Source organism: Nocardia sp. NPDC051990 (assembly GCF_040680755.1).
Taxonomy (GTDB): Bacteria; Actinomycetota; Actinomycetes; order Mycobacteriales; family Mycobacteriaceae; genus Nocardia.
The window spans coordinates 1-57,371 of the sequence record NZ_JBFAXH010000021.1; the positions used below are offsets into that span (position 1 = coordinate 1).

Consider the following 57,371-nt stretch of genomic DNA (forward strand, 5'->3'; position numbering starts at 1 on the left):
GCACGCGAACGATCCGCAGCCGCAACGGATTTCCCAGCGCCTGAGCCGTCGAGACTCGCGACTTCGTCGCATGCGCTTCGACGACTCGGACGCGAGACGGGCCGCGAACTCCTCGCTCGTAAACCCTCGCTCCTGGTGGTCGGCAGTGCTTGTTGCCGCGGTTCGATCCAGTGCGCTCCGCCGAATCAAGACGACGAGTTGCCCGGCGGGATGCCTTTGGCTGCGGTGGATCCGCAGAACTCTTCGATTTTCTCATCGAGGAACCGCGCCTCGACGGCATCGCGGAACTCCGGTCCGGCGATCCGCCGCCGCAGCCCGATGAGCCGTTCCTCCAGTTGGGCGATGCGCTTGTCCTCGGCGAGGCCGAGCACCGGAACCAGCGAGGCGGTCGCACCGTCCAGACTGCCGTTGATCAGATGCGCCGCGGCGCTGTCCACCCGGGCCATCGCCTCGGCGCCATAGGAACGCCGCTCGGACGGGCCGTTCGCGTACAACTCGATGGCCTGTTGGGTCGCGGCCAGGGCGGGTTCGGCCTGACCGAGATGGATATAGGTCGCGCCCGCGTAGTAATGGGCCTTGGCCTCGTTGAAGCCGAAGACGCCGCCGACCTCGTCGTGCAGCGAATCGGTATCGGCCGCCTCGCGGGCATCGTTGGCGGCCCGAATGCAGCGGTCGGCATCGGCGTCACTGCCCAACCGGGACCAGATTCTGGCCTCGATATTCAATAGCCGAACCTTGGCCGTGGCCGATTCGGCGAACTCCTGCCCGCTCTGAGCCAGCAGCACCCCGCGGCGCGGCCGGTCGGACCAGTATTCGATCAGCGCGTGCATGCCGCGGGTCCAGGCGCGCAACCCGTTGTGACCACACAATTCCGAATAGGCCCAGGCCGCTCTGATCTGCTCGCCCGCGGCATCGAGATAGCCGAGGTCGGTACTCGCATTGGCGAGCAATCCCGACAGCGTGCCGGCGAGCAGATACAGGTGGCTGGTATCGGCGGGGCGCTGATGCCCCTCCAACAGCCGGTACACCCGGCGTCGCACTCGCAGCATCTCCACCATCATCGGTACCGGCGGGACGTGCACGTATTCGTTCGCGATGCGCGTGACATCGGCATCGAGCTGTTCCAAGGTGCTGGCACCCACATTCGTGCTCTCGGCCCGGCCGGCGTGCTCGCTCGCCTCGTGGGCAGCCGCCATGATCAGATCCCTCTCCGAAATCGCCGCTAACGCATCACCTCTCATCGCACCGGCGTCTATGAGAGCCAAAAGGTCCGCGTCACTCGAATAATTGGCGCGGGCCGAGGCATCGGCCCGCCTGTCGAATGCGGGCGCTGCCGGTCGATCGAATATGGGCTGATCGATCATGGCCGCGAACCGCGCCCGCACAACATCGTCGGACCTGGCCAGGGAGGTATCGAGGGCGGCTTGGTTGACCGGACGTGGATGGACCCGCGCGCCGCCGGCCTCCCACTTCGATACCAGGCGCTCGTGTACTCCCAGATGTGCCGCGAACTCCCGGATACTCATCCGCCTGGCATCGCGAAGGGCACGGGCCTCCCTACCTGACCACTGCCGGACCACGATGCCCTCCCTTCCGTACGAACTTCATCCCAGAGTACGAGTGGAATGTGAAGGCGGCCATAAGCAAAAGCATTCCGCTATCAGAGGCAGCGGAATGGCAGTGTAAGGCGAGCAGGTGGGCAATTCCCGAATCGCCGTCCGGCACAGGACCCTTGGATGCGTGGAGGCAAGGAGGCGGCCGTGAATGTGGAGAAACTCAGAACAGTCGACGATTGGGTGGCCTATTACCGGCACGAGTTCGGATTACCGGTCACCGAACGCGGCGGGTTCGTGATGCTGCCCATCACCGGCCGGCTCTGTGTTATCCATCTGCCGACGACTCGGACCGAAAAGGTCAGGGCGGCACTGGAACAGCATGGGATGAGGGGCCCCATGCTGGCCAGGCAGATCCGCTGGAGCTTCCTCGCCGAGCCGGACAGCCGGCCGGGGGCGCAGGTATTGGAGGTGCTGAACCGGCTCGATATCGGCATACCGGCCATCGGCAGTGCCGTGATGTTGCCGACCGGGCTCGGGCGGTGGACCCGGGAAGGGTGCTACTGGGTCGCCGCACCAAGTCACGGCGACACGCTCCCACCGTTATCCGTCATCATCACGACGGCACTCGCGGTGGGGGCGGGTGGCGGGGACTGAATGCGTCGTCGGTCCCCGCCGCCGCTCGGCGCCGGGCCGACTGGGTCGCCCCGCTATCGACAGTGTCGGCCCGGTGTTCTCGAGCCGGTCCGCGCGATCCGACGTGGGCGAATGGGCAGTGAAAGGGCACTGCTGTTGCGTGGGACCTACCGGGTCGACGCGCGGCACATCCCGGGACTCGACGTGATCCGGTGCTTCGGATGGCCGCCGTTCGGGTGACATGTCGGCACGGTGTTTCACCTGTGCTGTTTCCCACCGGTGGAGCACACGTGGCACTACTGGCGGGCTGGACGATATCGGTGATCGTGCTGGCGCTGCTGTGGATTCCAGCCGCGTCTGGTCAGTACTTCTAGGTGGGCAGCGGGAAGTTGAGGTAAGCCCTGGAGGGGGTCGGGCCGCGCTGGCCCTGGTACTTCGAGCCCGCGATCGCGCTGCCGTAGGGATTCTCGGCCGGGCTGGTCAGGCGCAACAGGCACAGCTGACCGATCTTCATACCCGGCCACAGGGTGATCGGCAGATTCGCCACATTCGACAGTTCCAGTGTGATGTGGCCGCTGAAGCCCGGATCGATGAAGCCCGCCGTCGAGTGAGTCAGCAGGCCGAGCCGTCCGAGACTGGACTTTCCTTCCAGCCGACCGGCTAGGTCGTTCGGCAACGTGCACACCTCCAGGGTGGAGCCGAGCACGAATTCGCCAGGGTGCAGCACGAACGGCTCCCCCTCGTCGGGCTCGACCAGGCTGGTCAGCTCATCCTGACGTTGCGCGGGATCGATATGCGTGTAGCGGGTGTTGTCGAATACCCGGAACAGCCGATCCAGTCGCACATCGATACTCGACGGCTGGATCAGGTTTTCCAGGAGCGGCTCGACGCCGAGACGCCCAGCGGCGATCTCCGCACGGATGTCACGATCGGAAAGCAGCACGCCGACGAGCGTAGCGCCTGCTCGATACCGCTCCTCAGCCGCCGCATGCGGACAAGCCGAACCGGCATCCACGGATGCAGGCATACTCCGAGATCCCAGGCGCGTGTTCTCGATGAGAACGAGTCACTGGCCGGACTGCTGCGCATATGCCTGGTACTCGGGGATGCAACAGAATCAGACGACCTCTGCATCCGAGGGCCGGACGGCTCCCGATTGATCGTGCCGTATTTGTTTGGAACACAACTGAATTGGCGGGGACGCAGACGCGTGCGCAGGCCCTGTCGCGGAGGGTGGTCGAGGGGCCGTCGATGCGCGGGCCGCGATTCGGGTGGGTTGGGACCGCACCGTGATGACGAACTCCGGCCGAATACCCACCGTAGGTAATACCTCCCGTCGCCGTGCCCGCTTAGATTCGAACCGGATAGTGGTGCGCTGCGGCGGCACCCGGAGGAGAAGGACGGTAAATGGCGCGGATGGGTAGTCGGCTGCGTGCGGCCATGGGTTTATTGCTCGGTCTGGTGGCGCTGGTCCTGATGCTGTCAGCCTGTACGACCAAAGGGTCCGACTCCGGTGCGCCGGCGTCGAGTACGGTGGCCAAAACGTCGACCACTGGAACGAAAGCGGTAACGCCGACGAGTGCGGGTGCCGGTGCGGCGCAGGGAAATCCGGGCGGATCGCCAGGCGCCGGCGGAACGCAAGGCACGGGCGGAACGCAAGGCGCCGACGGATCGCAGCCAGGAGCCGCGCCCGGCACGGATGATTGCGACCGAACAGTCCAATGCGGCGTTCCCCCGGTCGGTGGCACCGACGACTGCGACCGAACAGTCCAATGCGGCGTTCCCCCGGTCGGTGGCACCGACGGCTGCGACCGAACAGTCCAATGCGGCGAGACCCCGAAGTGTACGGACCGGATCAACTATGCGGGCGATCCACGCTCGAATGCCGAGATCAACAGCATCGGTGAGCGGGATGGCAAGTGCCCCGACCCGATTCCGCCCACGACCACGACATCGGCCGCGGCGCAGACGACCGCGACTACGTCGGCGGCGCCAACGTCCATTGTGACCACTTCGCCAGCTCCCGAGACGGCGGTCACCACAACGGCGAAGTAGCCGCTGGAACGCCTGGTTTCGTTGACTTCACCCAACGGATGCTCTCAGGCGTAGATGGTGAGTTCAATCGCCACTGAGCTCTATCGGATTCGGCGGTTTCCGGTGATGCGGTGCGGCCACCCAGCCCATTCTCATTCGAATGAGACTGTGCCGCACCGAATTCGACCGGATTCGACTGAAAGTGAGTAGTAACCAAGCACCACGCATGGCCGCTATCCCCTGATGGCCGCTGCCGGGTCCGGAGTGGCCCCGGGTAGAGAGGTGAATCGGCCACTCGCGCAGCTGGGTGAGGTAGCCGAGCAAACTGGGTCGCGAGGAGCTGTTGTTATCGCTGCGATTGGTTCTCGGGGCAGGGTGCGCTCGACCGTCGGCGAACTCGTGTCCGAGCGGCCTGGTTTGGAACCGCAACGGCCAGTACTGCGACTGGCCGGCCAGCGCGGGCGCGGTGGCCGGCCGATACCAACCCGCAAAATTTCGCTGACCTCGGTACGACGAGAACCAACACACCAGCCGGACCAGCTCGCCCACCAGCTCTAGCACCCCCGCTATCCGCGCGGTATGCGGGCGGTACGGCGGAATGCTGCTCGGCCCGGTCCAACGGCGAGTTGGCGGTGGCAGCAACGAGATCCGCGCTCAGTACCGGCCGCCGAAACCACCGGCAAGTAGGTCGAAGGCGCGCTCGGCTTCGGCGACCGCGACCGGCTGCCGCTGCGCCGCGCTGTGCCCGGCGGCCAGCTCGCGCCAGTTGGCCTCGCAAAGGTTGCGCCGCACCGCGATAATCGCGCTGGCCGCCAGCCGTGCATCCAGCTCCCCCGGCGGGCCGAGCGCCTCGGCCAGTGCCACCTCGCCGCTGGTGAGGAACTGGGCGAGCCGCGCGGTCAGTGTCGGGGTGTCCAGCACCAACCGATAGCAGGCCAGCACCTCGGGCATGTCGCACAGGCCGGTGCTCGGTTCGTGATTGTCCAGACCGGCGCGGAACGCGGCGCGCAGCGCGGCCAGCGGTGTCTGCCCGCGCATCCGGTCCCGCACCACGCGGGCCGCCTCGTCGACGTGGTCGGCGAACCGGTGCACGACCAGGTCCTCCTTGGCGGGGAAGTATTTGAACAGGGTGCGCTTGGACACCTCCGCGGCAGCTGCGATGTCCACAACCGACACCGCGTCGAACCCGTTGGCCAGGAACAACCGGATGGCGGCATCGGAGATGGCTGCGCGGGTATGCCGCTTTTTGCGCTCACGCAGGCCCAACTCGGGGGTCATGTCGAGCAGTATAGCCAAAAGGTAAACCCAGCGGATAAGTAAACTTGGTATACATTTGTCGCATGCGAATCGGCGTTGCCCTGCCCACCGACTACTACAAACAGCTCACCCCCCGCGTGAACCCCGTCGACTACCTGCTCGACCAGGCCCGCAAGCTGGCCGAACTCGGCGTACCAGCGGTCTGGCTGACTCAACGGTTCGACTACGACGCGCTGGCAGTCGCCGCGCTGATCGGACGCGAACTGCCCGACATTACAGTCGGCACCGCAATCGTGCCCATCCACCCGCGCCACCCCAACGCGCTGGCCATGCAGGCGCAAACAGCACAGGCGGCCAGCGGAGGTCGATTCGAACTCGGCCTCGGCTTGTCCCTGCCGGAGATCGCCGCCGGCTATGGCAACACCCACCCACGCATCCGCTACCTACGCGAATACCTCACCGCCCTGCGCGAACTGCTCCACACCGGCGCGGTCGACTACACCGGCGAGACACTGGTGGCCAGGTCACCGACACCCAGCATGATGCCGACACTCCACACGCCGGTGCCCATACTGTTGGCCACCTCCGGCTCGCTGACCCTGCGGGTCGCCGCCGAACTCGCCGACGGCGCTCTCCCCCTACTCACCGGCCCGAACACGCTGGCGGACTTCGCGATTCCCACACTGGCGCGACACGCTGCGGCCGCGGGTCGACCGATGCCCCGGGTGATCGGCATGGTGGGTGGCGTAGTCACCGCCGACGTCGCAGGCGCACGCGACCGCGCGGCGCAACAGATGGACAGATACGGCGAGATGCCGGCATATCGAGCGCTGCTGGACCGGGAGAACATATCCGACCCGGTGGAACTGGCCGTGATCGGCGATGAGCAAACCATGGCCGACACCGTGGCTCGCTACGCCGAGGCCGGCGCCGACGAGCTGATCTTCGCGCTCACTGCCCTGGGATCGGCACGCGACGAGGAGCGAACCTGGGCGTTGCTCGGCGAGCTGAGCAAAACCAGAAGCAGCCGAACATGAGCCGCAACACCGGATCAACCGAGGCGCGGACGGAAAGATCAGGCGCCAGCTGCTCGGGCGATGCGAGCGGCCAGTTTTCGTGAGTAGCTGATGAGTTCGGGCGGAGCTTCGATGGTGTAAGGCACGCCGACCGTAGCGAGGGCGACTGACAGCCATTCCCAGGAGTCGGTACTGGTGGTATAGCGGCAGCTGGTGTCATCGATGGCTTCGAACGACCCGGCTTCGGCGATCAGCCGCTCGGAGACGACCGAGACCGGCGCCGCGAAACGCACCACCCCGCGCTGGCTGGCACGGGGGAACTGGGCGCTGTCCTGGACGAAGCTCACCGGGTCGTCGGAGGGAAGCTCACGAGGAGTGAAGGTGGTGCCGGGGATAGTGAGTGCGCTGATGCGGTCGATGCGGTAGGTGCGCCAGTCGGCGCGGTCGCGGTCCCAGCCCAGCAGATACCAGCCACGACCAAGGAGTATCTGTCGGTAGGGCTCGACGCGGCGTTCGGAGTGTTCCGTGCTGCGACTGATGTAGTCGAAGCGTACGTCTCGACACGTGTGCACTGCGGTGGCCAACAGCTGCATAGTACGCAGATCCAGCGCCTGGTGGGCACGGGATCTGGCCTCGGTGGCGGCGGTCAACGCCTGGATGCGAGCGCGCAGCCGCTTGGGTACGACGCGTTCGAGTTTGACCAGGGCGCCTTCGGCGGCATCGGCGGTGCCGCCGATCTGAGTGAGGGCGGCGATGCGCAGTCCGACGACGGTAGCGACTGCCTCCTCATCGGTGAACAACAGTGGGGGCATAGCGCGTCCAGCCACGAGCTGGTAGCTGCCGCCCGGTCCGCGCGTCGAGGAAACCGGGTAGCCGAGTTCACGCAGACGGCAGAGGTCGCGCCGCAGGGTGCGTGGCGATGTCCCCAGCCTCGCGGCGAGTTCGATCGCCGGCCAGCTGCGCCCGCTTTGTAGCAGTGACAGCAGCTCCAGCATCCGGGTGCTCGGGTCGTTCATCACACTCGAATCCGATGAAATTGTGGTCAGGATTCGACCACAATCAACTGTAGCGTCCCGGGTATGACACATGAACACGCGCACAGGAAGATCGTCGTCACCACACCCACCGGACACGTGGGCTCGCGGGTTGTGGAGCTGCTTCTGCAAGCGGGCGAACGCCCGACGTTGCTGCTGCGCGACCCTGGCAAGCTCGACGCGGCGACGCGTGACCGGGTTGATGTCGTGCAGGGTGACCAAGGAGATGCCGATATCGTCCTGCGCGCGACACAGGGCGCTGATTGCCTTTTCTGGGTGGACCCACCCACGTCCGATGACGACCCTGTCACAGGTTATGCCCGCATGGGCGCCAACGCAGCGCGGGCAGTCCAAGAGAACGGCATCGCACGTACCGTGTTCCTCAGCAGCGTGGGCGCGGAGAAGCGGCACGGGGTCGGCGAGATCCGATGGACTAGCCCGAACCGAAGAAGCGCTGGATGCCACCGGAGCCAGCGTGCTGCACCTGCGCTGCGGCTATTTCTTCACCAATCTATTCATGAACCTCACCGCACTACGCCAGGGTGTGCTGCCCACTCCCTGGCCACTCGACTACCCGATGGCCTGGGTCGATCCACGGGATATCGGCGAAGTCGCGGCCATGAGACTGCTCGCGGACAGTTGGTCAGGCAGCCACGTGCAGGCCGTGCACGGCCCTGAGGACCTGACCTTCTCGCGTGTGGCCGACATCCTGAGCCAGGCTATAGGGCGCGACGTGCGCGCTGAACGGATCTCCGATGACGACTTCCGCACCGCACTGCGATCTGCCGGCTTGAGTAGTGGACAGATCGAAGGCATCGTCGGCATGTCAACCGGGCAGCGCGAGAACTTCGTCCCCGAGGACAAACGCAGCATCCTCACGACTACCCCGACCACACTTGCGGCTTGGGCACACGCCCATCTTCGGCCCGCGCTCTGAGCTTGTTGTTCCAACGCAGAACGACGAGACCGATACCCGTAGGAGTCGTCATGAATGATCGCCTCCGGCCCGGGCTCGTGCGTCATCGCCACCACTGTCTGCGCGCCCCGATCTCCCCTGGTAGGCACGCCTGAAATCCGTATCCTGCCAGCAGATTTCGGTATCTCCACCGCCAAAACCGGAGGCGGAAAGCACCTACCCGACGACATCCGGTGGAGGGTCGGGGAACTGGCGCGGTGACCGTCAATCGATGGTAGGCAGCAAAGCCACAGGTGGCCGAGCGGTTTTCCACCCGGTCGTTCTTCTTCATCACCGTGACCGGCCGCGAGCGCGAAGTCGAATGTGTTCTGGTGGTTGCTGATCGATGCCGAATTCCATCATTGAGATTCCTTCCGGTGTTGGATGCGCCGCTGGCGGCAGCGGCACGATCGAGGGCCACAGGGCCAAATGAACGGCACTCCGCAGGTATCCGAATCCCGCTGGCGCACAGGGTTTTTCGATGCCTTGTCAGATGCGCTGGTAGCGCGACAGGATAGCTGAACCGGCTTCGCCGAAGCGGCGTTCGATGGCCAACACCCGATCGCGTTCGCCGGGGTCGGTGCCACGCAGGCAGATCAGGACGGCTTTGACGCTGCGGCGGGTCGGATCGAACAGCGGCGGCGGATCGTTGGACGCCGATGCCTCGTCGGACACTGCCGTGGCGGGCAGCATCGGTTCGGGCGGCTCGTCGGGGACCGTGCCGGTCAACCCGAGCGCGGACGCCAATTGCTGTCCTCACGACTCGGGCACTCGACTAGCGAGGTCACCAAGCGGTTCTACATCCAACCCGCCCACGAGGCCGCCGATACGCGCGACTTCCTGGACGACTTCGCCAACCTCAGCTCAACAGATGGACCAGGGCCGACACACGAGAACTTGCACCGAATAGTGCCTGGTCTGGTAGGCTCGCGATCGCGCTCAGGCGCACGCCGATGTAGTTCAATGGTAGAACTTCTGCTTCCCAAGCAGACAGCGCGGGTTCGATTCCCGTCATCGGCTCAACGCGAGGCCCCGGCAGCTTGCCGGGGCCTTTTTTGTGCGGGGTCTGTCGCCGAAACCGTGACCACCAACAGATTTCGCGCGGCTTCCGCCTGTGCGGCGGAGCTGTCAGGAGAATGCTGAATTCGATTGTGCGACAGTCACTGAGCCGACCGACCGGAACGATGAGGCTGCGGGGCGGCACCGACGCCAGGCTGAAGTGCCCGGCGAAGGCGGTCCGTCACGCGCCACGATCCCAACGGGTCCCAGGCACGTAAAGGCTGATCAAGCCGTTTATTTCGGGCGGCATTCGGTGAAGATCTTGGTGTTGGCTTCGCGGGCCTTATCGGCATCGGACTGGCTCATGCCGAAGTTATTGGGGTCGACGGCCTTGGTGTCGAATTCGTCGCTGATCATCTTGCGCAGGCCCTCCTGCGAAATGCCTTGGTCCACATAGATCTTGGCGGCGCAGTCGGCCAGGCTCTTATCCTTGAGTCCCTTGTCCTGTAGCGACTTGGCGAGGTCCGCTTGGGTTACCGCGGGCTGGTCAGCGGCTTTGTCGTTACCGCACGCCGCGAGTACCGGCAGCGCGACGAGCGCTGCGGCGATCAGGAAGGTCCGCACCTGATTCCTCTTCTCGATTCAGTCTGTGAATGGGCCACCGCGTGGCGCCGCAACGATAATGCCGTACACGCCGAGCGGTAGCCGAACGATCGGCTTCCCAGTCGAGAAGTGGGTTACAGGTCCATGGCCGCACGCAATGCGGTGTCCAACCGCTCCAGCACATCGGCTTCCATCTCATCGATGGGCTCGGCCAGCCAGCCACGATAGATGCGGCCGATATTCCCCGCATGCACCCAACCGTGCCGTTCGACGGGCACAGCGAGAAGGTCCTGGGGATCCTCGTTGACGACCTCGGCGGCGATCAGCCACTGCCTCGTCGATTCATTGATGCCATCACTGCTGATGAGCACGACGGTACGGCGCCGCGGCGAACCGTGTGGGTGATAGGTCCACAGTTCACCCCTGCGCACGCATCGCCTCCTCGGCGGCGGTCAGCTCCGCCTCGTCCGCCGCGGCCACGGCCGTCACATCGGGTAGCGGACCGACACCGGTCCGCACGGCTTCGCGACGCGCTGCCTTCGAAATCCACGCCGAGGGCGACATCCCAGCGCGGGCCGCCGCCTGTTCGGCGAAGGCCCAGGACGCCTCGTCCAGCGAGAGGGTCACCTTACGCGTTGCCATACCATTTATCGTACCCACTTTTCGGCCTACTGCCAGCGGAAACCTCACACTCATGGGGACCGGAAATCTCGGTCTGACGGCTGCGAATCGCTGTTACCGTCACAGCATGACGACGTTGAACCACCACCGGGCCGGCACGGGGGAACCACTGGTCCTGGTGCACGGCATCGGCAGCCGCTGGCAGGTGTGGGAACCGATCATCGACACCCTCGCCGAATCCTTCGAAGTCATCGCGATCGATCTGCCCGGTTTCGCGGAGTCCACGCCGCTCGCGCACACCACCGTCGATACCCTCACCGACGCGCTCGGCGACTTCCTGGCCGAACAGGGCATCGAGCGGCCACATCTGGCCGGCAATTCGATGGGCGGACTCATCAGCCTGAACCTCGGCGCGCGCGGCTCGGCCCGCTCGGTCACGGCCTATTCCCCGATCGGATTCTGGGACACCCCGGGCCGGGTGTGGTGCCAACAGTCGCTCGGCAAATCCCGCCAGCTCGCGCAGGCGCTGCGGCGGCGGCTGCCCGTCATTCTCGGCAGCGCCGCGGGCCGCACCGCATTCCTGACCCTGGTCTTCGGCAAGCCGTGGGCGATCGATCCACAGGTGGCCGTGGATACCGCCAACGGCGCGGCCGACGCCCCCGCATTCGAGCCCGCGCTCGCCTCCTTCACCGATGCGAAACTGCACGAAATCGGTGCGCTGGCAGACATTCCGGTCACCATCGCCTGGGGCAGCCGGGACATCCTGCTGACCTACGCCACCCAGAGCACACATGCGCGCACCGCGCTGCCGAATGCCCGCCACGTCACGCTGCACGGCAGCGGCCACACCCCGTTCTACGATGATCCGGCCGGCTGCGCGCGGGTCCTGCTCGACGCGATCAGCCCACGTCCCTGACCGATCGCGTCAGCATTGCCGGATCTGCCTCGCCGAGCAGGATCCGGATGGCATTTCCCCAGCGGTGCTGCAAGATTCGGTTGCCGTCCAGATCGCCGGTGAGCAGTACCCGCATGGCAAGACCGGTCATGATCTCGATGGTGAATTCGGTGATGGTCGGCACGCGTGGGTCGTCCGGGAATTCGCACCGGAAGATGTCGCGAATGCCGTTGTGCATCAGGTCGAATAGTCGATGCTCCAGTGGCAGGGAGGCCGCGAGCAGTCCAGGAGTCGCGTGCGCATACGCGCACGCCGCTGCGCCTGCGTCTCCCGGGCGCTCGGACATCGGATCAGCGTCCCTGCCACTGGGGTTCGCGCTTCTGCGCGAAGGCGAGCGCACCCTCGGCGGCATCCTTGGAGAACAGCGCGGGCAGCGCGATTTCACCCTGTTTGGCGAAACCCTCCGCGACGGCCCAATCCGGCGATTCGTCGATGATCCGCTTACTCGCCGCCACTGAAAGCGGTGCGGCCGAGACGATTTCGGCCGCCAATGCCAACGCGCCGGCCAATGCCGCACCAGGTTCGGTGAGCCGGTTGACCAGTCCGAGCTGATAGAGCCGTTCGGCATCGATCCGCGCACCGGTGAGCGCGAGCTCCGCGGCAATGGGGCGCGGCAGCCGCTGGGTCAGCCGCAGTACACCGCCGCCCGCGGCGACCAGACCGCGCTTGACCTCCGGAATACCGAACTGGGCATTGTTCGCGGCGACAATCAGATCACCGGAGAGCGCGAGTTCGAAGCCACCGGCCAGTGCGAACCCCTCGACCGCCGAAATCATCGGCTTGACCGGCGGTTTCGCGGCAATGCCCAGCGGCCCGCGGCTCTGGGTTATCGGCATCTCCCCCTTCGATGCCGCGACGAGATCCATTCCGGCACTGAAGGTTCCGCCCGCACCGGTCAGCACGAGCACGCGGGCGGCATCGTCGGCCTCGAATTCGTCCACAGCCGCCTCGATGGCCTGTGCCGTGGCCAGATTGACGGCGTTGCGGACTTCCGGACGATTGACGGTCAATAGCGTTATAGCACCGCGCTTTTCGACCAGCACCACAGGCTCACCCGTCTCCCGGTCACCACCCCGCACGGAGTCGCTGTGCGACGCTGAATTCATGTGACAGTCCTCTCAGTGAGCAGCATGAGCTTATCGGCGGCGATCACGTCGGCCTGCACGCCGATCGGGTCGCCGTCGGTGAACGCCGCGACGGTTTCCGAATCGGACGCCCGAACCAGTATGCGGGCACCGGCCGGAATCAACGCGCTGATCACCACGGCCTCGGGTTCGTCGGCGTGGTCGTACCAGCCGAGTGCGCTCGCCAGGCCGTAGGCCGACGGGTCGGCGCGCAGTTGACCGGCCAGCGTCGCGATCGAATGGGTCATCTAGTTGTTGCCGGACCGCCCGCGAAGGTGAGTCCGCCGGTGACCGACAACGACCGCGCCGGATCGTCGATCGGCAGCCCGAGCGCCTCGGCCGCGACCTGCACGGCGACCGGGAAACACGACTTGCGTTCGATTAGAACAATGCAGAAGCGTCCAGGCAATAGCCCACTAACTGACTCGCGGGTAAGATCTGAATATGGCCTCGAAAATCGCGCTGCGGTTTGTCGACGACCGCGCCTACGTGACGCTGGACCGGCCGGATAAGCACAACGGCCTGACCATCGAGATGCTGCGCGATCTCGTCACGACGGCGCATACCGTCGCGGGCAACCAAGCCGTCCGGGCGGTCATCCTGTCCGGCAACGGTCCGAGCTTCAGCAGCGGCCTCGATATCGCGGGGGCGAGCAGCGATCCGCTCGCCGTCATCCGCGGCTTCATCCCGCTGCCCTGGCGCGGCACCAACACCTTTCAGGAGGCCTGCTGGGCCTGGCGTCGACTCTCCGTGCCGGTGATCGCGGCGGTCCATGGCCACTGCTACGGCGGCGGACTACAGATCGCGTTGGCCGCCGACGTCCGCTTCGCCAGCCCCGACGCCGAATTCTCGGTCATGGAGGCCAGACACGGTCTGGTGCCGGACATGACCGGCGCCGCTACGCTGTCCAGGCTGATCGGCATCGACAAGGCGCTGCTGCTGACCATGACCGCCGATATCGTGGACGCCGCCTACGCCGAGCGGATCGGCCTGATCACCGAGGTGGCCGCGGACCCGGTCGCTGCGGCGGAAAGGCTCGCCGATCGCATCGCGCTGCGCGCCCCGCACGCGATCGCGGGCGCAAAACAACTCTTCGATCGTTCCTGGCATGCCTCGGCTCGCCGCAGTTTCGCCATCGAGCGAGCCACCCAGCTGCCATTGATCCTGCGACAGGCCATGTCTCGACGTCACTGATCACAATTCAGGTAGCGCGGTGCTTACGATTTTCCAGACGAATCACGCATGCCGCAAATTTCCCAGGTTTCGCTGTTAGCATCTTGAACGATTTGCCAGCCAGCCGAAATGTGACACGACACATGGGTGGGGGCCTGTGTTTCGTGGCGCTTCGGCCAGAACCGGAGGGCTTAGAGACTTTGCACAAAACTGCGTCAACCTTGCTCTCGGCACTGGCAGGAGCATCGGCTTTGCTCCTCATAGCGACTACGCCAGCCACGGCGAACCCCAATGTGATCAACCCGATCCCGGTATTGAACGGCAGCAATGGATTACCCAACCTGGTCGGCCGGACCAAGGCGATATTCCAGGTGACCGGCTTGGCCAGCCCCAACAACACCCAGACCTATAACGTGCTCGGCACCGATCTGGGCATCATGTGGGATAACGGGGACGGCGAGATGCTGACCGCATTCGGCGATACCGCCGGATTCGGCTTGCCGAACCTACTCGCGGGCAGCACTTGGGCGTGGCGCAGCAATATTCTCATGCGCAGCGGCACCCACGATCCGTCCAACGGCATCTACTTCGACAGCGTCGTGCGCGATATCTTCGGTCAGGCACGCGATCTGATTCCGAGCCCGAAGATTCCGTTCGTGGAGATCAGCCGTATCCCCACCGCGGGCATTTCGGCCGGCGGAGTTCAGTACATGAGCCTGATGTCGGTGCAGAGCTGGGACGATGTCGGCCGGTGGACCACGAATTTCTCTGGACTCGCCGCCTCCGGGGATAACGGTGAGACCTGGGGCGAGCTACCCGAGACCAGACGCCCGAATGAGGGCGGTAACGCCAACTTCCAGATGAACGCGTTCGTCAAGAACGGCGGTTACGTCTACGAGTACGGCACCAAGTCCGGGCGCAATCAGGCGGCGTATGTCGCGCGGGTCCGGGAAGGGGATATCGCGAATCTGGGCGAGTACGAATACTGGGACGGCGAGCATTGGAGCAAGAAGGCCGACGTCGATGCCGCGGCGCCGATCATGCGGGGCGTCGGCGAGTTGTCGGTGATGTACAACGAATATCTCGGCCAGTTCATCTCGCTCACCACCGATCCGTTCAACTCGGTGGTCATGCGGCGGGCCGGCTCGCCAACGGGTCCGTGGAGCGATCCCGAGGTACTGATCGACAGCCGGGAACTGCCGTCCGCGTACGCACCGTCGATCTTCCCCTACCAAACCGGACCTGACCTGTACTTTCTCACCACGGTCCACACCCAGTACAACGTCATTCTGATGCATACCACCCTCTAGCCCGCGCCAACGGCGCATGGCCGCGGCATTGCGCGGGCATGTGCTCATGTTCCACCAACTTGACCTCAACGACACTTCAGGTATGAAGCTGTGCTACGTTGCGTCGTCGAGCTTCAGGAGAGACCATGGGCATCACCTTCGCACCCAGCGAATCAGATTCCGGCACTTCGGATTTGCGCGAGTGGTTACGCGCGCAGGCGCGGCCGATTTTCGATACGCATTCGAAGAGCACCGGATCGGATATCGCGGCATTGACCAAGCAGCTCGAGTCGGCGACCGTGGTCGGCTTAGGGGAATCGACCCGGTTCTCCCGGCAGACCTTCGGACTGCGGGAGCGGATATTTCGAGCACTTGTCGTGGAATACGGCTTCCGCGCGCTCGCGGTACAGGACAGTGCGCGTTCCGGTGAGCGACTCGATGACTATGTTCGGACCGGCGCGGGTGATCCCGAATCGGTGCTCGCGGGCGCGTGGCGGCCGACCCGAACCGCCGAAATGGCGGCGGCACTGCTGTGGATTCGCGAATTCAACATCGAGCACCCCAACGATCCTGTGCGGATTTTCGGCATCGAGCCGCCGCGCGCGGAATCATCGGATTACGAAGTGGTGCTTGATTATGTCCGGCGGCAGGCACCGGATCGGTTGGCTGCCTTGGAATCCCACCTCACCCCGATCCGCACCGCGCATCAAGTGGATGAACATGTCCAGCGCCATCAGGGAATTCACCCCGGCCGCCCGTTCATCGACGACGCACGCGCTGCCCTGGCATTATTCGAAAAGCTCCCGATGACCACCGAATTCGACAATGCACTGATGCATCTGCGGTTGATCGTCGAATTTCACGAGAATAGCGTCGCCGGGCAGGGCGGTTTCGCGCGCGACGAGCAACCCGCCGCGGACCGGGTCATCGAATGGCAGCGTGATACCGGCGCGAAGATCGCGTATTGGGACGGCATCGCCCACACCGCGGCGCTCCCCCTCGGTGTCGGTCCGGCGGAAACCTCCGAATTCCGCGGTACCGGTAGCTATTTGCGCGAACATTTCGGTGCGCAGTACATCTCGGTGGCCATCGGCTTCCATCACGGAAATCTCGGCATGGCCGTGGCGCCGGAGCCACTGTCGGACTTGGTCGACGCGGCACTCGGCGAGGTAGAACGGTCCGCCTTTTATGTCGACCTGCACAGCGACGCGTCGGAATCGATACAGCAGTGGCTGCACAGTCCGGCGAAGCTGCGCACGATCAGCGGCATCTACGATCCGGCCGAGGACGCCACCGCGCACACCACTGTGCGCTCCCTCGTGGACGCCTTCGACGTACTCGTCCATATCCGCGAGACCTCGCCGGTGCACTGGTTGCCGCAATCGAGCGCATAGGCCCTCGCCACCGCGTTGATTCCGGCGCAACGGTAGCGGCGACGGGATCAACGGGTGCGCGGCGGGTGCGCAGCACATGGGTGCAAATAGACTCGCAATATGGACGCGACCGATTGGGACACGCGGTATGCGCAGAGTGAACTGGTCTGGGGTGCACCGCCGAACAGCACCGTAGTGGAACACGTCTACGGGCTGGAGCGGATCGCCCCGCTGCTGCCGGACACTCCCGACGGCGATCCGCCCGCCCTGCCGCGCGCTCTCGATCTCGCCTGCGGCGAAGGACGCAATGCATTGTGGTTGGCCACGCATGGCTGGCAGGTGCGTGCCGTCGACTATTCACAGGTCGGCATCGATAAGGGCCGCACCGTAGCGACCCGGCTGTCCCGTTCGGTCCGCAGCCGGATCAGCTGGCAGTGTGCCGATGTCACCGATCTGGACGCCGCGGGCATCACCGGCCCGTACGAACTCGTACTGATGGTCTTCCTGCACCTGCCCGCCGAACAACGCCGTCGGCTGGTCCGCCGCCTCGCCGATCTCCTCGCCCCCGGGGGCACCCTGCTGGTCCTCGGCCACGACACCATCAATCTCACCGAAGGCTCCGGCGGCCCACAGGACCCCTCGGTCCTGTTCACCCCCGACGACATCGTCGCCGACCTCGGCCCGGACACCGACCGCATCCGAGTCCGCATCGCCGACCGCGTCTACCGCCCCACCGAGGCACGCGACGCCATCGACGCCCTGGTCATCGCCACCAAACCCGCGGCCGTCCCGCCTGCCATCGAACTCGCCTCACCGAGCTGACGGTCATCGCCACGCCGCCCCCGTACGCGCGCCGGACGTGGGCCAACCGCCATCGGATCTCCGAAATGTTCCCGCGCACACATTTGCGCAGCGCGCACGTTTCGACGGAAACCTGATGCGTGGCGCGCAAATGCAGGCGCGGCATATCAAGGGGCCCGCCGCAGGCCGTCCGCATGCACGCGGCCCCAGAACTGTCACCACTTGTGCGGGCACGCTCCCGCGCTACTCGGACCAGCGCTGCAACCAGGGGGTGACCGTGTCGGTGATGATGTCGAATCCCGAGCGGAAGGAGTGGGGCTGACCAGGGATTACGCGCACCTCGGCGGTGTCGGCGGGGTCGGGGATGCCGAACGGGTCGTTCGCGCCGTTGATCACGACGACTTCGATATCGCCGGGGGCGAGCAGTTCCTCGCGACGCGTTTTCTCCGGCTTACCCGGCGGATGCAGCGGGAAGGACAGCGCGAGTACGCCACGCGCATCGGCGGCGATAGCGGTGCGGCAGGCGACCCGGGCGCCATTGCTGCGCCCACCTTGGATCAGAGGGACCTTGCGCACCCGCTTACGCAGAGCTGTGACAATCTCCAGCCACGCCTCGTCCTGTTTGACCGCCGATCCGGGCGCGCGACGTCCGGCGACCCGGTACGGCTGCAGCACCCGCGCCACCGCACCGCCCAGTTCGTAGGCGCAGTCGCGCACGGTGAGCAGGTCTTTCGCGTCCACACCGCCACCGGATCCGTGCGTGAGCAGCAACAGGAACGTCGCCTTGCGCGGCTTGTCGAGCTCGATCTCCGCGGGCCCGGCGCTCGTCTCGATTCGCACATTTCCACGGTAGTCCCCACCTATCCCAAGACGCCCAGCTATCCGAAGACACCCAGCTATCCGCGACGCGTCGATCGCCAGATATGCGTCGGCTAACCCGGCCCCTTCGTCTACTACGCGAGGCGTAGACAAACAGCAACGCCTTCGAGTGTTTTTCGCATCACATTGCACGTCTAGGCCTTTGCGACCTCATTACCTGCCGGTAATATGAGTGATAAGTTACCCGCGAGTAGTATGTGTCGGATTCTTGCTAGCGACCTGCAAGCAGTCGCTACGGACGCCGGCACGGCTACCCGATGGACGGACACGGGCGGGAACGGCAACCAACCGACCGCACCAACTCAACGGAGAGTGAGTAACAGACATGGGCCACTACAAGAGCAACGTCCGCGACCTGGAGTTCAACCTCTTCGAGGTACTCGGCCTCGGCACCATCCTCGACAGCGACGCCTACGGCGATCTCGACACCGAGACCGTCAAGGAGATGCTCAACGAGGTGCGTCGCCTTGCCGAGGGTCCGCTCGCCGATTCGTTCGTAGACGGCGACCGCAACCCGCCGACCTTCGATCCCGGGACCCACACGGTCACTCTTCCCGAATCGTTCAAGAAGTCCTACCGCGCACTCGAGGACGCGGGCTGGGCCAAGGTCGCCGTCCGCGAGGAACTGGGTGGCCTGGGTGCCCCGAGCGCGGTTGCCTGGGCGCTGGGCGAGATGATCCTCGGCGCCAACCCGGCGGCTCAGATGTACGCCGCCGGCGCGGGTTTCACGCAGGTGTTCTACAACAACGGCACCGATGAGCAGAAGAAGTGGGCGCAGATCATCGCCGACCGCAACTGGGGCGCCACCATGGTGCTGACCGAGCCGGATGCCGGTTCCGACGTCGGCGCGGGCCGCACCAAGGCGATCGAGCAGGAAGACGGCTCCTGGCACATCGAGGGCGTCAAGCGCTTCATCACCTCGGGTGACTCCGACGACCTGTTCGAGAACATCATGCACCTGGTGCTGGCCCGCCCCGAGGGTGCCGGTCCGGGCACCAAGGGCCTGTCGCTGTTCTACGTGCCGAAGTGGCACTTCGACTTCGAGACCCAGACCCTGGGCGACCGTAACGGTGTCTTCGTCACCAATGTCGAACACAAGATGGGCATCAAGGTCTCGGCCACCTGCGAGGTCACCTTCGGCGGCCACGGCGTGCCCGCCAAGGGCTGGCTGGTCGGCGAGGTGCATGACGGCATCGCACAGATGTTCGATGTCATCGAGAACGCACGCATGATGGTCGGCACCAAGGCCATCGCGACCCTGTCGACCGGCTACCTGAACGCACTGGACTACGCCAAGCAGCGTGTCCAGGGTGCGGACCTGATCCAGATGACCGACAAGTCCGCCCCGCGCGTCACCATCACCCACCACCCCGATGTACGCCGCAGCCTGGCCATGCAGAAGGCGTACGCCGAGGGTCTGCGCGCCATCTACCTGTACACCGCCGCACACCAGAATGCGGATATCGCCGAGCTGGTCTCCGGCGCCGATGAGGATGTGGCCTTCCGGGTCAACGATCTGCTGCTGCCGATCGTCAAGGGCGTCGGTTCCGAGCGGGCCTACCAGTACCTGACCGAATCGCTGCAGACCTTTGGTGGCTCGGGCTTCCTGCAGGACTACCCGATCGAGCAGTACATCCGCGACGCGAAGATCGACTCGCTCTACGAGGGCACCACTGCCATCCAGGCGCAGGACTTCTTCTTCCGCAAGATCGCCCGTGACCGTGGCGTCGCGCTGGCCCATGTGGCCGGCCAGGTGCAGAAGTTCATCGAGTCCGAGGCAGGCAACGGTCGCCTCAAGGCCGAGCGCAAGCTGTTGGCCACCGCGCTCGAGGATGTGCAGGCCATGGCCGCCACCCTGACCGGGCACCTGATGGGCGCCCAGGCGCAGCCGACCGAGCTGTACAAGGTCGGTCTGGGTTCGGTGCGCTTCCTGCTCGCCGTCGGTGACCTGCTCATCGGCTGGCAACTGCTGCGGCAGGCCGAGGTCGCCATCAAGGCCCTCGACAATGGCGCGGTCGGTGCCGACGAGGCCTTCTACCAGGGCAAGGTCGGCGTCGCACAGTTCTTCGCACGCAATGTGCTGCCGGAGCTGACCGCGACCCGCACCATCCTGTCCAACCTGGACAACGACATCATGGAACTGGACGAAGCGGCGTTCTGATCCAATAGATTTCGCACGCAGCGGCCCCGGACTTCCGGGGCCGCTGTTGTTATGTGGTGCGCCGCACCACCTCTCGGGTGCGCTCGGCCAGCTGGATCACCGGTTGTCCCGGATCTTCAGCCAGCACAACGGTATTGCCGCCCAGCCGTTTCGCCTGATACATCGCGGCATCGGCACACCGCAGCAGCAGCTGGGGGCGTCCGGGGTCGGCGCCGCCGTCACACACCGCGACACCCACACTGGCCGTAACGGGTACGCGGGGCGTCTCCGCAACGGCACGGCGCAATCGCTCGCCCAGGCTCAGCGCGGCGGCGCGATCCAAGTGATCGACCACCGCGAATTCCTCGCCACCCGTGCGGGCGACCACGGCATCGGGATCGACCACGGCGCGCAACCCCTCGGCCGTCGAGACCAGCACCTCGTCACCGATGGGGTGGCCGAAGCTGTCGTTGACCGCCTTGAAACGGTCGAGGTCGAGGGTTATGACGCACAGTTGGCGCTGGTATCGGGAACGGTGCAGGTAGTAGTCGAGTCCGCGGCGATTCAGCAGCATGGTCAAGGGGTCGGAGAGCACATCGATGCGCAATACCCAATAGCAGAATTGCAACGCGGGCAGCACCACGACAATGGCCGCGACCATGATCAACACGATCGCCCCCGCCAAGGCGAGATCATTGCTCTCCGCATCGGCCACCAGCAATACCGCCAGCACACTCACCGTGAGCAGCGACCATCCGGCGTGCGCGGCGAGCGCCTTCGGGCTGTGGAAGAACGTGATGTAGGCGCCGGTGACCACGAGCAGCATCGCGCTCAGTGCGCCGTACATCCGATCGCTGTCCACCAGGCACGATGCCGTGATCGCGAGATCCGCAGAGGTCAACATGGCCAGCGAGGTGATGGCGCTGGGCCATGGGAACAGCCACCAGCGGATCGTCCATACCGCGGCCGTCGCACCGGCTGCCGTGAAGATGGTGCGCCCCACCGTGCCGCTCGGACCGGCCGGCGACATCCAGATCAGGATGCTGATCACGAGCATCAACGCACTGCCCGCACCAATGATCGCCTTGATCAGGCGCAGCCCGGAGTGGGATTCGAGAGTACGCACGAACCAGCGATAGTGCGCCGGATCGCGCCACCAACTACGAAGTATCGCGCGACAGTCACCCATGGAGCCACCCCCTAGCGTTGACGAAATCCTGCTCGATGTACCGAACAGCTTTGCCATTTCGAGCGACCATTGAGCCGTCGTCAACGGTGTCGCATCGAACGACCGATGTGCGCCTCGCCTGCGGGGACAGGCCAGCCCCTGCCGAAGTCCCCGTTCTCCTGGTTTCCCTCAGTGTAGCGATGATCACACGCCACCCTCTACCGCGCAGGAGCCGGACAGAGATCACGAGAACGGGCACAATGACCGGGCAGATCGCGCGCAAGAAGGGATCGTCCGGATGAACCGATCGCTGTCCGCACTCACCAGAGCCGGTGTACTCGGCGCCGCACTCGCGGTCGCGCTGGCCGGACCGGCCGCCGCCGATCCGAATCTCCTGATTCCCATTCCCGGCATCAACCCCATCCCCGGCATCAACGGACAGCCACGCGGCCTGCCGCACTTACCGGGACGGACCCAGGCGGTCTTCCAGATGACCGGCATGGACAGCCCCAATCGCACCCAGAAGGTCAATGTGCTCGGCACCGACCTCGGCGTCATGTGGGACGACGGCAACGGCCGGATGATCACCGCCTTCGGCGACAGCGCGGGCCTCGGCTTCCCCAACCTGCTCGTCGGCAGCGTCTTCGCCTGGAGCAGCCAGGTACTTTTCCACAGCTCGACCAAGGATCCGGCGCAGGGGATCGCCTTCGAGGGCGCCGTGACCAATCCGCTGCCCAGCCCGAAGATTCCGGGGATCGAGATCAGTCTCATTCCGACAGCGGGCATTTCGGTCGGCGGGGTGCAGTACATGAGCCTGATGTCGGTGGCCGACTGGGGTGAACACGGCAAGTGGGAAACCAACTTCTCCACCCTCGCCGCCTCCGGTGACGGGGGTCGGAGCTGGGCCCCGCTGACCACGACCCGACGCGCGAATGTGGATGGGTATCAGAACTTTCAGCAGAACGCCTTCCTGAAGGACGACGGTTACGTCTACCGCTACGGCACGCCCGCTGGGCGCCAGGTTCCCGGATTCGTCTCTCGCGCAAGGGAAGCCGATATCGCCGATATCGATCGCTACGAGTACTGGGACGGCACCGACTGGAAGCCGGACGCCAAGGTCGCCGCACCGATCGTCGACGGTGTCGCCGAGCTGTCGGTGATGTGGAACGACCATCTCGGCAAATTCATTATGCTCACAACGGATTCGACCAATTCGGTGGTCTTGCGCAGTGCGGAGAAGCCGGAGGGGCCATGGAGCGAGCCTCAGGTGCTCGTCGACGGTCCTTCCTTGCCCAGTGCCTACGCGCCGATGATCTTCCCGTATCAGACCGGCAGTGACCTGTACTTCTTGCTTTCGGTGTACAACCAGTACAACGTGCTGCTCATGCGAACACCGCTGTAAGACGCGGGTGCCGAGTGGATTCGGGCCACATTCGTTCGCGACCCGGCGCCGTGGTCCGCAAAAGCGAAGCGCCTCACCTCATTTCGAGGTGAGGCACTTCCAGCATCCGATTACTGCGTCTTGGCGCCTGTCGAGCCGGTGGACAGCGCTTTCACCAGATCGGTGACCGCCGAGCTGGAACCGGTCCCATTCGGGTTCGGCTCGCCGGGGGCGATGGTTCCGATCGGCTCCAGGACGATGCCTTCATCGACAGCCGCCGATGCAATACCCGAACCGACCAGGAGAATGCCCGCGGTCGCCGCGAAGGCGACACCGAGCACGCGCACTTTGCTCATTTAGAACTTCCCTTTGAACCCATGGAGAAATGTCCAGCCGGTAACCGATTATTACCGGCCGAAAGAAGTTTTATCACCGCATGGAGAGGCGACAAGCCCCTGAGATTGTGGGCGGATCGATCCGATTTGCCGAACTGTTGCTGATTCACTCGAATCGAAATCCCCGCAACACGAATCCACGGGAGCGCGTCACCGAAACCGAACCGGCGCGGCAATATAGCTGTCGAGTCGCACCACCGCCCCGCACCCGGTACGACGGGCCCGGCACCGCAGAATTCACTGGGCAGGGCCGGATCCTGTTGTGCAGCATTCCAAATGGAATGAGGTGACACAAGCCGATGCGCATCGGTCGCCTACCGCGATTACCCAGCTATTCGCAGATCGAGCTGAGATCATTTTCACGTGACTTCGGCGTAACATAAACGCCCACTGGACGATTGGTCTCGAACGCAGGTCGGTGGCGCGACTGGTCAGTTCGCGTTTACGATGTGGGTTTCGATCAGTTGGGCGAGGGCGTTGCCGGGGTGGGGTGATTTGGCTCCGTCGAGGATGGAGTCGAGTAGTTCGGCGGCGTCCAGGGTGGGGCGGAACGCCTGCTCGCGGGCGCTGGCGATGACCGCGTGACCGAGTAAAGGCAACCCCTCCGGCAAGGCGACCGGAAACCTTCCGCGCCGACAGTTGGGGCGGTATCTGCGGGCGAGGTCTACTCGCACTTGACGACTGGGATGGGGTCGTATTTGACGGTGCGGGTGGTGCGGGAGATTTCGCGGTCGGATTTTCGGTCGGTGATCACTCGGGTGTCGGAGATGGTGAAGCCGGGGGCACCTTCGGTCGCGATGCAGTCCTTGCCCTTGGGGAGTTTGATGGTGGTCGGCTCGGTGGGTTTGGTCTTTTCGCCGGTGATGGATTCGACGTTGACGGTCTTGGTACCCCACAGGCGGACGGTGACCTCGGAGTCGGTGGTCGAAGTCTCGATGTAGATACCGGTTTGGCCGGTATTGCGGAATTTGAGGTCGATGGCGCCGTCGAAAACGGTGGCCTCGCGTGCCGCGGGATAGCGCGAAATGTAGTAGCTGTGCTCGGTGTGCCCTGCGTCCTCCATGCCCGCGAAATAGGCGGCATTGTAGAGGGTGGTGGCGAATTGGCTGATGCCGCCGCCGACGGCAGTGCTAGGGCGGCCGTGGTCGATGATGCCGGATTCGACGTAGCCTTCGGCGGTGCCGCGGGGGCCGGTGAAGTCGTTGAGTGAGAAGGTTTCTCCCGGCTTGACGATGGCGCCGTTCACCTTTTGGGCGACCACGCGGATGTTCACACCGGACGGGCCGCTGAAGCCGCTGGTGGTGAACTGCCCCATCATCTCGTTGACGCCGAGCGCGTTCGCGGCCTCGGTGGTGAGCTTGGGGTCGACCTTTTCATATACGGCCTGCGCGGTGCGCTCCTGTGGCGCGACCACCAGAGCGGGCAACCGTTCCATGGTCTTCGCCCAATTGATCTTGTCACCGATTATGGCCGGAACCACGGTGGGTTTTGCCCCGGTCAGCGCGAACGTCGCGTCCTTGGCCTCGACCTCCGACGGTGCCAGCTGCGGGCCGAGCACCCCCTGCGCAACATCCTGTTTGAAGCTCGCGGCGAGCCCGCCCTGGCCATCGGGGGCGAACGACAGCACGGACGCGATCTGCTCCGGTTCCAGCCTGCCGGTCGCATTGTTCTTGCCCGCGAAAACAATCGGCGCGTGCACCGCGGGTTCGGCGATCTCGTGCAAGGCCCGTTCGACCGCCTCGGCGCGCACGGCGATCGGCGCCGCGGTCTCCGGAAGATCGAGCAGCGCACCGAGATACCAGTTGTCGATGAGCACGGTGCGGGCGGCGGGAACATCGAGGATGCGCCCCGGCACCGGCGGCACCGCGACCGGTCGCGCGCCATCGAAGGCAATGGTGCCCTCGACCGTCGGGCGGTCGTGCACGCGCAGCGCGGTGAGCTGGGCATCCAGCGCATTGTCGTCGACGGTGCTCGCGACCGACACGGTGTGCGCGGTGAACAGCGAGGTCAGCCGGGTGATCGGATTGAGCGGCCGGGTACCGATGCGCGCCCAGGTGGTATCCCAATCAATCGCCAGGCCAGCGGTTTTGGGTATCAGCCTGGTCTGCACGTCGCCGATCTGTAGCGCAAGCTCCTGATCAGCGCGCGGGTCGAGTGCGGTGCGAAGTTGCGCATCCGCCGCCCCGGTGTCCTTGCCGCCGATATCAATACCGGCGACCACAACACCACGTGGCACATGCCCCGACGAAAACACCAGGTCCGCAACATAAGCCAGCCCGGCCAGCACGACAAACGCACCAACCCCGATGCCGATCCGCTTGACGATAGGCGATTTCAACCCACCCGACTGCACCGGTCTCTCGGGCACCCGCCGCCTCTGCCAACGCGCACCATCACCCGAAGGCCCGTCGCTCTCGGATGGTCGCACTTTGGGTCTTCGAGTGGTACGCAACGGCTCAGTCGGCATGGAATCACCAACCCACTCCGATGCCCGCTGCCCCGCCTCGGGCTGAGGCTGCGCCACCGATTGACGTTCGGCCAGCGAATGATGCTGGGCCACTGTCTGTGCGGCTGCCGACTCATACTCCGCCGCCGAATGATGCGGCACCGACCGATCCTCAGCTGCCGAATGATGTTGCGCAGCTGAATGATGCTGCGCCGCTACCTCATGCGTGCCAGCCGCATGGTGCGCAACCGTGCGCGGCGGTGGAGGCTGATGCCGCGCCACCGACTGCTGCTCCGGCGCTGAATCATGCTGCGCCGCAGCCTGATGCGGCACCGGCCGATACAGGGGCGACTCATGCTGAGGCACATACGCGTCTGCCGAGTGATGCTCGGCCGCCGAATGATGTCGGGCCACTGACTCGTGCTGCGCGGCCGAATGATGTTGGGCCACCGACTCGTGCAGCGCAGCCGAATGATGTCGGGCCACCGACTGGCAATCGGCTGCTGACTCGTACTCCGACGCCGAATGATGCGACGCCGGGCGATGCTGGGACGACTCGGGTTGCGGCTGATGCGGTGTCACCGACTGATGCAGCGACCCGGACTGATGCGAGGCAGCCGCAGGATGTGAGCCCGGTGCCTGCTGCGGGACCGTGCGCGGCGGAGGAGGCTGACGCTGTGTCGCCGCGCGATTCGGATCCTGACTCGGGTCCGTCTGGTACGCGTCCGATGTCTGCTGCGGATTCGATGACCGGGGAACGGGGCGGGGTGGCTGGGGCTGGTGGGGAGCGGATCGAGTTGAGTCGAGGAGCTGTCTCAGTCCGACCTCGCCGCTTTCGTGTCGGCCGCGCCGCCCAGTGCTCGATTCGCTCGTCACGAACCGTCCTCCCCGCTCGATCGAAAGGAGCTCGCACGGTGCGAGTCTCTGCCAACGATAATGGCCGCTACCAATATCGGCAGCCCAGCACGGTCCAAGAGCAAATCCCGTGCAACGGACCGCGCCACATATGGAGGGGCCCCGCGTAGTTGCCGGGTCGGGGGTCTGGCAACTACGCGGAGCCAATCCGTTTATCGGTGCAACGCACCGCGCGTTACAGCCGCGCGAGACAATCGAGCAGAACTCTCACCACCAGGGCCCGACGCGACGAGGGAGATGGATGGAATGCAGCTGGGAATGATCGGCCTGGGTCGGATGGGCGCCAATATCGTGCGCCGGATCGTCAAGGACGGACACACCGCCGTCGGCTACGAACGCAAACCCAAGACCGCCCTCGCACTCACCGAGGAACTGGGCAGCGACAGTTTCCACGGCACCACTGACCTGAAAGACTTCATATCCAGGCTGGAGACGCCGCGAGTGGTCTGGGTAATGATCCCGGCCGCGGTGACCGGCCAGGTCATCGATCAGGTCGCCGACCTGCTAGAACCCGGCGGCATCATCATCGACGGCGGCAACAGCCGCTACCACGACGACATCGCCCGCGCCGCCGCATTGAAACCCAAGGGCATCCACTACGTGGACATCGGCACCTCGGGCGGCGTATTCGGCCTGGCCCGCGGCTTCTGCCTGATGATCGGCGGCGAAGCCGAGCCGGTGGCACATCTGGATCCGCTGCTGAAGTCCATCGCGCCCGGGGTCGAGGCGGCCGAGCGGACCCCGAGCCGCACCGGCGAGCCCTCACCTGCCGAGCAGGGCTATCTGCACTGCGGCCCGGCCGGTGCGGGCCATTTCGTGAAGATGGTGCACAACGGCATCGAATACGGCGCGATGGCCGCCTACGCCGAGGGCCTGAACATTCTGCACAAGGCGAATCTGGGCGCGAATCACGATGCCGTGGCCTCCGCCGAGGAGACTCCGCTGGAACATCCGGAGTGGTACCAGTACGACATCGATGTACCCGAGGTAACCGAGGTATGGCGGCGCGGCTCGGTGGTCGCTTCCTGGTTGCTGGACCTGACCGCGAGCGAGCTCTACGCCGATCCGACCCTCGCGTCCTTCGACGGCCGGGTTTCGGACTCCGGCGAGGGACGCTGGACCCTGGACGCCGCGATCGATACCGGCGTCCCCGCACCGGTGCTCTCGGCCGCGCTGTTCGCGCGCTTCTCCTCGCGTGGGGAGGCGCTGTACGCGGACAAGATGCTCTCGGCCATGCGCAAGGCCTTCGGCGGACATGAGGAGCTGCCCTCGAAATAGAGCTCGAGCTCGCCGTCTCAGACAGAGCAGCCTGGGTGGAGCGGTCCACGAACCGAACCGTGGCCTTCGTCCGTCCGATGGCGGCTCACACCAGGCCTGGTCCGATGGCCGAACGCGGGGCTCCACACGCCGGACCTGGTCCGATCGTCGAACGCGGACTCGGCTCGCACCAGACCTGGTCTGTTGTCCGAGCGCGAACGCGGCACACATCAAGCCGGGTCCGTCAGCCGAACACGGACTCGGCACACACCAAGCCGGGTCCGTCAGCCGAACACGGACTCGGCACACACCAGACCTGGTCGGTCAGCCGAACACGAACGCGGCACACACCAGACCTGGTCGGTCAGCCGAACACGAACGCGGCACACACCAAGCCTGGTCCGTGAGCCGAACGCGGACTCGGCTCTCACCCGGACCGGTCCGATTCCGTTGAGTTCGACGCGCTGACGCCCAGTGTGGGAAGTCGTTACGGTGAGAGATATGGAGTTCGCGACGTCTTCCTTCTCCGAGAGCCTGCGCCGGTATGCCCCAGAACTCTTGCCCAGCAGCCATTTCGGCAATGCCACGGTGAACGGCCACGATATTGCGCCACACGGCACCACGATTGTGGCAGTCGCCTACCGCGGCGGTGTGCTCCTTGCCGGCGATCGGCGCGGCACCATGGGAAATCTGCTGGCCAGCCGGGATATGGAGAAGGTGCTCATCACCGACACCTATTCAGCGGCGGGTTTCGCGGGCACGGTGGGCATGGCCATCGAGATGATCCGACTGTTCGCCGTCGAGCTCGAACACTACGAGAAGATCGAGGGTGTCGGGCTGACATTCGAGGGCAAGGCGAACAAGCTGTCGAAGATGGTGCGCGACAATCTGCCTGCCGCACTGCAGGATATGGCGGTGGTCCCGGTCCTGGTCGGCTACGACCCGAGCGCCACCGATCCGGAGAAGGTCGGACGGATCTTCTCCTACGATGTCGTCGGCGGTCGCAGCGAGGAGCGGTTCGGCTACACCGCGGTTGGCTCCGGTTCGCTGTTCGCGAAGTCCTCACTGAAGAAGACCTATAGCCGCGGTATCGGTGCGGACGAGGCGCTGCGGATCACTGTCGAATCGCTCTTCGACGCCGCTGAGGACGACACCGCCACCGGCGGACCGGATCTCGCCCGTGGCATCTATCCGACCGTGATTGTCATCAATGCCGAAGGCGCCATAGAGGTTTCGGAGGATCGACTCGCCGAGATCACGCGCGACCTCCTCGAGCGCCGCACCGCAGCGGCACGCGACTGAAAGCCAGCAGGACAATACTGGGTCGAGAAACGACCGAATACCACCACTGTCCAATCCAGAGATCACGACTACCCGCTGAGCCAATCGTCCGAGGTCGCCGCACCAATAACAGTGCGCGCCATCCTTTACCGCCCTAGCCTGGGTGTATGGATATCGGGCAGCGGGTCTCCTCAACGAGGAAGCGGCGCGGGCTGACTCAGCGCGAACTCGCCGACGCTTCCGGCGTCTCGGTGAGCCTGATTCGCAAGATCGAGCAGGGCGAGCGCGACTCGGTACGCCTGGAAACGCTCCGAAAGCTCGCGGTCGGCCTACGTGTGCGTACGTCGATCTTGCAGGGCGAGCGACATGACGCCGAATGGGCAGACGCTCAGACCGAAGACCTGTGGGGACCGGTACGCCGAGCTTTGGCCGCTGCGACAGCTAGCGGCCCCAGCGACGAGCCCGTAAGCGTCGACGGCGTACGAGGGGCGATCGACGAGATTAGGCCGATGCTGGGCACCCACCGATACCAGACTATCGCGCAACGACTGCCCGGCATCATGCGCGACGCCGACGCGCTCGACGGCGAGGACGGACGTAATGTCCGCGTTCGCCTACTCGGCATGGTCGGGTTTCTCCTCACCCAGAACCGGCAATTCGATATTGCCGAGCAGACGCTGAGCGCTGCCATAGACCAGGCCACCGACGTATACGACGCCGCTGGTGCGGCGAACACCTTGACATGGGCGATGCTGCGACAGGGACGCATCGCCGAGGCCGAGAAGTTCGCGGTCGATTGGGCCGACCGGATCGAGCCTCGATTCTCGCGAGCCACAACGAAGGAACTCGCACTATGGGGTCGACTGTGGCTGTACGCCGCAAATGCCAGCGTGCGGGACAACGTCGAATCTCGCGCCGATGACGCGCTCGCACTGGCGCGTGCCGCCGCGCACCGGATCGGCCGGGAAGTGCTGTCGGACAATCATTCCGTGCGCGCCTTCGGACCGATATCCGTCGCGCACAACACGGCCGAAACCTACGCGATCACCGGTCGGCCGGATAAGACGCTCGCGATCGCCGAGGCTACCCCGGCACCGACGTTGCAGCCGACCGGCGCGGGTCGCCTGCGGCATCGTCTCGACGTAGCCTCCGCGCATGCCCAACTCGGCCAGTACGCGGCCTCGGTCTCCGTGCTCAGCGAGTTGCAGACCACTGCGCCGGAATGGCTTGCGCAGCAACGTTATGCACGCGACATCCTCGGCGAAATCGTCAAGGACCGGCGCTCCCTCACGACCGACATGCGAGAACTCGCCGACGCGATCCGCCTCGAATACTGACCCCTGTCCTGGGTCCTTGTGGCACTCTCACCGCGCGAAACCAAAAGTGCCACAGACATCTACCCCCGCACCTTGGAGGCTGCTCTCGGCCCCGCCACCGGGTCGACGCGAGTCCTCGGCGGTGGGTGCCTACCAACCAACACAGGACACAGGGGTGGCACGAGAGTGGAAGCGCTCGGATGGGTCGACCCGTCGTCGCCGATATTGGAATGGGATCTGGCCCAGGTGCGCCGCTTGGCGCGCCGGTTGGGGTACACGCTGTGTTGGGCCGACCCCGGTTCGGCGCTCGGCCTGGTCGAACAGGTCGAGGCCGCCGGGGTCGAGGTGGTGATGTTGTCGTCCTCGGCGCACGTGGACATCGTGACGCTGGACCGGTTGATGTCGTTGGCCGACGTCGAATGCGCCGCGCCACGAGCATCGTTCGCCCGCTGGTCAGCACTCGGCGGGGTGCACCGATGATCGTGCTCGGGTGGGTCGCCGTGGTCGGCATACCGCTGATCGTGTTCATCGCGGCGGTCCTGTGGCCCGAGCGGATACCGAAAGACCGGACGGTTGAGGCCATCCGCAAGCGCGTCGAGGTCGACGACCAGCGAAACCGCCATGGCGACAACGGTCGCCGTTGGCGCCGCTACTGACTACGAAATGCCAACGGCAACAATGGATTGCGGAACCATTCAGACATAGGGGCGGCGAACCGTTCTGAGGTTTCCGTCCCCCTTCACGAACAGTTCTCCGGGGAGTCTTCCGCTCCCATATCGACCGACCGCATGAACGGGGTCCGGCCCGATATCCTACCCAGGCAGGTAGCTTCGATATCGGGCCGGAACTCGGGGTAACTCACTGGGTACAGGCCATCCAGCCACCGCTTCCAGTCGGACGCCAAATGCCAACATCGAGACACTCGAGTCCGGCGCCCGAATATTCGGGGAGGCGGGGGCTCAGCGCTCCAGGATCGCGACGACGCCCTGGCCGCCAGCGGCACAGATGGAGATCAGCGCGCGGCCGGATCCCCGCTCCGCCAACATCTTCGCCGTGGAGGCGACGATGCGGCCGCCGGTCGCGGCGAACGGGTGGCCCGCGGCGAGCGAGGAACCGTTGACATTGAGCTTGCTGCGATCGATCGAACCGAGCGCACCGTCCAAGCCGAGGCGCTCCTTGCAGTACTGGTCGGACTCCCACGCCTGCAGGGTGGCGAGCACGACCGAGGCGAAGGCCTCGTGGATCTCGTAGTAGTCGAAGTCCTGCAGGGTCAGGCCGTTTCGGGCCAGCATGCGCGGCACCGCATAGGTCGGCGCCATCAGCAGCCCATCGGGGCCGTGGATGTAATCGACCGCGGCGACCTCGGAGTCGACCAGATGCGCGAGCACCGGCAGATTGCGCTCGGCGGCCCATTCGTCGCTGGACACCAGTACCGCGGAAGCGCCATCGGTGAGCGGAGTGGAGTTACCGGCGGTCATGGTGGCATCGCCCGCCTTGACCCCGAAGACCGGCTTCAGGGTGGCCAGCTTCTCGATGGTCGAGCCGGGACGCAGGTTGTCGTCGCGGGTCAGGCCGAGGAACGGGGTGATCAGGTCGTCGAAGAAGCCGCGATCGTAGGCGGCGGCCATATTCTTGTGCGACAGGTAGGCCAGTTCGTCCTGGGCCTCGCGCGAAATGCCGAATTCCTTGGCGGTAATGGCGGCGTGCTCACCCATCGACAGGCCGGTGCGCGGTTCGGCATTGCGCGGGATTTCGATACCGACCATGCCGGGGCGCAGCTGGCCGACCAGCTTGAGACGGTCCTTGGTGGTCTTGGCGCGGTTCGCGTCGAGCATCCACTCGCGCATCCCTTCGCTGACCCCGATCGGAGCATCGCTGGTGGTATCGGTGCCGCCGCCGATACCGACCTCGATGCGTCCGGCTGCGATCGCGTCACCTACGGTGACGATCGCCTGCAGGCCGGTGCCGCAAGCCAATTGGAGATCGTGCGCCGGGGTGTAGGGGGACAGCTTGCTGCCGAGCACGCTCTCGCGGATCAGACCGTGCTCGCCGACGCGCTTGAGCACCGCGCCGCCGACGACCATGCCGAGGCGCTCGCTCTGCAAGCCGAATCGGCTGACCAGACCGTCCAGCGCGGCGGTGAACATGTCCTGGTTGGAGGCGTGGGCATAGGCCTTATCGGAGCGGGCGAACGGAATCCGGTTGCCGCCCACGATGGCGACCGGGCGTGGGGCCTGCTTTGTCGTGCTCTTCGCTGAACGGGCTTTGGTTGTCACTCGAGTCTCCAAGGTCTCGTCGGGTGCCCGGTGGGCCGTTCGGCGTGGACGTGTCCGCGCAGATCGACACCCCGTCGCGGTTGGTTTACTTTAAACTTACTCTGGAGTAAGTTTGTTGTCGATACCGTACCCCGCGAGTCTGCGTAAATTCGCGCCAGGGCAGGTAAGCGAGTGAACAGCTGGACACAGCCGAGCATTGCTCGGTCCTGACGGAGCCGAGCGCCAGCGAGGTGCAGTCATGAGCACACAGACCATTCGGCAACGCAGCCGCCGGCGGGTGCGAACCACGACACACAGAAAAGGGAGAAACAGTGGCAGCCAGCAAGAGCAAGAGCAAGAGTGCACCCAACCTCTACGGATCGTTCGTACACTCCGCTCCCGGCCAGTTCCTGGCGAGCAAGTTGGGCCTGCCGCAGCCGGAGCACCTGCGCCGTTACCAGGCCGGTGAGCCGCCGCTGCCCGGCCCGGTGCTGCTCGGCGGCAAGGGCCGGGTCGCCGAACCGGTGCGCACCCTGCTTTCGGACTACACCTTCGCCGACGCGCCCGCCTCGGGTCAGCAGTACGGCGCGCTGGTCTTCGACGCGACCGGCATCGGCACGGTCGACGATCTGTCGCAGCTGTTCGAGTTCTTCCAGCCGGCCATGCGCAGCATCGCGGCGTCCGGTCGCATCGTCGTCATCGGCACCACCCCTGAGCTGACCGCGGGCGTGGACGAGCAGATCGCCCAGCGCGCGCTCGAGGGTTTCACTCGCAGCGTCGCCAAGGAGCTGCGGCGCGGAGCCACCGCCCAGCTCGTCTACCTGCACCCGGAGGCCGCCGCCACCGCGTCCGGTCTGGAATCCACACTGCGGTTCCTGCTTTCGGCCAAGTCGGCATTCGTCGACGGTCAGGTCATCCGGGTCGGCAAGGCCGACGCGGTGGCCCCGGCGGCGTGGGACAAGCCACTCGACGGCAAGGTCGCCGTGGTCACCGGCGCCGCGCGCGGTATCGGCGCGACGATCGCCGAAGTGTTCGCCCGCGATGGCGCGACCGTGATCGTCGCCGATATCCCCGCCGCCGGTGAGGCCCTTTCGGCCACTGCGAACAAGGTCGGTGGAACCGCGCTCGCACTCGACGTGACGGCACCGGACGCCGCCGAGAAGCTGGCCGAATTCGCCACCGAACGCTTCGGCGGCATCGATATCATCGTGCACAACGCCGGTATCACCCGCGACAAGCTGCTCGCCAACATGGACAAGGGCCGCTGGAATTCGGTCATCAACGTGAATCTCGCCGCGCCGCACCGCATTACCGAGGGTCTGGTGGCGCGTGGGGCGCTGAAGGAGGGCGGTCGCGTTATCGACGTGTCCTCCATCGCGGGTATCGCGGGCAACCGGGGCCAGACCAACTACGGCGCGTCCAAGGCCGGTGTCATCGGCATGGTCAACGCCGAGGCACCGAAGCTGGCCGAAAAGGGCATCACCATCAATGCCGTCGCGCCCGGTTTCATCGAAACAGCCATGACCGCGGCCATTCCGCTGGCCACCCGCGAGGCGGGTCGGCTGATGAGCTCGCTGCTGCAGGGCGGACAGACCATCGACGTCGCCGAGACCATCGCCTACTTCGCCAGCCCGGCATCGAATGCGGTGAGCGGCAATGTGGTTCGGGTCTGCGGTCAGAGCCTGATCGGAGCATGATGACCGAGACGATCACGCTCACCGAACCTCCCAAGAACAGCAGTCTGTTCGTCAAGGCCGCGCTCGGTGCGGTGCCGGTGCCGCTGGTCTCGGCGCGCAAATCGACGCTGCCCGACCGCGTCGTCCGGTTGACGGGCCTGCACGTGGATCCGGATCACCTGGCCGCGTACTGCCGGGCGACCGGGCTGCGGTTCGGCGATTCGCTGCCGCTGACCTACCCGTTCATCCTCAGCTTCCCGCTGGCGATGCAACTCGTTGTGGCACGGGACTTTCCGTTCGTCGCGGTGGGTGCGGTGCACGCGCAGAATCTGATCGAGCGCAGTCGCGAGATCTCGGTGAGCGAGCCGCTGGACTTCACCACGCATATCGAGAATCTGCGCGAGCACCCGAAGGGGCTGCTGGTGGATGCGATCACCGAGGTGAATGTCGGCCGGGAGCTGGTGTGGCGTCAGGTCACTACCTTCCTGCACCAGCAGCGCACCTCGCTCTCGGGTGAACCGAAAGCCGAGCCGAAGCCGGAGGAGGTTCCGCCGCCGCCGATGCGAACCGTTCGGGTGGATCAGAAAACGATCACTCGGTATGCGGCCGCCTCCGGTGACCACAACCCGATCCACACTTCGGCATTGGGCGCCAAAGCGTTCGGCTTCCCGAAGGCAATCGCGCACGGTATGTGGTCGGCCGCGAATATCCTCTCGAATGTCGAGGGCCGGATCCCCGAAAAGGCGACCTACACGGTCAAATTCGGTAAGCCGATCCTGCTCCCGTCCACCGTGAACGTGTACGCGGACCAGGTCGGCGGCGGCTGGGATCTAACACTGCTGCATCCGCAGAAGGGCTACCCACACCTGACGGCCACCCTGCGCTGATCCCGCCCGAAGCCGCACCTCCAGTACCGGGGTGCGGCTTCGTCGTTTCCGCCCCATTTGTTCAGGCCGATTCCGCTGCGGCGCACGAATCCGCTCGCCGCGCAGCGAATCGCCGGTAAACCAGTGCGCGGCGCGACAGAACCTGCGCGGGCAGAACCAACACAGCGCACCAGGCCGATCCATCTGCGGCGCACGAATCCTTCTCCCCGCACAGCGAATCGCGGGACAAATCAGTGCGCGGCGTACCAGAGCGGGGTCAGCAGTCGCAGCCGCAACCGTCGCAGCAGCAGCTGTCGCAGTCGCAGCAGTTGCTACAGCCGTCGCAGCAATCTCCGCAGTCGCAGTTTTTGATCCAGGCATCCTTGCGTTCGCCGCTGCATGGGCTGGTGTGGTCGGCGCAGCAGGCGTAGCCGGTGCAGTAGACGCCGAGGACCAGTGCCAACGCCTGGCCGATCCCTGGGCGGCGGGGCGGCTTCTCGAATCCGGTTCCTGGTGGCATCGGATACTGCATTGCCGGGGTGGACCGGGATGTGCTGCAGGTGTGGGCGGCTATGCCTAGGCCGCGGCCGACTCCGCGCACCAAGGAGTGCAGTGGGTCGAGCAGCATCCAGCGGATGGTGGGGACCTGGTCCAGTTCGGCCTCGGCAACCGCTCGGCGCAGCTGCGAATCCGATTGCCGCAGTAAATCGTAGGCCTCGGGCATGGTGGTTCCGGTGGCGGCGAGCGGGTTGAAGCGGCCGCGGGTCCGGTCGTCGTCGAAGTCCGCAACGGCATCGGCGAGATGCGCGATCCGTCCGAAGTGCCTGCCCGCCTCACGCAGAGCGGCGATGTTGTCCGGACGGTTGGCCAGAACTGCGGTGTGCCCGAAGAATTCCGCCGCGCAGAGCTGCGTCGGTGCGGTCAGCTCATCGAGAGAGATTGTGCGAGATGCATTTTCCGATTTCTCGGGCGTACTGCTGAGCCATGCGCGCACATTCGGTGCGACCGGACGCGAGCGATCGGCACCGGCAAGAGCTTCCAGGCGCGACTGCGAATTGATCGCGGCGACAAGCGGTTCCACATCGAGGCCGATCAGGGCTGCCTGTGATCGCGCGCCGTCGGCCCAGCGAGTCGACACCTTCGTCATCGGGCGGCGGGTGAGTACCGAGCCGTCACCATCGTCGACGTGATCGCGAATCTTGGCCGCTCCCAACAGGAGTGACGCGGTGGCCGCCAGCACTACGCCCGGCGAATCCGCACTCGCCACCTCGGCGCGACGCATCCCCCGCAGTGCGCACGGCCCCGCCGTGGTTCGCCCCGCCGCCGCGGGCAGCTGCGCCTCGGTCAGCACACTCAGGACGATCGCATCGGTATTGGTCGCCGCCCGCGCCAACTGCCCATGCCCATCCCGCAACCCCAAACACAGCCCACACATATGCGTACGCCACTGCCCCGCATCGATCCCGTATTTCGCGGCCCCATGCGAACACGGCCGCAACATCCCGAACAACTCCACCCCGTTCCCCGACCACCGCACCGGTCCATTCAATTGATCCCCCGCACTCTCGCAGCCCGCCACCACGGCCGCAAGGCCCGGCGGCCCGGCGCACGAATTTGCGCGCCACGCACGAATGAGCGTGCGAACACGCGCACGGAGAACAGTTGATGCGCGACACCGAGCTGTCGGGGTTACTCCGCCTTTTTGCGGCCTGCGAGACCGCGCCAGGCGAGGTCGTCGAGGAGGTCGACGGCCTCGCCGACTTCGATGCGGCCGGTGGCTACACGGTCGGCAATGGCCTCGCCCGCGCCGATGACAGCCGCGGCGACGATGTCGAAGTTGGTACCGGGTTCGGCGTGTTTGGCGCTGGATTCCAGGAGTTTGGCGGTCAGTTCGATAACGCGTTCGCGGGCGTTCTCGATTTCCGAGGCGAAGGCTTGCTGGCCGATCGCCTGGCGGTAGAGCACCTGCCAGGAAGTGCGGTTGCGGTCGACGAATCCGAGGAAACCCTCGAGTGCCGTGCGGACCTGTTCATGCGGGGAAAGTTGCGGATTGCCGGCGGGCGCTACCGATTCGATGAAGCGCAGTCCCTCACGCTGGATGCAGGCGCGGAAGAGTTCATCCTTGGAACCGTAGTAGAGATACAACATCGGCTTGGAGATCTTCGCCTCGGCGGCGATCGCGTCCATCGAGGTCTCGTGGAACCCCTTACGCGAGAACACCTCGACCGCGGCATCGAGCATCTGCTGCTCACGAACCGCCCGAGGAAGTCGCTTCGTTCCGCCCGCCATCACTCTCCTACCGCATGGTGAAGCTTTTATATTACTCCAAGGTAAGTTCGGCGGGTCGGATTGCGCATTCGTAAGCTCGGCGAACTATCGGCACTCGGCTCGCGTCCTTCGGCCCGCGATGTCCTCGGATTCGCGGGCACAGCTGTTCAGCTGTCCAGCGCAGTGATGTTACGCGGGCCCGGCGATTACGCGGCTGCACCACATACGACAGCTGTAGCCACTGCTTGCAGGTCGCTCGAAAAGGCCAGCATTCAGCAGGGCGCCAGCGCGCCCTTGTATCGAGCCATCCGCAGCACCGATGCGTCGACCCGGTCGGCGGGCAGGCGGCCACTCGATACCGCCTGCTCGAGGCGATCCAACACCTGCGGTACGGCATCGGTGGTGATCCACAGGGCATTGTCGGCACCCGCGATCAGCGCGGCCTCGACCGCGTCCTCGATGTTCATCCGGCTGGTGATGGCGGCCATACCACCGAGGTCGTCGGTGAAGATCGGCCCCTGGAACGGGGCCGCGCCGTAGCCGGTCCCATCACGCAGCAGCGACATGGCCTGCGGGCTGATGCTGGCGGGGACATTGGGGGTAGTCAGGTCGGGTACGTCGAGGTGGCCGACCATGACGGCGGCACCGGAGTTGATCAGATTGCGGAACGGCACCAGGTCCACCGTCTGCAGCTGCGACAGCGGCGGGGTGCGGACGGCACCGGTGTGCGAATCGCCCGTTCCGGAGCCGTGGCCCGGGAAGTGCTTCATCACCGTGCCGACACCGACCTCGTTCATCGCGCGGATGTAGGCATCGGCGTACTCGGTGACCACCGCGGGATCGTCGGAGAAGGAACGGTCACCGATGACGGAATCGTCGGGCTGACTGCTCACATCGACGTCTGGGGCGAAGTCCACCGTGACGCCCAGATCCTTCAGCGCGCGGCCACGGGTCACGGTGGCGTCATGGAACTGCTCCGACGTCATGGTCTGGGCGGTCACCCGGGCCGACGGGGCCGGGCCGATCAGATCCTTGGCCCGGGAGACCCGGCCGCCCTCCTCATCGATGGTCACCATCAGCGGTACCTTGGCCGCGGCCTTGACCTGCTTGACCAGGCCATCGGCCAGCAGCGACCGATCGGTCCAGCCGCCGACGAAGATGCCGCCGACCTGCGAATTGCGCACCACATTCGTGGCATCGTCGGCACCGGTGACACCGACGGTCAGCAGCTGGGCCAGTTTCTCGCGGGTGGAGAGCTTCGCGAGAAAGTCGGCACCGCAGTCGCCCTTGGCGGGGGTGGTGGCGGGGGCGGGGGCGGCGGCGGGAGCCGAGGAACCGGTCGTCGGGTCGTGCGTCACGGAGTGCGCCGGCGCGGAGCCGGAGTCACTGTTCGAGCACGCCGTCGCGACGGCGGCCAGCATTGCGAGCAGGACGATAGGCGTCTTCCGCATAGCACTCCAGGGTAGTCGGCACGCTCCGGCTGGTTCGACTCAGGTCCGGCTAGCGGCCAGTCGCTGCGTCCGGCGGGCCAGGTCGGAGATTCGGCTGCCGTCATGGCCGAAGACCGCGCTGTGCAGTCTGTCGTGGAACGGGTCGGTCCAGCGGGTCGGGATTCCGCTATCGCCGACCCGGATTCCGGCGACCGAACCCGCGGTCGCGCCATTGGAGTCGGTATCGCAACCGCCCTGTACGGTGAGCGCGATGGAACGGGTGAAATCGCCTGCGCCCCAGAGTAAACCGGCGGTGACGAGGCAGGCGTTCGGAATGGCGTGCACCCAGTTGTAGTGGTCGTGGCGGCGATGGATGGCCGCGAGGGCCAGCTCCCATGGCATGCCGCGGTCATGGTCGGCGATCACTTCGGCGACCGCGGCGTACAACCGCGAATGTTCCGGAATGCATTGTTGGGCAACAGAAAGCGCATCCGAGATGCCGTCGGCGGTGAAGGCCGCGGCAATCAACGCAGCAGCCCACATCGCCGCGTATATGCCGTTGCCGATATGTGAGAGTCCGGCATCGCGGGCGGCGAGTTCGGCGGCGCGTGCCGGATTACCCGGGTTGACGTAACCGTAGATATCCGCGCGGATCATCGCGCCAATCCACTCGCGATACGGATTTCGATACCTGGCGACCTGTGGCGGTTTCCGACCGGCGACCAGATTGCGGTAAGCGACCCGCTCCGCCGTGTAAGTCCGCAGAAATGGCAGATGCGTCAACCAGGCATCCGCGACATCGGATTGCGTGAAATTCGTTCCGCACGTTTCCAATAGATGCAGTCCTAGTACGGTGTAATCGACATCGTCATCGCGCGGTACACCGTCGATGCGGCCCTTCGCCGACACCGGCCAGGACGGATTCAATGGATATTCCGGTGATGGCGGCAATAATGCCGGCACATAGTCGGTCAGCGGATAGGCGTTGGCCCGCTCGAGATACGCACGGATTCGCGCGGGCGCCCATACGAACCCGTTTTCCAGGGGCTTACCGAGCGTGCAGCCGACGCAGCGGCCGAGCCAACCGCCGTGGATACGCTCGAACAGCTCGGGTAGCGGCGCGACCGGCCGCATTACGGACGGCGGTGCCACGGTTTCGGATTCGTCATAACCCCAGCCGGGATCGCGTTCGACGCTTTCGAGTCGATCGAAAACCGCCCAGCATTCGGCCGGTTCGCCAGGTTCGGCGGCAACCAACGCGCGCACCTGCGACTCGAACTCGGCTACCGGATAGCCCGATTCGAGCCGCTGTCGCCATTCATAGAACAGCAGGGTCCGCGGGTCGATCTCGCGCCTGCCGAATAACATCAGTTCGTTCACATCGGGCATATCTGCTCCCGGTCCGTGTCACCCGTCGGTTTTCTGCTGTTCAATCCTTCCCACAGCAAATTATCTGCGCGCGGCAATACCTCGGGTCGGGGTTGTCCGGAGTAATCTCATGGCATAGTCAAATGACTCCCGACTGGAGGTCATCGTGCCGTGCGATCTCATGCTCATCGCCTATGACGGTTCTGAAAATGCCAAGCGGGCCATCGAATACGCCGGCCGGTTCCTCGCGGCGAACAGAGCGGTGGTGCTCACCGCCTGGGAACCGATGGTGCGCCAGGCCGCTCGGCTGTCCGGACTATCCGGGGTGATGCAGCCGGAATGGGTGCCCGACGAAGAGATCGAGGACGTCGCCTATGTCGACGCCCGCAATATCAATACCGAGGGCGTCCGCCTGGCCAAACTCGTCGGCTTGAATGCCGAGGCGCGCACCGCGGAATGCACGACGACGATCTGGAACGCCATCGTCGAAACCGCCAACGATCTGGACGTCGACATCATCGTGGCAGGTACGCGCGGCGCCACCGGTATTCGAGCGCTGATACACAGCAGCGTCGCCGACGCCGTACTCAAACATTGCCACCGTCCGGTGCTCATGGTGCCGCCGGGTAGGGAACCGCGCCGCTGAGATTTGGATCGCTCGGGTGGCTCTGCTCCGGGGTTGGGGGGCTAGGGTCGAGGGATCATGAACGGTTTCTTGCTCGCCCAGCCCGGTGGGGTGGTTCGTGCGTCGGGGACACGGGTCACCTTCGACGAGGCGGCGCGGGCGGTTGCGGCGCTGCGGGACGGGACCGCCGAGTTGATTGTCGGTGCCCTGCCGTTCGATCCCCGGAATTCGGCCGCGCTGAGCGTGCCCGAGCGGGCAGAACGCACGGTCGGGCCGTGGCGGCCGGCGGCGCTGCCGGATTTGCCCGCCGTTCGGGTGATTACCGAATCACCGAGGCCGGCAGAGCATGTCGCGCGGGTGACGAAATTGGTCGAGCAGCTGAACGATCCGACGCAGCCGTTGCGCAAGGTCGTGGCCGCTCGATCGGTGCTGGCCGAAGCCGACAGCGTGCTGGAGCCGGAGCTGGTCGCGGGTCATCTGCTGACCAGACATCCGCATGCGAATGTTTTCGCGGTCGACCTGACTGCCGCGGGTCGGCCGGGTGCGACGCTGGTCGGCGCCACCCCGGAGGTACTGGTCGCGCGACACGGCGCGATCGTCACGCTGCATCCACTCGCGGGGACGCTGCCACGGCTCGCCGATCCGGACGCCGATGCCGCGCAGGCGCGAGAACTGTTGGCCAGCACCAAGAATCGCGATGAGCATGCGTTCGTCATCGACTGGATCCGGGAGGTGCTCACGCCGGTGTGCGCGGAACTCACCGTTCCGGACAGCCCGCAGCTGATCAATACCCATGAGGTCTGGCATCTGGCTACCCCGATCACCGGCCGCCTGCGCGATCCGGCGACTACCGCGCTCGACCTGGCGATTCGGCTGCATCCCACCCCGGCGGTCTGTGGCACGCCGACCGATCTGGCGCTCGACACGATCGCGCGGAGAGAAGAGGAACGCGGCTTCTACGGCGGCGCGGTCGGCTGGTGCGATGCGCACGGCGATGGCGAATGGGTGGTCGCGATTCGCAGTGCGGAAATCGCCGCCGACGGGCGCTCGATCCGCGCCTTCGCGGGCGGGGGCATCGTGGCCGCTTCGGATCCGCAGGCCGAGTTGGACGAGACCACCGCCAAGTTGCGCACCCTGCTCGGCAGCTTGCGGTGCGCCATCCCGAGCTGACCGACCCACGCCCCGAAATTCGGTTCCGTTATCGGTGGCCTGAACGTAGGTGATCGCGCGCGGCCCTGCTAGGTTGGCCCAGAATGTGCCTGCATCGATGTATTGGAGTGCCGCGATGAAGTTTGCTGTCCCTGGCGTTGCGAGTGCGGTCGCCGGCTCCGTGTTGGGCGCGATCGCGGTGTTCGTCATCACGATGGCAGTGCAGCAGAACACGCGGCCGAATATCGAGCGCGGCGACTCCTCCTCCTCGCTACTCAACAACGTTGAGTACGGCAGCCGCTGATTCGCCGCGGGGCGAGCGACCGCCGCGGAGGCGGTAGCCCAGCGTGACCACGGAGCGGCCCGGGAGAACCGCCAATCCACCGCAGCCCGCTTCACCGACCTCCTCCGATGCGGCACGGCATGACCGCGCCCCGCTGGGCCGCGGCTGGTTCTTCGGGACCATGGTCGCGGCGTTCCTGCTCACCTTTCTCCAGGCGCCCGGACTGACGGTCGCCGACACCAAATACGACCTGGCGCAGAATCCGCTGGGGTTCCTCGAACGCGCCGCCCATATGTGGAGCAGTCAGGCCCCGATGGGGCAGGTGCAGAACCAGGCCTACGGGTATTTCTTTCCGCACGGCGCGTTCTTCACGGTCGGGCATGTGCTCGGTCTACCCGCGTGGGCTACGCAGCGAATCTGGTGGGCGTTGCTGCTGCTCGCGGGGTTCTGGGGCATCGTCCGGCTCTGCGAAACGCTCGGCATCGGCTCGCGCGGGTCAAGGATCGTCGCGGCGGTCGCCTTCGCGCTGGCACCGCGGGTGCTGACCACGCTCGGTTCGATCTCCTCGGAGACGCTGCCGATGATGCTCGCGCCGTGGGTGCTGCTCGCGCCTGCCGCGCTGGGCACCGCCTATCGCCATCGACGCGGCGGCGCGGCCTCGCCCGCCGGTAGTGCGCTGGCAGTGGCGCTGATGGGTGCGGTCAATGCGGTGGCGACGGTCGCCGCATTCCTGCCCGCGCTGCTGTGGTGGGCGTCATATCGGCCGAATCGTAGCTGGTGGCGATTCACCCGGGCCTGGATTCCGCTGCTGGCGCTGGCTACCTTCTGGTGGGCGGTGCCATTGCTGCTGCTCGGCACGGTGAGTCCGCCGTTCCTGGACTACATCGAATCCGCGGGGGTGACCACACAGTGGGCGTCGCTGGGTGAAGTACTACGCGGCACCAGCAGTTGGACGCCGTTCGTCTCGCCGGAGCGGATCGCGGGCGCGGTATTGGTGACCCAACCCGCCGCGGTGCTGGCCACCGGACTGCTCGCGGCGGCGGGTATGGCCGGTTTGGCGATGCGGTCCATGCCGTATCGCGGGCGACTCGCGCTGATCCTGCTGGTCGGGCTGGTCGGGATCTGCGCCGGATTCGTCGGTGAACTGAGCGGGCCGTTCGCGGATTCGGTGCGAATGTTCCTCGATGCCGGGGGTGCGCCGCTGCGCAATGTGCACAAGCTGGAACCGCTGATCCGAATTCCGCTGGTACTCGGCCTCGCTCATCTGTTGTGCAAGGTGCCGCTGCCCGCGTCCGTCCCGATGCCGGTATGGCGCAGGGCCTTCGCACATCCCGAACGCGATAAGTCGGTCGCCGTCGCAGCCTTGATCCTCACCGCGCTCGCGCTGTCCACTTCACTGGCCTGGACCGGGAAGCTCGCACCGCGCGGCGCCTACGACGAGGTGCCCGAATACTGGAAGCAGACGGCGCAGTGGTTGTCCGATAATGCCTCCGACACCCGAGCGCTTGTGGTGCCCGGCGCACCCTTCGGCAGTCAGGTATGGGGGCTCACCCGCGACGAGCCGCTGCAGGCGCTCGCGGGTACGCCGTGGGCGATTCGCGATGCCGTGCCGCTGAATCCGCCGGGCACCATCCGGGCCATGGATTCGGTGCAGCGGTTGATCGCCGACGGTAGACCGTCGACCGGCCTCGCCGCGACGCTGGCCGAACAGGGCATCGGAATTCTGGTGTTGCGCAACGATCTCGATCCGGAGACCTCGCGTTCGACCCGGCCGATACTGGCGCATCAGGCGATCAATGGGTCGCCGGGATTGCACAAGGTGGCCGAATTCGGCAACCCGATCGGGACGGCCGTCAGATCAGATGATCTGGTCGTCGATGGTGATCTGCGGCCCGCGTATCCGGCGGTCGAGATCTACCGGGTCGAGGCGAGCTCCGCCGGGACCCCTATCGAAATTCACAGCGGCACCGGTGCGCCGACATCATTCCCCGGTGCCTATACAGTGCCCATGGCCTCGATCGGGACAGTTCAGGGCGGGCCCGAGGTGCTCGAACGGCTGCGCCGCGATGCCACGACCACGCCGATATTGCTCGCCTCCGATGCGGCGGCGGCCGGACTGCCGATCGGGCCGTTGACCGTGACGGATACACCGATGGACCGGGAGGCCGACTTCGGTCGGGTGGACAATCACAATTCGGCGCTGCGCGCGCCCGACGATGCGCGCCGCACGCACAATCTGGTGCCCGACTATCCGGTGCCCGGCGCGGAACTGGTGCGCGGGGAATGGTCGGGGGCGACGGTCACCGCATCGAGTTCGGCCGCCGATGCCACGCAGTTGGGCGGATCCGCGCCCGGCAGTTCGACCGCCGCGGTCGTGGACGGCGATCGGTCGACCGCGTGGATCAGCAATGGCGCCGAACACGCACTGGGACAATGGCTTCGGCTCGATCTCGACCATCCGATCAGCTCCGGGCTGCTGCAGTTGACCACCAGTGCGGCCGCGATCGGCGATCCGGTGAAATGGGTCGAGGTGCGGACCGCGAACGGAAGTGTGTCCGCACGGATTCCCGAACCTGGTATGCCGGTATCGATTTCGTTGCCGCTGGGCAAAACGGACTGGCTGACCATTACCGCCATCCGCACCGAGGACGGAACGCGCGGTGGACAGTTCGGCATCAGCGAGCTGATCCTGGACGACTACACCGACCGCAGCGCGCCGGTGCGGGTCGATATCCGGCATCGGGCCGTACTGCCGCCCACGCCGGCGGGCGCGCAGGTGCGGGCCTGGGATCTCGGTCAGGAATTCCCCGGGCGTAGTGCGTGTTTCGATGCGCCGGACCGAGTCCGGTGTAGTAAGGGACTCGCCCTGGCACCGGAGGAACCCGGCACATTCGAACGCACACTGTCGGTGCCGGAGCCAGTAAGTGTGACACCGCAGTTGACCGTGCGGACGCGGCAGGGTCCAGCGCTCGAGGCGCTGCTCACCGACCATACGCGTCCCGTCGCCCGAGGTAAGGCAGACGTCGGTGACCTGCGCGGCTCTGCCTTCGCGGCCACCGACGGGGATCCGCGGACGAGTTGGACCGCGCCGGAGGATTCGGTACGAAATCTGGCGGGCGGCAAACCGACACTTACCCTGGAATTGCCCGAACCGGCACTGGTGACGGGTCTGGACGTGACACCGTCGCTCGGCGAGCTGCCCGCCGCGCCCCTGTCGCTGGCGGTGAATCTCGGCAACGGCCCACAGGTCCGCGAGCTCGAATTGGGCGAATCGACCCGAATCTCCTTGCAGCCCAGCGTGACCGATCGCATCGAACTGAGCATCCACACCTGGAAGCCGGTACTCGACCGCACCGCCCTCGGCTTCGCCCAGACGCAACCGCCCGGTCTCGCCGAAGTGTCGGTGCTCGGCCCCGATTACCCCGCGCCCGCAGCACCGGACCGGCTGATCACCGTCCCGTGCGCGCAGGGGCCGAAGATTGCGCTCGGTGGACGTTTCGTGCATACGTCTGTCACCGCGACCGCCGATGAATTGCGTACTGGTGCACCGGTTCCCGCTCGCATGTGTGCGGATTCGGAACTTCCGCCGGAGTTGACCGACACCGGGCATGCGGGCCGCACCGGTTCGGCCGACGGCATAGGCCCAGCCCTCGGTAATGGCCCGGGCGCAGCTCGCACCCCGGCCGATACCGGCCTCGAATCCACTGACGCGATCGCGGTGGCCGCAGGGCGAGCGGATGTGACGGTCGCACCGACGGATCTGTTCTTCGTCGACCGACTTCGCCTGAACCGTACCGATTTCGATTCCGCCGCTGCGCCGCAAGCAACGACGAGATCGGGGCAGCTCCTCGTCCTGCCGCTCAGTACCAATGCCGGTTGGCGGGCGCGCACCGCCGACGGCAAAGAACTCCAGCCGGTCGTGGTCAACGGCTGGCAGCAAGGCTGGCTGCTCCCGGACAACTACGCCGCCGGATCGAATCCCATCACCGTCTCCTTCCCTATCGACCGCTGGTATCGCCTCAGCATCTTCGGTGGTCTGCTACTGCTCATCCCGCTGGTCCTGCTCGCCATCCCCCGCCGCCGGATCCCGACAACCGGGTCGCCGCCGACCACTTGGGAAAATCGCATGCTCGGCGCGCTCGGCATCGCCGCTGTCGCAACGGTCATCGCCGGGCCGGTCGGCACGGCCCTTACGGTGGCGGCTCTCGCCGCGAGCCGATTCGCCGCACCCGTGACCTCGAAAGTCCTTGCGGCCGTTGCAGGTCTCGGTACCGCCATCGCCGCCGCTGCCCTCTCCACCGGACCTTGGCGCGCGGCGAGCGGATATATGGGCGGCTCGCTCTGGGTCCAACTGCCCGCACTACTCGCCGTGATTGCCGTCGGCATCGCGGCGCTACCTGCCCGACGCGAACATCGTTGAGTCATTCAGCCGATTGCTAGCCTCGAACAGGTGACGGACTGCGCGGAGTGCGGATTCGAGTACGACCCGGCGCTGGTTCCCGAGGTGTCGGCGCTGACCAGAGTGCACGCGGCGGAGTACGCGACACTGCTCACCGGCGGTGCCGGCAGCCGAGTACTTCGGCAGCGCACCGCGCCGGAGGTGTGGTCGCCATTGGAGTATGCCTGCCATGTGCGGGATGTCCTGCTCGCACAGCGGGAACGGGTGTTGCTCGCGCGCCGGGTCGATACACCGGCGCTGGAGCCGATGGGTCGCGACGAACGCGTCGAGCACGACGGGTACAACGAGCAGCAGCCCGCGGATGTCGCCCGACAACTCGACGATGCGGCCCTGCTCTTCGCCAACGTCCTCGATCGGTTGGCACGCGCGGACTGGGACCGCACCGTCAGCTATAACTACCCGCAGCACCAGGAACGTCCCCTGCGTTGGCTTGCCTTGCACACACTGCATGAGCTCCGGCACCATCTGCTCGACATCCGCCGCCAGCTCGACAGCTGACTACTGCAATCGCGCGGGAGCCGCTGATCTTGCTGTCCGCATCGAGGGCGCGGCGACCTCGCACATCGGGCTTGATCGCCACTGTGACCAGCACCTACCCCCTCGATCTCGCCCCGCTGTTCGGAACGCTCGACCAACGCCAAGTCCTGCGGCCACCCGCGCACAGTCACCGGGCGTGAGCAATTCACTTGCCGCAGGTCCGAATCCGCCTCAGCCAACCGTCTCGTCGCGCGCTTCCATCACGATCGCAGCCGAGCGCGCGGCCTTGGCGCGATCCCAATCACGCGCGAACCGGCGCGCTGGTTCCTCGATGAGGGCATAGCTGGCCGCGGCGATCGGAAGAGTGATCGCGATGGTCAGGATGAGTACCTTGCCGAAACTGCCACCGAACGGCAGGATTCCGAAAATCGGGAACACCACCGAAAGCACCGCGAGATGCCAGAGGAAGATGCCGTAGGACCAGCGGCCGATCATCGCGGCGACCCCGGATTCCAACCAGCGATGCGGACGGGCACCGGGCGGGCGCAGCACCAGCGGGGCGAGCAGCGCGAAACCGATGATCGCGCCGAAACCCATCTTCGCCGCGTACTGCCATGGCTCGGCCCGGGTCAGCCCGGCCGGGCCGGCCAGATCGGTCGCGGAGAACAGGAAGGCGAGCAGCGCGATGCTCCACATCACCGGCTGATTGGCGAGCACCCGAAGGCGGGGCGATAGCCGATCTCTATCGACGACTAGTTCGGCGAGCAACATGCCGCCCACGAACCACGGCAGATATCCGGGCAACCAATTGTCGGCGTGAATGGCGTCGGGCGTCGGCACCGGAATGAAGCTCCAGCCGAGGCTCACCACCGCGAGCGCGAGGACTGCGGGGATACGCCAGCGTGCGGCAGCGCCACGCAGCCGCACCGCGGCGAATGCCAGCAGCGGCAGCGCGATATAGAAGGCCACCTCGACGGACAGACTCCACATCTGGGTGAGCCCGTCGGTCAGCGTGAGCGGCACGAATACCTGCGTCAACGCCAGATTCGACACCCATACCCGCAGGCCCGCGGTATCGGCCGCGCTCGGCACCAGGATCAGCACCGCGGCGACCACCACCCAATACGCGGGCAGAATGCGCGCCGCCCGATGCCGGAAGTAATAGCCGACCGACGGTGCGGTCCCCAGTCCGCGCGCCACCGCCGCATGCGGACGCCACAGCAGGAATCCGGACAGCGCGAAGAACACCGCGACCGCCATATCGAACCGTTCCCAAATCCGACCAAGCACCGGCGTATTCGCGGCGCCGGTCTGGAATGCGACGTGGGTCAGCAGCACACCGAGTGCGGCCATGCCACGCATACCTTCCAAAGCGGGCACGAAACCACGTGTGCGCGGGGGTGTGCCGGTGGTCGGCGCGGGCAGGGTGGCGGTCATCGAGTTCCAGTCTGCAAGCCTTTTCGAGCGACCTGCAAGCAATCGCTACGAATATCGCCTACCAGCCGGTAACCCGACGTTTCAGATTTCGCGCTGGACTCGGGCGATTTCTCGGTCGAATCCGGCCTCGGCACCGCATGGTACGACATAAGGCTGTTAGTGTCGGGGCTCACGAGTGCCGCGGCGCGCCCGCAGTACTCGCCGTACAGGCCCATGTTCTACGACGAGGAGAGTTGCATGGCACTGAGTGCCGGAACCAGAAGGACGGTGGCCTGCCTGCTCGTGGGTCTGGGCGCGCTACTGCTCGTCGCCACGGTGATGATCCCGACCTACACCGTCAGCAAACTGGCGAAAACTCCACTCGACCTCGAGATCACCACCATCGCGACGAACCAGCCGGGCGAGGACAGCCTGGTCCTGGACGCCAAGTCGCTCACCGCACCGGAAGGCGCGGCCAAGGTCGATACCAATGTGCCCATGATCTCGCAGCGGTTCCTCACCGTCGAGGAGCCCTCCGACGCCACTCAAATGACCGTGCAGGCCGGTCAGACGCTGCGTCGCATCGATAAGCAGGGCGACACCGGCCTGCTCACCGCGATGGTGGACCGAGTCACCATCGACCGCAAGTCCGGCGATCCGGTGGCCAAGGACCCCAACGGCTCCATCGCCGTCACGGTGACCAAGGACCTGCAGAGCATTGCCGACCCGGTCCAGCACACCGGTCTGCAGTACCGCTTCCCGATCGGCACCGAGAAGAAGACCTACCCGTACTTCGATACCAATACGCGTAAGTCCTACGATGCCAACTTCATGGAAGAGACCGAGATCAACAACATGAAGGTCTACCACTTCCAGATGAGCATCCCGGCGACCAACTTGTGGGACGTGGTCAAGGCGCCGACCAACCAGCTGAGCCTGCCCGCCGCCAAGTGGGGCCTGGAGGGCGACGAGCCGGTCACCATGAGCCGCTTCTACACCAACATCCGGGATCTGTGGGTCGAGCCGCAGACCGGCACCGTGATCAAGGGCGGCGAGCAGCTCAACCTGTTCTACGCGCGCAGCGGCGACCACCCGGATGTCACCGCGCTGAAGTCGCACCTCGTCTTCGACGAGAACACCATCGAATCGCAGATCGCGGTGGCCAAGGAGAACATCGACAAGCTGTCGCTGTACGGCCGGATCATGCCGATCGTGCTCGGTGTGCTCGGTGTCATCGCGGTGGTCGGCGGTGTGTTCCTCGGGATCCGCGGCGGAGCTGCTCCGGCCGCTCCGGCCGGTGCGGGTCGGCGTGGGCCGGGTGGGCCGGATCGTGGTGGGGATGACGCTCCGACCGAGCAGATCAGGATCCAGAAGAATCTCTGACGGTTGTTGGTCCGATACTCGGCTCCCCGGCATTGCGCTGGGGAGCCGAGTTCGTTTTCAGCGCAGGTTGGCTCGGATCACCTGCGGTGCTCAGGGCGCGGACGAACCCAGCGGGTAGGCGACGGGATGCGACGGCTGATACAGCAGCATCACCCCCGCCCCCGGAATCCTCATATCGATGCAGCGCCCGAAACTCCGCTCGGCGATCTCACCCACGAATTGCGCCCCACGCCCGCCCAATTCCGTCATCGTCTGCTCGATGTCATCACACATCAACGAGATCTCGTGGCGCGATGGCCCATCCGCGGGATGCACGCCGAGCTCACTCGGCCCCGTCCCGAAAATGAGCCAGCCGCCATGGGCGTCGACATTCGGCCAGCCGAGAACGTCACGGAAGAAGGCGCGGGCCGCGTCCGGATCCTCCGCATAGACCAGCGTGTGCACACCGGTGATCACGCTGGTGATGCTAGGTGAGCCGACGGCGCTACAACGGGTGTCCTGTCGGCCCGGCGGGTCGGTTGCACCTCGGATAGCACGTGCTCAGCCAGCTGCGCTCGACGATTCGGCAGTCCTGGAGCGGTCGGCGGTACGCAATACGATCACCACCACGAGCGTGGTGGTAGCGGCGGCGACCGAGACCGCGGTGGTGATCAGCGTCGGTACCGAGCGGGCGAAGCAGGTCATGAGGATCACCTCGACCGCCAGGCCGAGCCAGGTCGCCGCGGCGAGGGCGGTGCGATCCACGGCGATCGCCGAAAGCAGCGCACCTTGCAGCACCGCGAGGATGGCTCCCTGCAGGGCGAACAACCACAGCAAGCCTTGGATCGGCGCGTAATCCTGTCCGGCGAACAATGGCGCGATCGGCGCCGCCAGGGCCGCGCCCGATACCGCCACGATTCCGATGCCGGACAGCACTGCCAGTGCATCCCGGATCGCCCGCGCCGAATGCGTCGGCTGCGCCATCCGTGGATACAGCACCACTCCCACGGCCTGCGGCAGCCAGAACGCGATCTTCGCCGCGATCGCCCCTAGCGCGTACCGGCTCGCATCCGCCTCGTTCAAAACTATTCGCGCGATGATCAGATCCGCCGACGACAATGCCATCAACGCCGCCTGCACCTGCGCCGCGCGCAAAACCGGCAACACACCGACGGAACGCACTTCCTGATCCGCGGCGTCGCCCGCAGCGTCACCGGACAGCCCTGCGTCCGGCGACCGCTCTTTCGCCGGGGGGCGAATGCGTGCTGAGGGCGAGCCCGCGGTCGAGCGGGCGAACGCGGCGGCGACGACGATGCCCACAGCGGCGGCCCACAGTGCGGGAGCCGTGCCGCCCCCCGCGGCGAGAACCACCAATGCCGGGGCTACGCGCGCCACTCCGGCCGCGCCCAGGACTACGGCCAGGGCTCGGAAACGTCTGCTGCCCTGCAGGATTCCCTGTTCCCCGGACAGCAGGACCAGAGCGGGGGCCGCGCCAAGGGCGCCCGCACAGGCGAGTACGTCGACGTTCAGCACCGCGGTCACAACCGGTACAAGTACTGCCGCGACTACCGCGACGATCACCGCACACCGCCACTGCAACCCACGCAGCACCGCGACCCTCGCACCGCGCACCAGTTCCCTGGCCACCACGTTTTGCAAAGCCAGCGCGGGCACCGCACACAACAGCTGCACCGCGAGCAGACTGGCGAATTCGCTGTATCCGGTGACGCCCAACCACCGACTGGCCAGCATCTGCAGCAGATATCCCGCCACATTGGCCGTCATCGCCCCGGCCGTGACCAACGTCAGATCCGCCACGACGGGGAGACGACGGACAGCAGGCACGCGGCAATCGTCCCACCCCGCCACCCCGCGTCCCGCAAGCCCCGCCGTCTGAACCGCCGCGGACCTGATCGATAAGCAGACCGACGCCACCGATCGACGCCAGATCGCGCTCGGTCGCCCACCCGCCGGGCGCCACCTCGCCACGGAGGTGCGCGGGTGGCAGAGCGTTTGTCTGGCGTGATCGACAGGGCGACCACGGGTCAACCGGTCCGCAGGACGCTACAACTGTTGCGCGGCTTCGCCGCCGACTTCCCCGCAGTGCGGGCGATCGGACATTGCGCGGCAAGCGCGGCACCGACTCGCCGGTAGGCGCTGCCGGTCGCCGTCCCAACATGCGCTTGGCACCGGGGGGTGGCGGTTTGCTCGTCGGTACGTAAGGTGCACAGGCGTGAGTGGCAGCGGACCGGCTCGACGCGACCGGTGGGCGAGGTTCGTCCCCGCCGGTTACAGCGGATTGCTGGCGGCGGTCATCGCCGGGCCGCTGTTGGGGCCGGGCTATCTCCTGCTGCGCGATGCGGTCAGCACACCGCGCTCATATATGACGGACTCGGCACTGGGTCTCGGCGATGCGGCCGCACGCGCAGTCCCGCAGGACGCGCTGCTCGCCGCCCTTTCACCATTCGTCGACGGCGGTTTGATCGTCAAGACGATCCTGCTCGTCGCGCTGTGGGCGGCCGGGTATGGGGCGGCGGTGCTGGCCATGGAACTGCTTCGGGTGTCGACCGGTCCGCAACTGGTCGCCGTCACCGTAGCCATGTGGAACCCATACGTCGCCGAACGCCTGCTACAAGGCCACTGGAGCCTCCTGACCGGATATGCGGCCCTGCCCTGGACCGCATTGGCCGCCTACCGAATCCGTACCCGTCGCTCGATCACCTCCGGCGCCACTTCCCGAAGGAAGCCGCCGACCGCTGAAGCGACCGAGGGCAGCGCCACGGTTACCGCGGAGCACCCGAAGATGCGCGCGCCCAGTGGGGCCGCGGCGGACCAGGGCACGATCATCGGCACGGACTGCGGAAAGAAGTCCGCTTTCCGAAGCAGTGCGGTGGGTTCGTGGGCGGCTCTGACTGGATGCTTCGCGGTCGCGGGACTGACGCCGACGGGTGCACTGCTGGCGGGCTGCACCGCCGTGGTTCTGGTCGGACGCCGCAACCTACTCGGAACGCTTGCGTTGCTGCTGGCCACGTCCGCGCCATGGTTGACCGCGACGGCACTGTCCGGCGCGGGCTCCGACCCCTCCGACCCGGCCGGAATCGCCGCCTTCGCCGCCCGCGCCGAACCCGCCCTCGGCACCCTCGGGGCCCTGGCCGGGCTCGGCGGAATCTGGAACGCCGACTCGGTCCCCGACTCCCGCACCACCCCTCTCGCCCTGATCGCCACCGTCCTGCTCCTCGCCCTCGTGGCCATTGGCATCCGCACCACCGCCGGGATCAAGACGGGCGTTACCCGTCGCCGAGCCGATGACGTCGAATCCGATATCGCCACAACCCATTCGGCGCAGCCCGATGTCGCGACCAGCAGAGACGATGCCGCTTGCGCTGGCGGCATCGACCGCGCGGCCCTGCAAGTTCGTCGCGGGCTGCTGGTACTGGCGGCGTTCGCGGTCGTGCTGCCCGCAGTGGGGGCGACGTCGTGGGGTATGAGCGGCATGGAGTGGCTCGTTGCGCGGATGCCCGGGGCGGGGTTGTTGCGGGATACGCAGAAATACGTGGCGCTTGCCATGCCTGCCTATGTGCTGTGCGCCGCCGCTGGGTGTCGCGCCATCGCAGTGCGCTGCACGGCGAACGCCGCCGCAACGAGCTCGCGGACACCTGCGATGACGTTGACCGCAACGGGACTCATCGCACTGCTTATGCTGCCGCTGTTCGATGTGGCCTGGGGCGTCGGTGGCGCGCTGCGGCCGGTGCATTATCCGGTCGGCTGGCAGCGGGTCGCGGAGCGGATCGATGGGCCCGGGGATGTTGCGGTATTGCCCGGCGGGATGTTCCGGCAGTTTCCGTACAGCGGCAAGGTGGCGGTATTGGATCCGGCACCGCGGATGCTACCCCGCGATGTGCTGCAGACCGGTGAGCTTCCGGTGCACGGGCGGACCGTGGCCGGTGAGGGCGCTCGGGCGCGGAAGGTGGAAAACGCACTGCTGCACGGCGATTCGGCGCAGCGGTTGGGTGAGCTCGGGGTCGGCTGGGTTCTCGTCGAACGCACCACACCCGGACCGCTCGGCGAGTCGAAAACAACGCTCGCCCAGCTGGATTCGGTCTACGCCGACACCCAGCTGGCGCTGTACCGAGTTCCCGACGCCACAGACCACTTCAAACAATCGCAATCCACACACCGGGTAGTCGCTTACGCCGCCCACATCCTCTGGGCCGGCCTGCTGGTCGGCGGTCTGCTGCTGGCGGCCATAGTGCGTCCACGCCCGAACCGTTGACCGAGCGGCAGCGCACGCACACAAGTAGGGCCACGACCGGGGGCGGCCCGCTCGCGGCAGGGTGCCGATCGGTAGGCCTACTACGCCTACGACATTTCCGAGGTCGATGCAAGGACCACGACAACGGCCGCACGCATGTGGCGAGTCAGCGTCGATTTCGCCGCACGACCGCAATCAGGGACCGGGCGGGATGAGCCCCGAGGTGTGCTCCCCACGAGCCGCAGCCGCCAGCACCTCGTACACACCCTTCCCGGTTTGCTCCCAAGAGAATTCACGCGCACGGGCACGGGCCTTGTCCCCCATGACCACGCGCGCTTCGGTGTCATCGATGAGCTCACCGACGGACTCGCAGAGCTGGCTCACATCGTCGACGAGCACCCCGGTCACCCCGTCCACAATGGAATCGGTGAGTCCGCGCGAACTGCGGTAACCGATCGTCGGTATCCCGTGTTGTGCCGCCTCGATGACCGCGAGGCCCCAGCCCTCCTTGCGCGATGGCAGCACATGGACCCAAGCGCGCGCGAGCAGTTCGTGTTTGCGCCGCTCATCGACGTGGCCGTGGAAGGTGACCGCATCGGCGATGCCGAGGTCGCGGGCGTCGGCCTGCAGGTTGTCCGCCCACCAACCGTCACCGATCACATCGAGCCGCAGGCCGGGAATCCGACTCCGTAGTCGGGCGACAACCGCCAACGCGTCTTCGATCTGCTTGTGCGGCACCAATCGCGAGAGCACCACGATGCGCGGCTCTTCGGCGCGCGTCTGCGCGCAACCGGTCGGTGCGTCCGCGGGAACGGGTTCGGCGCCATTGCGGACCACCGCGATCCGGGAACCGTCCACCCCCAGCGAGGCCAGTTCCTCGGCCGAGGGCAGCGAAACGGTCAGGTACTGGTTGTGCCGATGCACCTGCGGCGAGAGCCGCGACTCGATCCACCAGCCGATCCGCCCGACGAACCGTCCGGCGACCGGCCACTGCTCCCGATGCCCGTGATGCACCAGCACCACCGACGGCGCCTTGGTCACCGCACCCGCGAAAAACGGGATCCCGTTCTGCGTATCGATCACCGCATCGGGCCGCAGACTCCGCAGCGGCCCGATACCGAGCCGTCCGAATGCGATCGCGGCCAGTGCCCGCGGATAGACGGAAAACCGCCCGCCCGCCCGGCTGATGTCGATGCCGTCGATGCGCTCCCGCTTCGGTGCGCCCGGATAGCGCGCGGTGCGCAGCGTGACCTTGACCCCGCGGGCGGCGAGCTCAGCGCCGACCTGTTCCAGGTACCGTTCGCTGCCGCCGCCCTGCGGGTGCCCGGTGTCACGCCAGCACAGCAGGAGGACTTCGCGCACAGTGAAGCTTCTCTCGTCGGCAGGTCAAGGATATCGCCGTACACCCTAACCCGCGACCCCGGCCGACCAGCCCGCACCGCGCCCCATCCCGGCAACCGGACACCGAATGAACCGCAACCGACGCTCGCGTGAATTCCCATTCCAGGCAGGCGGGACTGCGGTGCGTCGCCCGCACTGTGCGAGACTCTGCGCCGTGCCGACAGCTGAAATCGAGCCAGCCGAGGCCGTGGCGGCGTATGCCCCACGGCGTGGACGAGCCTTCTCCCGGTTCGCGCGGCGGGCGACATTGCGCCGATCGCTGCGGCTGCTCGGCAGCTTCCGGTTCGAGCAGACCGATCCCGCACTGTTCTACGGCGGTCTGGCCGTCGACAGCGCGGCGATGATCGGCGATTTCTACACCGACATCACCGGACGCGGCCTCGATGGCGCGACCATCCTGGATGTCGGCGGCGGCCCCGGCTACTTCGCCGACGAATTCGTCAAGACCGGTGCACGCTACATCCCCGTCGAGCCCGACCCATCGGAGATGCACGCCGCCGGACTTTCGGTAGCCGGTGCGGTCCGCGGGTCCGGTATGGCACTACCGTTCCGCGATAACGCGGTCGACATCTGCTTCTCCTCGAACGTCGCCGAACATGTGCCGCACCCGTGGGTCATGGCCGACGAAATGGTGCGGGTGACCCGTCCAGGCGGCTTGATCGTGCTGTCGTACACGGTGTGGCACGGCCCGTTCGGCGGGCACGAAACGGGACCGTGGCACTACCTCGGTGGCGAGTACGCCGCACGCCGCTACCGTCGCAAGACCGGCCGGGAACCGAAGAACCGCTTCGGCACATCACTGTTCGCGGTCGGTGCCGCCGACGGGTTACGTTGGGCCGCAGGCACTTCCGCGGATGCGCGCATCGTATTCCCCCGCTACCACCCACGTTGGGCCTGGTGGGTGGTTCATGTACCGATACTGCGAGAGTTACTGGTGAGCAATCTGGTGGTAGTGGCGACCAAGCCGTAGCGCTACTTCTCCAGCCAACCCCGGCGCCAGTTCCTGCGCCCGCATGCGTCGACCGCCGCCACCCAGGGTGATTCCTGAATGGCCAGACCAACCGTCTCCAGGGTGGTCAGGCCGACCTGATAGGCCAGCATCCCGACCACGGCGACCGCCTCGGCGGCCTGCATCGCGGCCGTAGCCTGCTCAATGGTCAGCGTCCGGCCCGGTAGGAAGGAAACCACCCACCCACCCGCGCCGACACTCTTAGCTTGATGCTCGGTCTGATCGCTTGTCATCAGCGACCGACCGATCACTTGCACCGCCATGGCTCTGACTCCCCAATTGCGTAATCGGTTCATGAATCGAGCGAGCTGATCAGTACTACAGCATGACCGGTGCGGCAACAGAACGCAATAGTGCGTTCTCTGAAAAGCGAACCGGGAGGTCGGAATTCGCGCTGTTCAGCATGCCGGCCGGCTGGGAAAACTGAAACGCGTTACAGACAATCGAGCCGCAAAACTGTAACGTGTTCTCATG

Annotated in this window: 53 protein-coding genes, 1 tRNA gene and 2 pseudogenes (1 of these 56 running past the window's edge); 29 read left to right on the plus strand and 27 right to left on the minus strand. The window is 66.0% G+C overall.

Features of this window, described 5'->3' with window-relative positions:
* Positions 1-185: 185 nt before the first annotated feature.
* Entirely contained in the window at positions 186-1,526 is a 1,341-nt protein-coding gene (locus tag AB0L63_RS27975) for an XRE family transcriptional regulator (RefSeq protein WP_364506530.1), read from the minus strand.
* Positions 1,527-1,736: 210 nt separating this feature from the next.
* Between AB0L63_RS27975 and AB0L63_RS27980 the strand changes: the two genes are divergently transcribed.
* Complete coding sequence (locus tag AB0L63_RS27980) at positions 1,737-2,210, plus strand: hypothetical protein (protein WP_364506532.1); 474 nt, start codon at positions 1,737-1,739, stop codon at positions 2,208-2,210.
* 349 nt (positions 2,211-2,559) lie between these two features.
* On the opposite strand, the gene dcd is transcribed toward AB0L63_RS27980, so the two are convergent.
* Positions 2,560-3,132 carry a dCTP deaminase gene (gene dcd / locus AB0L63_RS27985; protein WP_364506767.1) on the minus strand — a complete coding sequence of 191 codons (573 nt, stop codon included), beginning with the start codon at positions 3,130-3,132 and terminating at the stop codon, positions 2,560-2,562.
* Positions 3,133-4,048: 916 nt separating this feature from the next.
* A complete protein-coding gene (locus tag AB0L63_RS27990; RefSeq protein ID WP_364506535.1) occupies positions 4,049-4,279 on the minus strand; it encodes a hypothetical protein in 231 nt (76 codons plus the stop codon).
* Between the two features lie 302 nt (positions 4,280-4,581).
* Between AB0L63_RS27990 and AB0L63_RS27995 the strand changes: the two genes are divergently transcribed.
* Positions 4,582-4,725, plus strand: coding sequence for a carbohydrate-binding module family 14 protein (locus AB0L63_RS27995; protein ID WP_364506770.1), 144 nt, complete (start codon positions 4,582-4,584; stop codon positions 4,723-4,725).
* A gap of 152 nt (positions 4,726-4,877) precedes the next feature.
* On the opposite strand, the gene AB0L63_RS28000 is transcribed toward AB0L63_RS27995, so the two are convergent.
* Positions 4,878-5,501, minus strand: a complete 624-nt coding sequence (locus tag AB0L63_RS28000; protein ID WP_364506538.1) for a TetR family transcriptional regulator — start codon at positions 5,499-5,501, stop codon at positions 4,878-4,880.
* Positions 5,502-5,563: 62 nt separating this feature from the next.
* On the opposite strand from AB0L63_RS28000, the gene AB0L63_RS28005 reads away from it, so the two are divergent.
* On the plus strand, positions 5,564-6,517 hold the full coding sequence (locus AB0L63_RS28005) for a TIGR03564 family F420-dependent LLM class oxidoreductase (protein WP_364506541.1): 954 nt from the start codon (positions 5,564-5,566) through the stop codon (positions 6,515-6,517).
* Positions 6,518-6,555: 38 nt separating this feature from the next.
* Here AB0L63_RS28005 and AB0L63_RS28010 read toward each other — a convergent pair whose 3' ends face one another.
* Positions 6,556-7,512: a YafY family protein gene (locus tag AB0L63_RS28010; protein WP_364506545.1), complete on the minus strand. Its 957-nt coding sequence runs from the start codon at positions 7,510-7,512 to the stop codon at positions 6,556-6,558.
* Between the two features lie 63 nt (positions 7,513-7,575).
* Here AB0L63_RS28010 and AB0L63_RS28015 point away from each other — a divergent pair.
* Positions 7,576-7,881 (plus strand): annotated as a pseudogene (locus tag AB0L63_RS28015) (NAD(P)H-binding protein); the annotation flags it as partial.
* Between the two features lie 124 nt (positions 7,882-8,005).
* Complete coding sequence (locus AB0L63_RS28020) at positions 8,006-8,467, plus strand: hypothetical protein (protein ID WP_364506796.1); 462 nt, start codon at positions 8,006-8,008, stop codon at positions 8,465-8,467.
* A 507-nt stretch (positions 8,468-8,974) separates the two neighbouring features.
* Here the strand turns inward: AB0L63_RS28020 and AB0L63_RS28025 are convergent.
* Positions 8,975-9,232 (minus strand): hypothetical protein, encoded by a 258-nt coding sequence (locus tag AB0L63_RS28025; protein WP_364506548.1) that lies wholly within the window; start codon positions 9,230-9,232, stop codon positions 8,975-8,977.
* 202 nt (positions 9,233-9,434) lie between these two features.
* Here AB0L63_RS28025 and AB0L63_RS28030 point away from each other — a divergent pair.
* Positions 9,435-9,505: transfer RNA gene (locus AB0L63_RS28030), tRNA-Gly, on the plus strand.
* Positions 9,506-9,778: 273 nt separating this feature from the next.
* Here the strand turns inward: AB0L63_RS28030 and AB0L63_RS28035 are convergent.
* The 3 genes from AB0L63_RS28035 to AB0L63_RS28045 all read right to left on the minus strand — a co-directional run bounded on the left by AB0L63_RS28035 (position 9,779) and on the right by AB0L63_RS28045 (position 10,729).
* Entirely contained in the window at positions 9,779-10,108 is a 330-nt protein-coding gene (locus AB0L63_RS28035; protein ID WP_364506551.1) for a hypothetical protein, read from the minus strand.
* Positions 10,109-10,221: 113 nt separating this feature from the next.
* Positions 10,222-10,518, minus strand: coding sequence for a hypothetical protein (locus AB0L63_RS28040; RefSeq protein WP_364506554.1), 297 nt, complete (start codon positions 10,516-10,518; stop codon positions 10,222-10,224).
* Positions 10,505-10,729 (minus strand): hypothetical protein, encoded by a 225-nt coding sequence (locus tag AB0L63_RS28045; protein ID WP_364506556.1) that lies wholly within the window; start codon positions 10,727-10,729, stop codon positions 10,505-10,507. Before AB0L63_RS28045 ends, AB0L63_RS28040 begins: the two co-directional genes overlap by 14 nt.
* A gap of 106 nt (positions 10,730-10,835) precedes the next feature.
* Here AB0L63_RS28045 and AB0L63_RS28050 point away from each other — a divergent pair, with 106 nt between their 5' ends.
* Positions 10,836-11,624 (plus strand): alpha/beta hydrolase, encoded by a 789-nt coding sequence (locus AB0L63_RS28050; RefSeq protein WP_364506559.1) that lies wholly within the window; start codon positions 10,836-10,838, stop codon positions 11,622-11,624.
* Here the strand turns inward: AB0L63_RS28050 and AB0L63_RS28055 are convergent.
* The 3 genes and pseudogenes from AB0L63_RS28055 to AB0L63_RS28065 all read right to left on the minus strand — a co-directional run.
* Positions 11,608-11,949, minus strand: coding sequence for a hypothetical protein (locus tag AB0L63_RS28055; RefSeq protein WP_364506562.1), 342 nt, complete (start codon positions 11,947-11,949; stop codon positions 11,608-11,610). The two genes, AB0L63_RS28050 and AB0L63_RS28055, sit on opposite strands and share 17 nt — an antisense overlap.
* A gap of 4 nt (positions 11,950-11,953) precedes the next feature.
* Positions 11,954-12,769, minus strand: coding sequence for a crotonase/enoyl-CoA hydratase family protein (locus AB0L63_RS28060; protein ID WP_364506565.1), 816 nt, complete (start codon positions 12,767-12,769; stop codon positions 11,954-11,956).
* Positions 12,766-13,208, minus strand: a pseudogene (locus tag AB0L63_RS28065) (acetyl-CoA acetyltransferase); the annotation flags it as partial. The gene AB0L63_RS28060 and the pseudogene AB0L63_RS28065, both read right to left, overlap by 4 nt.
* A 23-nt stretch (positions 13,209-13,231) precedes the next feature.
* Here AB0L63_RS28065 and AB0L63_RS28070 point away from each other — a divergent pair.
* From AB0L63_RS28070 to AB0L63_RS28085, 4 genes are all read left to right on the plus strand, one after another.
* On the plus strand, positions 13,232-13,981 hold the full coding sequence (locus tag AB0L63_RS28070; RefSeq protein WP_364506567.1) for a crotonase/enoyl-CoA hydratase family protein: 750 nt from the start codon (positions 13,232-13,234) through the stop codon (positions 13,979-13,981).
* A 179-nt stretch (positions 13,982-14,160) separates the two neighbouring features.
* A complete protein-coding gene (locus AB0L63_RS28075; protein WP_364506570.1) occupies positions 14,161-15,270 on the plus strand; it encodes a DUF4185 domain-containing protein in 1,110 nt (369 codons plus the stop codon).
* Positions 15,271-15,395: 125 nt separating this feature from the next.
* Positions 15,396-16,643, plus strand: coding sequence for an erythromycin esterase family protein (locus AB0L63_RS28080; RefSeq protein WP_364506573.1), 1,248 nt, complete (start codon positions 15,396-15,398; stop codon positions 16,641-16,643).
* A 99-nt stretch (positions 16,644-16,742) separates the two neighbouring features.
* A complete protein-coding gene (locus AB0L63_RS28085; protein ID WP_364506576.1) occupies positions 16,743-17,444 on the plus strand; it encodes a class I SAM-dependent methyltransferase in 702 nt (233 codons plus the stop codon).
* Between the two features lie 222 nt (positions 17,445-17,666).
* Here the strand turns inward: AB0L63_RS28085 and AB0L63_RS28090 are convergent, their stop codons facing one another.
* Complete coding sequence (locus AB0L63_RS28090) at positions 17,667-18,263, minus strand: alpha/beta family hydrolase (RefSeq protein WP_364506579.1); 597 nt, start codon at positions 18,261-18,263, stop codon at positions 17,667-17,669.
* A 364-nt stretch (positions 18,264-18,627) separates the two neighbouring features.
* Here AB0L63_RS28090 and AB0L63_RS28095 point away from each other — a divergent pair, with 364 nt between their 5' ends.
* Complete coding sequence (locus tag AB0L63_RS28095) at positions 18,628-20,463, plus strand: acyl-CoA dehydrogenase (protein WP_364506581.1); 1,836 nt, start codon at positions 18,628-18,630, stop codon at positions 20,461-20,463.
* A gap of 49 nt (positions 20,464-20,512) precedes the next feature.
* Here AB0L63_RS28095 and AB0L63_RS28100 read toward each other — a convergent pair whose 3' ends face one another.
* Positions 20,513-21,631: a diguanylate cyclase gene (locus AB0L63_RS28100; RefSeq protein ID WP_364506584.1), complete on the minus strand. Its 1,119-nt coding sequence runs from the start codon at positions 21,629-21,631 to the stop codon at positions 20,513-20,515.
* A 277-nt stretch (positions 21,632-21,908) separates the two neighbouring features.
* Here AB0L63_RS28100 and AB0L63_RS28105 point away from each other — a divergent pair, with 277 nt between their 5' ends.
* Complete coding sequence (locus AB0L63_RS28105; RefSeq protein ID WP_364506587.1) at positions 21,909-23,012, plus strand: DUF4185 domain-containing protein; 1,104 nt, start codon at positions 21,909-21,911, stop codon at positions 23,010-23,012.
* Between the two features lie 110 nt (positions 23,013-23,122).
* Here AB0L63_RS28105 and AB0L63_RS28110 read toward each other — a convergent pair whose 3' ends face one another.
* From AB0L63_RS28110 to AB0L63_RS28120, 3 genes are all read right to left on the minus strand, one after another.
* Positions 23,123-23,347 carry a hypothetical protein gene (locus tag AB0L63_RS28110; protein ID WP_364506590.1) on the minus strand — a complete coding sequence of 75 codons (225 nt, stop codon included), beginning with the start codon at positions 23,345-23,347 and terminating at the stop codon, positions 23,123-23,125.
* A 470-nt stretch (positions 23,348-23,817) separates the two neighbouring features.
* Positions 23,818-23,997 (minus strand): hypothetical protein, encoded by a 180-nt coding sequence (locus AB0L63_RS28115; protein WP_364506593.1) that lies wholly within the window; start codon positions 23,995-23,997, stop codon positions 23,818-23,820.
* A 53-nt stretch (positions 23,998-24,050) separates the two neighbouring features.
* Positions 24,051-25,754 carry a VanW family protein gene (locus tag AB0L63_RS28120; protein WP_364506595.1) on the minus strand — a complete coding sequence of 568 codons (1,704 nt, stop codon included), beginning with the start codon at positions 25,752-25,754 and terminating at the stop codon, positions 24,051-24,053.
* A gap of 1,239 nt (positions 25,755-26,993) precedes the next feature.
* Between AB0L63_RS28120 and gnd the strand changes: the two genes are divergently transcribed.
* The 5 genes from gnd (at position 26,994) to AB0L63_RS28145 (ending at position 31,257) form a co-directional block, all read left to right on the plus strand.
* Positions 26,994-28,025, plus strand: coding sequence for a phosphogluconate dehydrogenase (NAD(+)-dependent, decarboxylating) (gnd, locus tag AB0L63_RS28125; RefSeq protein ID WP_364506598.1), 1,032 nt, complete (start codon positions 26,994-26,996; stop codon positions 28,023-28,025).
* 480 nt (positions 28,026-28,505) lie between these two features.
* On the plus strand, positions 28,506-29,306 hold the full coding sequence (prcB, locus tag AB0L63_RS28130; RefSeq protein ID WP_364506601.1) for a proteasome subunit beta: 801 nt from the start codon (positions 28,506-28,508) through the stop codon (positions 29,304-29,306).
* 146 nt (positions 29,307-29,452) lie between these two features.
* The gene (locus AB0L63_RS28135; RefSeq protein WP_364506604.1) at positions 29,453-30,622 is read left to right on the plus strand and encodes a helix-turn-helix transcriptional regulator; all 1,170 of its coding nucleotides are present in this window, start codon (positions 29,453-29,455) and stop codon (positions 30,620-30,622) included.
* Between the two features lie 165 nt (positions 30,623-30,787).
* Positions 30,788-31,081: a hypothetical protein gene (locus AB0L63_RS28140; protein WP_364506607.1), complete on the plus strand. Its 294-nt coding sequence runs from the start codon at positions 30,788-30,790 to the stop codon at positions 31,079-31,081.
* On the plus strand, positions 31,078-31,257 hold the full coding sequence (locus AB0L63_RS28145) for a hypothetical protein (RefSeq protein ID WP_364506610.1): 180 nt from the start codon (positions 31,078-31,080) through the stop codon (positions 31,255-31,257). Before AB0L63_RS28140 ends, AB0L63_RS28145 begins: the two co-directional genes overlap by 4 nt.
* A gap of 303 nt (positions 31,258-31,560) precedes the next feature.
* On the opposite strand, the gene AB0L63_RS28150 is transcribed toward AB0L63_RS28145, so the two are convergent.
* On the minus strand, positions 31,561-32,877 hold the full coding sequence (locus AB0L63_RS28150; protein WP_364506613.1) for an acetyl-CoA C-acetyltransferase: 1,317 nt from the start codon (positions 32,875-32,877) through the stop codon (positions 31,561-31,563).
* Positions 32,878-33,188: 311 nt separating this feature from the next.
* Here AB0L63_RS28150 and AB0L63_RS28155 point away from each other — a divergent pair, with 311 nt between their 5' ends.
* Together AB0L63_RS28155 and AB0L63_RS28160 are read left to right on the plus strand one after the other, a co-directional pair.
* Positions 33,189-34,553 carry a 3-oxoacyl-ACP reductase gene (locus AB0L63_RS28155; protein ID WP_364506616.1) on the plus strand — a complete coding sequence of 455 codons (1,365 nt, stop codon included), beginning with the start codon at positions 33,189-33,191 and terminating at the stop codon, positions 34,551-34,553.
* A complete protein-coding gene (locus AB0L63_RS28160; protein ID WP_364506618.1) occupies positions 34,553-35,419 on the plus strand; it encodes a MaoC/PaaZ C-terminal domain-containing protein in 867 nt (288 codons plus the stop codon). The genes AB0L63_RS28155 and AB0L63_RS28160 overlap by 1 nt, the downstream gene beginning before the upstream one ends.
* Before the next feature lie 256 nt (positions 35,420-35,675).
* Here the strand turns inward: AB0L63_RS28160 and AB0L63_RS28165 are convergent, their stop codons facing one another.
* The 4 genes from AB0L63_RS28165 to AB0L63_RS28180 form a co-directional block, all read right to left on the minus strand.
* On the minus strand, positions 35,676-36,935 hold the full coding sequence (locus AB0L63_RS28165) for a DUF5685 family protein (protein WP_364506621.1): 1,260 nt from the start codon (positions 36,933-36,935) through the stop codon (positions 35,676-35,678).
* A 152-nt stretch (positions 36,936-37,087) separates the two neighbouring features.
* A complete protein-coding gene (locus AB0L63_RS28170) occupies positions 37,088-37,687 on the minus strand; it encodes a TetR/AcrR family transcriptional regulator (protein ID WP_364506624.1) in 600 nt (199 codons plus the stop codon).
* A gap of 251 nt (positions 37,688-37,938) precedes the next feature.
* Complete coding sequence (locus tag AB0L63_RS28175) at positions 37,939-39,117, minus strand: glycoside hydrolase family 3 N-terminal domain-containing protein (RefSeq protein WP_364506626.1); 1,179 nt, start codon at positions 39,115-39,117, stop codon at positions 37,939-37,941.
* Between the two features lie 39 nt (positions 39,118-39,156).
* The gene (locus AB0L63_RS28180) at positions 39,157-40,485 is read right to left on the minus strand and encodes an ADP-ribosylglycohydrolase family protein (protein WP_364506629.1); all 1,329 of its coding nucleotides are present in this window, start codon (positions 40,483-40,485) and stop codon (positions 39,157-39,159) included.
* Between the two features lie 145 nt (positions 40,486-40,630).
* On the opposite strand from AB0L63_RS28180, the gene AB0L63_RS28185 reads away from it, so the two are divergent.
* The 5 genes from AB0L63_RS28185 to AB0L63_RS28205 all read left to right on the plus strand — a co-directional run bounded on the left by AB0L63_RS28185 (position 40,631) and on the right by AB0L63_RS28205 (position 47,478).
* Positions 40,631-41,110 carry a universal stress protein gene (locus AB0L63_RS28185; RefSeq protein ID WP_364506631.1) on the plus strand — a complete coding sequence of 160 codons (480 nt, stop codon included), beginning with the start codon at positions 40,631-40,633 and terminating at the stop codon, positions 41,108-41,110.
* 57 nt (positions 41,111-41,167) lie between these two features.
* Positions 41,168-42,259, plus strand: a complete 1,092-nt coding sequence (locus AB0L63_RS28190) for an isochorismate synthase (protein ID WP_364506634.1) — start codon at positions 41,168-41,170, stop codon at positions 42,257-42,259.
* 115 nt (positions 42,260-42,374) lie between these two features.
* Positions 42,375-42,542: a DUF2613 domain-containing protein gene (locus AB0L63_RS28195; protein ID WP_364506637.1), complete on the plus strand. Its 168-nt coding sequence runs from the start codon at positions 42,375-42,377 to the stop codon at positions 42,540-42,542.
* 160 nt (positions 42,543-42,702) lie between these two features.
* A complete protein-coding gene (locus tag AB0L63_RS28200; protein ID WP_364506772.1) occupies positions 42,703-46,941 on the plus strand; it encodes an alpha-(1->3)-arabinofuranosyltransferase family protein in 4,239 nt (1,412 codons plus the stop codon).
* Positions 46,942-47,067: 126 nt separating this feature from the next.
* Positions 47,068-47,478 (plus strand): DinB family protein, encoded by a 411-nt coding sequence (locus AB0L63_RS28205; protein WP_364506775.1) that lies wholly within the window; start codon positions 47,068-47,070, stop codon positions 47,476-47,478.
* A 210-nt stretch (positions 47,479-47,688) separates the two neighbouring features.
* Here the strand turns inward: AB0L63_RS28205 and AB0L63_RS28210 are convergent, their stop codons facing one another.
* Positions 47,689-48,894 (minus strand): acyltransferase, encoded by a 1,206-nt coding sequence (locus AB0L63_RS28210; RefSeq protein ID WP_364506640.1) that lies wholly within the window; start codon positions 48,892-48,894, stop codon positions 47,689-47,691.
* Positions 48,895-49,131: 237 nt separating this feature from the next.
* Between AB0L63_RS28210 and AB0L63_RS28215 the strand changes: the two genes are divergently transcribed.
* Complete coding sequence (locus tag AB0L63_RS28215; RefSeq protein ID WP_364506643.1) at positions 49,132-50,256, plus strand: DUF3068 domain-containing protein; 1,125 nt, start codon at positions 49,132-49,134, stop codon at positions 50,254-50,256.
* Between the two features lie 90 nt (positions 50,257-50,346).
* On the opposite strand, the gene AB0L63_RS28220 is transcribed toward AB0L63_RS28215, so the two are convergent.
* Positions 50,347-50,712 carry a VOC family protein gene (locus AB0L63_RS28220; RefSeq protein ID WP_364506646.1) on the minus strand — a complete coding sequence of 122 codons (366 nt, stop codon included), beginning with the start codon at positions 50,710-50,712 and terminating at the stop codon, positions 50,347-50,349.
* 84 nt (positions 50,713-50,796) lie between these two features.
* Positions 50,797-52,020 (minus strand): polysaccharide biosynthesis protein, encoded by a 1,224-nt coding sequence (locus AB0L63_RS28225; RefSeq protein WP_364506778.1) that lies wholly within the window; start codon positions 52,018-52,020, stop codon positions 50,797-50,799.
* 448 nt (positions 52,021-52,468) lie between these two features.
* Here AB0L63_RS28225 and AB0L63_RS28230 point away from each other — a divergent pair, with 448 nt between their 5' ends.
* Complete coding sequence (locus AB0L63_RS28230; RefSeq protein ID WP_364506649.1) at positions 52,469-54,508, plus strand: hypothetical protein; 2,040 nt, start codon at positions 52,469-52,471, stop codon at positions 54,506-54,508.
* 174 nt (positions 54,509-54,682) lie between these two features.
* Here the strand turns inward: AB0L63_RS28230 and AB0L63_RS28235 are convergent, their stop codons facing one another.
* Positions 54,683-55,849: a glycosyltransferase family 4 protein gene (locus AB0L63_RS28235; RefSeq protein ID WP_364506652.1), complete on the minus strand. Its 1,167-nt coding sequence runs from the start codon at positions 55,847-55,849 to the stop codon at positions 54,683-54,685.
* A gap of 226 nt (positions 55,850-56,075) precedes the next feature.
* On the opposite strand from AB0L63_RS28235, the gene AB0L63_RS28240 reads away from it, so the two are divergent.
* Positions 56,076-56,858, plus strand: a complete 783-nt coding sequence (locus tag AB0L63_RS28240) for a class I SAM-dependent methyltransferase (RefSeq protein WP_364506782.1) — start codon at positions 56,076-56,078, stop codon at positions 56,856-56,858.
* A 2-nt stretch (positions 56,859-56,860) separates the two neighbouring features.
* Here the strand turns inward: AB0L63_RS28240 and AB0L63_RS28245 are convergent, their stop codons facing one another.
* Positions 56,861-57,160: a hypothetical protein gene (locus tag AB0L63_RS28245; RefSeq protein ID WP_364506654.1), complete on the minus strand. Its 300-nt coding sequence runs from the start codon at positions 57,158-57,160 to the stop codon at positions 56,861-56,863.
* Between the two features lie 208 nt (positions 57,161-57,368).
* On the opposite strand from AB0L63_RS28245, the gene AB0L63_RS28250 reads away from it, so the two are divergent.
* Positions 57,369-57,371 carry the beginning of an aldehyde dehydrogenase gene (locus AB0L63_RS28250; protein WP_364506657.1) on the plus strand. 1,440 nt of this gene lie beyond the right edge of the window, so 3 of the gene's 1,443 nt are visible here — the first part of the coding sequence; the start codon lies at positions 57,369-57,371; its stop codon lies off the right edge, out of view.

What these genes read in the sequence shown, in the direction of transcription:
- AB0L63_RS27975 (WP_364506530.1), bottom strand. Translation starts at nt 1,526, where the DNA reads ATGAGTATCCGGGAGTTCGCGGCACATCTGGGAGTACACGAGCGCCTG.
- AB0L63_RS27980 (WP_364506532.1), top strand. Translation starts at nt 1,737, where the DNA reads ATGCGTGGAGGCAAGGAGGCGGCCGTGAATGTGGAGAAACTCAGAACA.
- AB0L63_RS28000 (WP_364506538.1), bottom strand. Translation starts at nt 5,501, where the DNA reads ATGACCCCCGAGTTGGGCCTGCGTGAGCGCAAAAAGCGGCATACCCGC.
- AB0L63_RS28005 (WP_364506541.1), top strand. Translation starts at nt 5,564, where the DNA reads ATGCGAATCGGCGTTGCCCTGCCCACCGACTACTACAAACAGCTCACC.
- AB0L63_RS28010 (WP_364506545.1), bottom strand. Translation starts at nt 7,512, where the DNA reads ATGAACGACCCGAGCACCCGGATGCTGGAGCTGCTGTCACTGCTACAA.
- AB0L63_RS28045 (WP_364506556.1), bottom strand. Translation starts at nt 10,729, where the DNA reads ATGGCAACGCGTAAGGTGACCCTCTCGCTGGACGAGGCGTCCTGGGCC.
- AB0L63_RS28050 (WP_364506559.1), top strand. Translation starts at nt 10,836, where the DNA reads ATGACGACGTTGAACCACCACCGGGCCGGCACGGGGGAACCACTGGTC.
- AB0L63_RS28055 (WP_364506562.1), bottom strand. Translation starts at nt 11,949, where the DNA reads ATGTCCGAGCGCCCGGGAGACGCAGGCGCAGCGGCGTGCGCGTATGCG.
- AB0L63_RS28060 (WP_364506565.1), bottom strand. Translation starts at nt 12,769, where the DNA reads ATGAATTCAGCGTCGCACAGCGACTCCGTGCGGGGTGGTGACCGGGAG.
- AB0L63_RS28070 (WP_364506567.1), top strand. Translation starts at nt 13,232, where the DNA reads ATGGCCTCGAAAATCGCGCTGCGGTTTGTCGACGACCGCGCCTACGTG.
- AB0L63_RS28080 (WP_364506573.1), top strand. Translation starts at nt 15,396, where the DNA reads ATGGGCATCACCTTCGCACCCAGCGAATCAGATTCCGGCACTTCGGAT.
- AB0L63_RS28085 (WP_364506576.1), top strand. Translation starts at nt 16,743, where the DNA reads ATGGACGCGACCGATTGGGACACGCGGTATGCGCAGAGTGAACTGGTC.
- AB0L63_RS28095 (WP_364506581.1), top strand. Translation starts at nt 18,628, where the DNA reads ATGGGCCACTACAAGAGCAACGTCCGCGACCTGGAGTTCAACCTCTTC.
- AB0L63_RS28100 (WP_364506584.1), bottom strand. Translation starts at nt 21,631, where the DNA reads ATGGGTGACTGTCGCGCGATACTTCGTAGTTGGTGGCGCGATCCGGCG.
- AB0L63_RS28105 (WP_364506587.1), top strand. Translation starts at nt 21,909, where the DNA reads ATGAACCGATCGCTGTCCGCACTCACCAGAGCCGGTGTACTCGGCGCC.
- AB0L63_RS28110 (WP_364506590.1), bottom strand. Translation starts at nt 23,347, where the DNA reads ATGAGCAAAGTGCGCGTGCTCGGTGTCGCCTTCGCGGCGACCGCGGGC.
- gnd (WP_364506598.1), top strand. Translation starts at nt 26,994, where the DNA reads ATGCAGCTGGGAATGATCGGCCTGGGTCGGATGGGCGCCAATATCGTG.
- prcB (WP_364506601.1), top strand. Translation starts at nt 28,506, where the DNA reads ATGGAGTTCGCGACGTCTTCCTTCTCCGAGAGCCTGCGCCGGTATGCC.
- AB0L63_RS28135 (WP_364506604.1), top strand. Translation starts at nt 29,453, where the DNA reads ATGGATATCGGGCAGCGGGTCTCCTCAACGAGGAAGCGGCGCGGGCTG.
- AB0L63_RS28145 (WP_364506610.1), top strand. Translation starts at nt 31,078, where the DNA reads ATGATCGTGCTCGGGTGGGTCGCCGTGGTCGGCATACCGCTGATCGTG.
- AB0L63_RS28160 (WP_364506618.1), top strand. Translation starts at nt 34,553, where the DNA reads ATGACCGAGACGATCACGCTCACCGAACCTCCCAAGAACAGCAGTCTG.
- AB0L63_RS28170 (WP_364506624.1), bottom strand. Translation starts at nt 37,687, where the DNA reads ATGGCGGGCGGAACGAAGCGACTTCCTCGGGCGGTTCGTGAGCAGCAG.
- AB0L63_RS28175 (WP_364506626.1), bottom strand. Translation starts at nt 39,117, where the DNA reads ATGCGGAAGACGCCTATCGTCCTGCTCGCAATGCTGGCCGCCGTCGCG.
- AB0L63_RS28180 (WP_364506629.1), bottom strand. Translation starts at nt 40,485, where the DNA reads ATGCCCGATGTGAACGAACTGATGTTATTCGGCAGGCGCGAGATCGAC.
- AB0L63_RS28190 (WP_364506634.1), top strand. Translation starts at nt 41,168, where the DNA reads ATGAACGGTTTCTTGCTCGCCCAGCCCGGTGGGGTGGTTCGTGCGTCG.
- AB0L63_RS28195 (WP_364506637.1), top strand. Translation starts at nt 42,375, where the DNA reads ATGAAGTTTGCTGTCCCTGGCGTTGCGAGTGCGGTCGCCGGCTCCGTG.
- AB0L63_RS28200 (WP_364506772.1), top strand. Translation starts at nt 42,703, where the DNA reads ATGGTCGCGGCGTTCCTGCTCACCTTTCTCCAGGCGCCCGGACTGACG.
- AB0L63_RS28210 (WP_364506640.1), bottom strand. Translation starts at nt 48,894, where the DNA reads ATGACCGCCACCCTGCCCGCGCCGACCACCGGCACACCCCCGCGCACA.
- AB0L63_RS28215 (WP_364506643.1), top strand. Translation starts at nt 49,132, where the DNA reads ATGGCACTGAGTGCCGGAACCAGAAGGACGGTGGCCTGCCTGCTCGTG.
- AB0L63_RS28225 (WP_364506778.1), bottom strand. Translation starts at nt 52,020, where the DNA reads ATGACGGCCAATGTGGCGGGATATCTGCTGCAGATGCTGGCCAGTCGG.
- AB0L63_RS28245 (WP_364506654.1), bottom strand. Translation starts at nt 57,160, where the DNA reads ATGGCGGTGCAAGTGATCGGTCGGTCGCTGATGACAAGCGATCAGACC.